This is a genomic window from Crossiella sp. NPDC003009 (genome assembly GCF_053591555.1).
Window position 1 is genome coordinate 1 of sequence record NZ_JBSFUA010000046.1, and the last position, 57671, is coordinate 57671.

39 protein-coding genes (1 of these 39 running past the window's edge) are annotated in these 57671 nt (G+C 73.0%); 20 read left to right on the forward strand and 19 right to left on the reverse strand.

Going from position 1 to position 57671, the window contains the following annotated elements; translation table 11 throughout:
* The first annotated feature begins 350 nt into the window (after positions 1-350).
* Both ACWDY5_RS33345 and ACWDY5_RS33350 read left to right on the forward strand, forming a co-directional pair.
* The gene (locus ACWDY5_RS33345) at positions 351-5834 is read left to right on the forward strand and encodes an ATP-binding protein (RefSeq protein ID WP_449726118.1); all 5484 of its coding nucleotides are present in this window, start codon (positions 351-353) and stop codon (positions 5832-5834) included.
* A 52-nt stretch (positions 5835-5886) separates the two neighbouring features.
* Positions 5887-6891, forward strand: coding sequence for an AraC family transcriptional regulator (locus tag ACWDY5_RS33350; protein WP_449726119.1), 1005 nt, complete (start codon positions 5887-5889; stop codon positions 6889-6891).
* Here ACWDY5_RS33350 and ACWDY5_RS33355 read toward each other — a convergent pair.
* Positions 6809-7936, reverse strand: a complete 1128-nt coding sequence (locus ACWDY5_RS33355; protein WP_449726120.1) for a substrate-binding domain-containing protein — start codon at positions 7934-7936, stop codon at positions 6809-6811. The two genes, ACWDY5_RS33350 and ACWDY5_RS33355, sit on opposite strands and share 83 nt — an antisense overlap.
* Positions 7937-8039: 103 nt before the next feature.
* On the opposite strand from ACWDY5_RS33355, the gene ACWDY5_RS33360 reads away from it, so the two are divergent.
* From ACWDY5_RS33360 to ACWDY5_RS33380, 5 genes are all read left to right on the forward strand, one after another.
* Positions 8040-10781 carry a polysaccharide lyase family 8 super-sandwich domain-containing protein gene (locus ACWDY5_RS33360; RefSeq protein WP_449726121.1) on the forward strand — a complete coding sequence of 914 codons (2742 nt, stop codon included), beginning with the start codon at positions 8040-8042 and terminating at the stop codon, positions 10779-10781.
* 13 nt (positions 10782-10794) lie between these two features.
* Positions 10795-10941 (forward strand): hypothetical protein, encoded by a 147-nt coding sequence (locus ACWDY5_RS33365; protein WP_449726122.1) that lies wholly within the window; start codon positions 10795-10797, stop codon positions 10939-10941.
* Positions 10938-11525 carry a hypothetical protein gene (locus ACWDY5_RS33370; RefSeq protein ID WP_449726123.1) on the forward strand — a complete coding sequence of 196 codons (588 nt, stop codon included), beginning with the start codon at positions 10938-10940 and terminating at the stop codon, positions 11523-11525. The genes ACWDY5_RS33365 and ACWDY5_RS33370 overlap by 4 nt, the downstream gene beginning before the upstream one ends.
* The gene (locus ACWDY5_RS33375; protein WP_449726124.1) at positions 11516-14638 is read left to right on the forward strand and encodes a BTAD domain-containing putative transcriptional regulator; all 3123 of its coding nucleotides are present in this window, start codon (positions 11516-11518) and stop codon (positions 14636-14638) included. Before ACWDY5_RS33370 ends, ACWDY5_RS33375 begins: the two co-directional genes overlap by 10 nt.
* 66 nt (positions 14639-14704) lie before the next feature.
* The gene (locus tag ACWDY5_RS33380; RefSeq protein ID WP_449726125.1) at positions 14705-15871 is read left to right on the forward strand and encodes a serine hydrolase domain-containing protein; all 1167 of its coding nucleotides are present in this window, start codon (positions 14705-14707) and stop codon (positions 15869-15871) included.
* Positions 15872-16164: 293 nt separating this feature from the next.
* Here the strand turns inward: ACWDY5_RS33380 and ACWDY5_RS33385 are convergent, their stop codons facing one another.
* Complete coding sequence (locus tag ACWDY5_RS33385; protein WP_449726159.1) at positions 16165-16830, reverse strand: aldo/keto reductase; 666 nt, start codon at positions 16828-16830, stop codon at positions 16165-16167.
* Complete coding sequence (locus ACWDY5_RS33390; RefSeq protein ID WP_449726126.1) at positions 16743-17162, reverse strand: aldo/keto reductase; 420 nt, start codon at positions 17160-17162, stop codon at positions 16743-16745. Before ACWDY5_RS33390 ends, ACWDY5_RS33385 begins: the two co-directional genes overlap by 88 nt.
* 236 nt (positions 17163-17398) lie before the next feature.
* Here ACWDY5_RS33390 and ACWDY5_RS33395 point away from each other — a divergent pair, with 236 nt between their 5' ends.
* A complete protein-coding gene (locus tag ACWDY5_RS33395; protein ID WP_449726127.1) occupies positions 17399-18376 on the forward strand; it encodes a YihY/virulence factor BrkB family protein in 978 nt (325 codons plus the stop codon).
* A 10-nt stretch (positions 18377-18386) separates the two neighbouring features.
* On the opposite strand, the gene ACWDY5_RS33400 is transcribed toward ACWDY5_RS33395, so the two are convergent.
* Both ACWDY5_RS33400 and ACWDY5_RS33405 read right to left on the reverse strand, forming a co-directional pair.
* A complete protein-coding gene (locus ACWDY5_RS33400; protein WP_449726128.1) occupies positions 18387-19376 on the reverse strand; it encodes an anion permease in 990 nt (329 codons plus the stop codon).
* Positions 19376-19996: a DUF47 domain-containing protein gene (locus ACWDY5_RS33405; RefSeq protein ID WP_449726129.1), complete on the reverse strand. Its 621-nt coding sequence runs from the start codon at positions 19994-19996 to the stop codon at positions 19376-19378. Before ACWDY5_RS33405 ends, ACWDY5_RS33400 begins: the two co-directional genes overlap by 1 nt.
* A gap of 132 nt (positions 19997-20128) precedes the next feature.
* Here ACWDY5_RS33405 and ACWDY5_RS33410 point away from each other — a divergent pair, with 132 nt between their 5' ends.
* A complete protein-coding gene (locus tag ACWDY5_RS33410) occupies positions 20129-21076 on the forward strand; it encodes a glutaminase (protein WP_252478869.1) in 948 nt (315 codons plus the stop codon).
* Here the strand turns inward: ACWDY5_RS33410 and ACWDY5_RS33415 are convergent.
* Positions 21073-21354 (reverse strand): LuxR C-terminal-related transcriptional regulator, encoded by a 282-nt coding sequence (locus ACWDY5_RS33415; RefSeq protein WP_449726130.1) that lies wholly within the window; start codon positions 21352-21354, stop codon positions 21073-21075. The genes ACWDY5_RS33410 and ACWDY5_RS33415 overlap by 4 nt on opposite strands.
* A gap of 270 nt (positions 21355-21624) precedes the next feature.
* On the opposite strand from ACWDY5_RS33415, the gene ACWDY5_RS33420 reads away from it, so the two are divergent.
* The 4 genes from ACWDY5_RS33420 (at position 21625) to ACWDY5_RS33435 (ending at position 27819) form a co-directional block, all read left to right on the forward strand.
* On the forward strand, positions 21625-21849 hold the full coding sequence (locus ACWDY5_RS33420) for a mersacidin/lichenicidin family type 2 lantibiotic (protein WP_449726131.1): 225 nt from the start codon (positions 21625-21627) through the stop codon (positions 21847-21849).
* 101 nt (positions 21850-21950) lie between these two features.
* Positions 21951-25235, forward strand: a complete 3285-nt coding sequence (locus tag ACWDY5_RS33425) for a type 2 lanthipeptide synthetase LanM family protein (RefSeq protein ID WP_449726132.1) — start codon at positions 21951-21953, stop codon at positions 25233-25235.
* Complete coding sequence (locus tag ACWDY5_RS33430; RefSeq protein ID WP_449726133.1) at positions 25232-25666, forward strand: hypothetical protein; 435 nt, start codon at positions 25232-25234, stop codon at positions 25664-25666. The genes ACWDY5_RS33425 and ACWDY5_RS33430 overlap by 4 nt, the downstream gene beginning before the upstream one ends.
* An 11-nt stretch (positions 25667-25677) precedes the next feature.
* On the forward strand, positions 25678-27819 hold the full coding sequence (locus ACWDY5_RS33435; RefSeq protein ID WP_449726134.1) for a peptidase domain-containing ABC transporter: 2142 nt from the start codon (positions 25678-25680) through the stop codon (positions 27817-27819).
* On the opposite strand, the gene ACWDY5_RS33440 is transcribed toward ACWDY5_RS33435, so the two are convergent.
* From ACWDY5_RS33440 to ACWDY5_RS33460, 5 genes are all read right to left on the reverse strand, one after another.
* The gene (locus tag ACWDY5_RS33440; RefSeq protein WP_449726135.1) at positions 27812-28282 is read right to left on the reverse strand and encodes a hypothetical protein; all 471 of its coding nucleotides are present in this window, start codon (positions 28280-28282) and stop codon (positions 27812-27814) included. The genes ACWDY5_RS33435 and ACWDY5_RS33440 overlap by 8 nt on opposite strands.
* Before the next feature lie 22 nt (positions 28283-28304).
* Positions 28305-29738, reverse strand: a complete 1434-nt coding sequence (gene rox / locus ACWDY5_RS33445; protein WP_449726136.1) for a rifampin monooxygenase — start codon at positions 29736-29738, stop codon at positions 28305-28307.
* A 272-nt stretch (positions 29739-30010) separates the two neighbouring features.
* Positions 30011-30256: a LuxR C-terminal-related transcriptional regulator gene (locus ACWDY5_RS33450; RefSeq protein WP_449726137.1), complete on the reverse strand. Its 246-nt coding sequence runs from the start codon at positions 30254-30256 to the stop codon at positions 30011-30013.
* An 86-nt stretch (positions 30257-30342) separates the two neighbouring features.
* A complete protein-coding gene (locus ACWDY5_RS33455) occupies positions 30343-33051 on the reverse strand; it encodes an ATP-binding protein (protein WP_449726138.1) in 2709 nt (902 codons plus the stop codon).
* Entirely contained in the window at positions 33044-35833 is a 2790-nt protein-coding gene (locus ACWDY5_RS33460) for an ATP-binding protein (RefSeq protein ID WP_449726139.1), read from the reverse strand. Before ACWDY5_RS33460 ends, ACWDY5_RS33455 begins: the two co-directional genes overlap by 8 nt.
* Before the next feature lie 275 nt (positions 35834-36108).
* On the opposite strand from ACWDY5_RS33460, the gene ACWDY5_RS33465 reads away from it, so the two are divergent.
* A complete protein-coding gene (locus ACWDY5_RS33465) occupies positions 36109-36921 on the forward strand; it encodes an NAD(P)H-binding protein (RefSeq protein WP_449726140.1) in 813 nt (270 codons plus the stop codon).
* Between the two features lie 8 nt (positions 36922-36929).
* Entirely contained in the window at positions 36930-38030 is a 1101-nt protein-coding gene (locus ACWDY5_RS33470; protein WP_449726141.1) for an epoxide hydrolase family protein, read from the forward strand.
* 19 nt (positions 38031-38049) lie between these two features.
* On the opposite strand, the gene ACWDY5_RS33475 is transcribed toward ACWDY5_RS33470, so the two are convergent.
* Positions 38050-41091 (reverse strand): ATP-binding protein, encoded by a 3042-nt coding sequence (locus tag ACWDY5_RS33475; protein ID WP_449726142.1) that lies wholly within the window; start codon positions 41089-41091, stop codon positions 38050-38052.
* A 349-nt stretch (positions 41092-41440) separates the two neighbouring features.
* Between ACWDY5_RS33475 and ACWDY5_RS33480 the strand changes: the two genes are divergently transcribed.
* Positions 41441-45172, forward strand: coding sequence for an nSTAND1 domain-containing NTPase (locus ACWDY5_RS33480; RefSeq protein WP_449726143.1), 3732 nt, complete (start codon positions 41441-41443; stop codon positions 45170-45172).
* Between the two features lie 13 nt (positions 45173-45185).
* Here the strand turns inward: ACWDY5_RS33480 and lnt are convergent, their stop codons facing one another.
* From lnt to ACWDY5_RS33495, 3 genes are all read right to left on the reverse strand, one after another.
* On the reverse strand, positions 45186-46748 hold the full coding sequence (gene lnt, locus ACWDY5_RS33485; protein WP_449726144.1) for an apolipoprotein N-acyltransferase: 1563 nt from the start codon (positions 46746-46748) through the stop codon (positions 45186-45188).
* A 148-nt stretch (positions 46749-46896) separates the two neighbouring features.
* Entirely contained in the window at positions 46897-48687 is a 1791-nt protein-coding gene (locus ACWDY5_RS33490) for a S8 family serine peptidase (RefSeq protein WP_449726145.1), read from the reverse strand.
* 121 nt (positions 48688-48808) lie between these two features.
* Positions 48809-49843 (reverse strand): PucR family transcriptional regulator, encoded by a 1035-nt coding sequence (locus tag ACWDY5_RS33495; RefSeq protein ID WP_449726146.1) that lies wholly within the window; start codon positions 49841-49843, stop codon positions 48809-48811.
* A 95-nt stretch (positions 49844-49938) separates the two neighbouring features.
* On the opposite strand from ACWDY5_RS33495, the gene ACWDY5_RS33500 reads away from it, so the two are divergent.
* From ACWDY5_RS33500 to ACWDY5_RS33510, 3 genes are read left to right on the forward strand one after another with little or no spacing between them, the layout of a single operon-like run.
* The gene (locus ACWDY5_RS33500; RefSeq protein WP_449726147.1) at positions 49939-50835 is read left to right on the forward strand and encodes an alpha/beta hydrolase; all 897 of its coding nucleotides are present in this window, start codon (positions 49939-49941) and stop codon (positions 50833-50835) included.
* A 5-nt stretch (positions 50836-50840) separates the two neighbouring features.
* Positions 50841-52673, forward strand: coding sequence for an ABC transporter ATP-binding protein (locus ACWDY5_RS33505; protein ID WP_449726148.1), 1833 nt, complete (start codon positions 50841-50843; stop codon positions 52671-52673).
* A complete protein-coding gene (locus ACWDY5_RS33510) occupies positions 52670-54376 on the forward strand; it encodes an ABC transporter ATP-binding protein (RefSeq protein ID WP_449726149.1) in 1707 nt (568 codons plus the stop codon). Before ACWDY5_RS33505 ends, ACWDY5_RS33510 begins: the two co-directional genes overlap by 4 nt.
* A gap of 1 nt (position 54377) precedes the next feature.
* Here the strand turns inward: ACWDY5_RS33510 and ACWDY5_RS33515 are convergent, their stop codons facing one another.
* A complete protein-coding gene (locus ACWDY5_RS33515) occupies positions 54378-54824 on the reverse strand; it encodes an HIT family protein (RefSeq protein ID WP_449726150.1) in 447 nt (148 codons plus the stop codon).
* A 342-nt stretch (positions 54825-55166) separates the two neighbouring features.
* Positions 55167-55931 (reverse strand): ABC transporter permease, encoded by a 765-nt coding sequence (locus ACWDY5_RS33520; protein WP_449726151.1) that lies wholly within the window; start codon positions 55929-55931, stop codon positions 55167-55169.
* Positions 55932-56006: 75 nt separating this feature from the next.
* Between ACWDY5_RS33520 and ACWDY5_RS33525 the strand changes: the two genes are divergently transcribed.
* A complete protein-coding gene (locus ACWDY5_RS33525; RefSeq protein WP_449726152.1) occupies positions 56007-56480 on the forward strand; it encodes a MarR family winged helix-turn-helix transcriptional regulator in 474 nt (157 codons plus the stop codon).
* A gap of 10 nt (positions 56481-56490) precedes the next feature.
* Here ACWDY5_RS33525 and ACWDY5_RS33530 read toward each other — a convergent pair whose 3' ends face one another.
* Positions 56491-56775 carry a DUF6191 domain-containing protein gene (locus ACWDY5_RS33530; RefSeq protein ID WP_449726153.1) on the reverse strand — a complete coding sequence of 95 codons (285 nt, stop codon included), beginning with the start codon at positions 56773-56775 and terminating at the stop codon, positions 56491-56493.
* A 31-nt stretch (positions 56776-56806) separates the two neighbouring features.
* Positions 56807-57671 carry the 3' portion of a carboxylesterase/lipase family protein gene (locus ACWDY5_RS33535; protein ID WP_449726154.1) on the reverse strand. 644 nt of this gene lie beyond the right edge of the window, so only the last 865 of its 1509 coding nucleotides appear in the window; its start codon lies beyond the right edge, outside the window; the stop codon is at positions 56807-56809.

A 57671-nucleotide genomic window follows, 5' to 3' on the forward strand; every position in this document is an offset into this window, starting at 1 on the left:
CGCCGCGCCCGCCCGCCGCGCCCTGCCTGGCCCGACCCGTCGCGATCGCCCGCCCGGCCGCCGAACCTACTCACCGGTCGGTCCCGTCCCGCCCCATCCCCGGTGGTCACAGCCCCGGCGCCGTAACCTGAATTCACAGGTTCTTTGTGGCAGATCTGGTGTGAATCGGGCGCTCGGTGGTGTAGTGCGGCTCGCGCTTTGTAGGGTTCCTACAAGGCAAGGGCCTCGGCATGCGCGATCTGGAACATAGTTGAGCCGGGCTCCAATCCAGCAGGGTATACAGCGGTGCAGGCGACGCTCCGGGACCCGGACGTCGCCTTCCGCGTGCGGGTTATTGGGAGGCTCAGCCGGTGTTCAGTCGTGTCGCCATCGTCAACCGTGGAGAGGCCGCGATGCGGCTCATCCATGCCGTCCGGGATCTGTCGGCGGAAACCGGGCAGCGGATCGAGACGGTGGCCCTCTACACCGACGCCGACCGCAACGCGACCTTCGTCCGGGAGGCCGATGTCGCCTATCCGCTCGGTCCGGCCTCGGCCCGGCCCTACCTCGACTACGCGGTGCTGGAGAAAGCGCTGGTCGAGACCAAGGCCGATGCCGCGTGGGTCGGCTGGGGCTTCGTCGCCGAGGACCCGGTGTTCGCCGAGCTGTGCGAGAAGATCGGGGTCACCTTCGTCGGGCCGAGCGCGGAGGCGATGCGGCAGCTCGGGGACAAGATCGGCGCGAAGCTGATCGCCGAGGAGGTCGGGGTTCCGGTCGCGCCGTGGAGTCGCGGCGAGGTCGCGACCCTGGACGACGCGTTGCGGGCCGGGGAGCAGATCGGCTATCCGCTGATGCTCAAGGCGACCGCGGGCGGTGGCGGACGCGGTATCCGCCGGGTGGACTCGCACGAGCAGCTGACCGAGGCCTACCAGCTGACCCGGCAGGAGGCCGAGCGAGCGTTCGGCTCCGGCGTGGTGTTCCTGGAGCGGCTGGTCACCGGGGCGCGGCACGTCGAGGTGCAGGTCATCTCCGACGGGCGGACCGCCTGGGCGCTCGGCGTGCGCGACTGCTCGGTGCAGCGGCGCAACCAGAAGATCATCGAGGAGTCCGCCTCGCCGGTGCTGGCGCCCGCGCAGACCGCTGAGCTGAAGGCATCGGCCGAGCGGCTCGCGGTCAAGGTCGGCTACCGCGGCGCTTGCACGGTGGAGTTCCTCTACCACCCCGGCGAGAAGCTGTTCGCGTTCCTGGAGGTCAACACCCGCCTCCAGGTCGAGCACCCGATCACCGAGATCACCACCGGCACCGACCTGGTCCGGCTCCAGCTGCACGTCGCCGGTGGCGGCCTGCTGGAGGGTGAGCAGCCCGCCGAGCTCGGCCACGCCGTGGAGGCCCGGCTCAACGCCGAGGACCCCGACCGCGACTTCGCCCCCGCTCCCGGCCGGATCACCCGGCTGAACCTGCCCGCAGGCCCCGGCATCCGGGTGGACACCGGCGTCTCCGAGGGCGACACCATCCCCGGCGACTTCGACTCCATGATCGCCAAGATCATCGCCTACGGCCGGGACCGCGAGCAGGCGCTGGGCCGGCTGCGCCGCGCGATGGCCGAGACCACCGCGATCATCGAGGGCGGCGCGACCAACAAGAGCTTCGTGCTCGACCTGCTCGACCAGCCCGAGGTCGTCGAGGCCACCGCGGACACCGGCTGGATCGACCGGGTCCGCGCCGAGGGCCGCCTGGTCAACCACCGGCACTCCGCGATCGCGCTGGCCGCGGCCGCGATCGAGGCCTACCAGGACGAGGAAGAGGTGAGCCGGCAGCGGCTGATCTCCACCGCGCACGGTGGCCGCCCGCAGGCCCAGCACGAGGTGGGCCGCCCGCTGGACCTCAAGCTCCGCGGCGTCGGCTACCGGGTGTGGGTGGCCAGGGTCGGCCCGCAGCGGTTCCGGGTCGGCGTCTCCGGCGGCGGCGACGTGCACCACGCCGACGTCGAGGTCGAGCGCTTCGACCAGCACTGCGGCCAGATCCTGGTCAACGGCCGCCGGTTCCGGCTGGTCTCGGCCACGCACGGGCCCATCCACCTGGTCGAGGTGGACGGCGTCACGCACCGGATCAGCCGCGACGAGGGCGGCGTGGTCCGCGCCCCGGCCCCCGCGCTGGTGGTGGCCACCCCGCTGGCCGCCGGTGACGAGGTCGAGTCCGGCGCGCCGATCCTGGTGCTGGAAAGCATGAAGATGGAGATGGTGCTGCGCGCGCCGTTCCGCGCCAAGGTCCGCGAGTGCCCGGTGTCGGTGGGCAGCCAGGTGGAGACCGGCACCCCGCTGATGCGCCTGGAGCCGCTGGCCGAGGAGGGCGCGGAGGTGGAAGCCGCCGCCGAGACCGGCGCGGTGGAGATCGACCTGCCCGCCGAACCGGTCGGGGTGTCCGCGGCCGAGCGCGCCGAGCGCGGCCTGCAGGACCTGCGCAGCCTGCTGCTGGGCTTCGACGTCGACCCGCACGACCGCGACCGCGTGCTCAGCCAGTACCTGGCCGCCCGCGCCGAGCTGGGCAGCAGGCCGCTGCCGGGTGAGCTGGACCTGCTCACCGTCTTCGCCGACCTCTCCGAGCTCAGCCGCAACAAGCCGGGCAACGAGCTCGACGTGGAGCCGCACAGCCCGGTGCACAGCCCGCGCGAGTACTTCCACAGCTACCTGCAAAGCCTGGACGTGGAGCGCGCCGGGGTCACCGAGGGCTTCCAGGCCAAGCTGCAGCAGGTGCTCTCCCACTACGGCGTCACCGAGCTGGACCGCACCCCGGAGCTGGAGGCCGCGGTCTTCCGGATCTTCCTGGCCCAGCAGCGCACCGCCACCGACGTCGCGGTGGTCTCGGAGGTGCTGCGCCAGTGGCTGGCCGGCGCGCCGCCGCTGGAGTCGATGCGCGAGAGCGCGGGCCTGACCCTGGAACACCTGGTGCAGGCCACTCAGGTGCGCTTCCCGGCGGTCTCGGACCTGGCCCGCGGCGTGGTGTTCCGCTGGTTCGCCCAGCCGCTGCTGCGCCGCACCCGCGCCAAGGTCTACGCCGAGGTGCGCGGCGAGCTGCGCTACCTCGACCGCAACCCCGACGCCCCGGACCGCGCCGAGCGGATCCAGGCCATGGTGTCCTGCTCCGAGCCGCTGGTCCGGCTGATCGGCCAGCGCATCGGACGGCCCGGCCGGGACCACGCGCCGCTGCTGGAGGTGCTGACCCGCCGCTACTACGGCAACCGCTGGCTCTCCCAGGTCACCAGCAGGGAGACCGCGGGCTGCCCGTTCGTCACCGCCGAGCACACCGGCCCGGACGGGGTGGCCCGCGTGGTCACCACCGCGGTGGACATCAACTCCCTGCCCGCCGCCATCGGCGCGCTCGGCACCTTCGCCGACGGTGTCGCCGACGGTGAGCTGGTCGCCGACCTCTACGTCACCTGGGAGGACCAGCCCGACGCGGAGGCGATGTCGGTGCGGCTGGGCGAGCTGCTCACCGAGCACCCGCCGCCCCCGGCGGTCCGCCGGATCACCACCGCGGTGGCCGGCACCAGCGGCGCGGTGATGCACCACCACTTCACCTTCCGCCCCGACGGCGACGGCTTCGCCGAGGACCGGCTGATCCGCGGACTGCACCCGCAGATCGCCGACCGGCTCCAGCTGCAGCGACTGCGCGAGTTCGACCTCACCCGGCTGCCCTCGGCCGATGAGGAGATCTACCTGTTCCGCGCGGTGGCCAAGACCAACCCGGCCGACGAGCGGCTGATCGCGATGGGCCAGGTCCGCGACCTGACCCCGCTGCGCGAGGCCGAGGGCCGCCTGGTCGCGCTGCCCGCGCTGGAGGACGCGATCACCACCTGCCTCGGCGCGATCCGCGACATCCAGGCGCAGCGCCCGCAGAACAAGCGGTTCGACACCAACCGGATCATGATGTACGTCTGGCCGTCGACCGAGCTGTCCACCGACGAGCTGAACCAGCTGACCCAGCGCATCCTGCCCACCGCCACCGGCGCCGGGCTGGAGGAGGTCCAGTTCCTGGCCCGCCGCCGCACCGCGAACCGCGAGCTGGCCGAGGTGTCGGTGCGGATCACCCTGGAGCCGGGCAACGGCGCGCACCTGCACGTGGGCGAGCCGGACACCGAACCGGTGCGGCCACTGGACGACTACCGGCAGAAGGTGTTGCGCGCGGCCCGCCGCGGCAACGTCTACCCCTACGAGCTGACCGACCTGCTGGCCGGCAACGAGGGCGTGTTCACCGAGCACGACCTGGACGAGCAGGGCGTGCTGGTGCCGGTGGACCGGCCCAAGGGCAAGAACGCCGCCGCGATCGTGGCCGGGGTGGTCAGCACACCGACCGAGCGGCACCCCGAGGGCGTGACCAGGGTGGTGCTGCTGGGCGACCCGACCAAGGCGCTGGGCGCGCTGTCGGAGCCGGAGTGCTCGCGGGTGATCGCCGCGCTGGACCTGGCCGAGCGGATGCGGGTGCCGCTGGAGTGGTTCGCGCTCTCCTCCGGCGCCCGGATCTCGATGTCCTCCGGCACCGAGAACATGGACTGGGTGGCCACCGCGCTCAAGCGGATCGTGGAGTTCACCCAGGCCGGTGGCGAGATCAACATCGTGGTCGCCGGGATCACCGTGGGCGCGCAGCCGTACTGGAACGCCGAGGCCACGATGCTCATGCACACCAAGGGCATCCTGGTGATGACGCCGGACTCGGCGATGGTGCTCACCGGCAAGCAGTCGCTGGACTTCTCCGGCGGCGTCTCGGCCGAGGACAACTTCGGCATCGGCGGCTACGACCGGGTGATGGGCCCCAACGGCCAGGCCCAGTACTGGGCGCCGAACCTGGCCGGCGCGCGCGATGTGCTGATGTCGCACTACGACCACACCTACGTGGTGCCCGGTGAGGCCGCGCCGCGGCGGGCGGTGACCAACGACCCGGTCAACCGGGACGTCACGCCGTACCCGCACGCCATCGTGGGCAGCGACTTCGCCACCGTCGGGGAGATCTTCTCCGCCGAGCACAACCCGGACCGCAAGAAGCCGTTCGACATCCGCACCGTGATGCGCGCGCTGTCCGACCAGGACCACCCGGTGCTGGAGCGCTGGGCCGGCATGGCCGACGCGGAGACCTCCGCGGTGCAGGACGTGCACATCGGTGGCTACCCGGTCTGCCTGATCGGCATCGAGTCCCGTTCGGTGCCCCGCCGTGGGTTCCCGCCCACCGACGGCCCGGACACCTACACCGCGGGCACCCTGTTCCCGCGCTCTTCGAAGAAGACCGCGCGGGCGATCAACTCCGCTTCCGGCAACCGCCCGCTGGTGGTGCTGGCCAACCTGTCGGGCTTCGACGGCTCCCCGGAGTCGATGCGCAAGCTGCAGCTGGAGTACGGCGCGGAGATCGGCAGGGCGATCGTCAACTTCGAGGGCCCGATCGTGTTCTGCGTGATCTCGCGCTACCACGGCGGCGCGTTCGTGGTGTTCTCCAAGGCGCTCAACCCGAACATGACCGTGCTGGCGCTGGAGGGCTCCTTCGCCTCGGTGCTCGGCGGCGCGCCCGCGGCGGCGGTGGTGTTCTCCGGCGAGGTGAACAACCGCACCGCCAACGACCCGCGGGTGGCTGAGCTGCAGGCGATGGTCACCGCGGCCAGCGGCGCGGAGCGGGCCGGGCTGAACACCCAGCTGGCCGAGGTGCGTTCCTCGGTGCGGGCGGAGAAGGTGAGCGAGGTGGCCGCGGAGTTCGACCGGGTGCACAGCATCCAGCGCGCGGTCGAGGTCGGCTCGGTGGACGCGATCATCAGCGTGGCCGAGCTGCGGCCGCGGATCATCGAGGCCATCGAACACGGCATGAAGCGCTGAGCAGCGCGGGCACCGGCCAGCCGTGGCCGGTGCCCGCCACCAGGGAGCCGGGATGAGTGAGCAGGCTTCACCGCTGGGGCGGGCAGTGCTCAGCGGAGCGAGCCTCGAAGTGCTGGAGGCGCTCTACGGCGAGTACTCGCCGCCCGAGCTGCCCTGGATCAACGCCGCCACCCCGAAATCGGCGCGGTTCTGGGTCACCTTCCTGGCCGGGGTGCCGGATCCGGCCCTGCCCTACGGCATGGGCACCTCACTGGCCGACACCGCCGGCGACGCCGAGTTCGAGGTGCGCGGCCGGGCCAGGGCGGACCACTACGTGATCCGGACCTTTCCCGGCCGCAGCGGGCACTTCCAGGTCGACGGCCTGGAACCGATGGACAGCCTGGTGCAGTCGCCGCGGCAACGGCACCGGCAGGTGGTGCCCGCGCGGACCTGGGTGCGGGAGCTGGTACTGCCCAAGGCCAGGGTGACCGAGGCGCTGCGGGTGCGGCTGGGGGAGGAACCGAGCCGGGAGCTGCGCTTCGATCCGATGCTGCGCCAAGGGATTCCGGCGGTGGCCGGGCTGATGGAGCTGATCAACGGCTGGGCGGACCCGCAGCGGGCGCAGCTGCTGGCCGCTTCGCCGCTGGCGTTGCGGCACTTCGAGCAGCTGCTGGTGCAGGCCCTGCTGGACGCGCAGCCGCACGAGCTGAGCGAGGAGCTGGACCGGCACGCCGCCGGCCTGCCGATGGCCGCGGTGCGGCGGGCGATGGTCTACTGCGAAGAGCACGCGGACCGGCCGATCTCGGTGCCGGACATGGCCGCGGCGGCCGGGGTGGCGGTGCGGCAGTTGCAGCGCGACTTCCAGGAACACCTCGGCATGGGCCCGCTGGAGTACCTGCGGCGGGTGCGGCTGGACAACGTGCACCAGGAGCTGCTCGCGGTGGCCTGCGGGCGGGCCAACGGCACGGTGGCCGAGATCGCGCGCCGCTGGGGGTTCACCCACCAGGGCCGGTTCGCCCAGTACTACCGGGAGACCTACGGCTGCCCGCCCTCGCAGACCCTGCGCCAGCCGGGCTGACCGAGGTCACCGGGTCCGCGCCGCAGGAAGAACGCACGATCAGGCGTGGCACCATGCGCACGTGCCGCACCGGCGCGGCCGGGTTGCGCAGGTGGGCCAGCAGCAGTTCGGCGGCGCAGCGGCCCAGGTGCGCCTTGGGCGGGGCCACCGCGGTCAGCGGCGGGTCGGCCAGCGCGGCCACCTCGTCGTCGTAGGAGACCACCGCGAAATCCGTTGGCACCACACGACCTCGCGCGCGCAACCGCTGGAGCAGCAGCGCGGCGTCCTGGTCGCTGTGCACCAGCGCGGCCGTGGTACCGGTCCGCGCGCACTCCTCGATCAGCGCGGACACCGCCCCGGCCCGCTCGTCCTGGCTGACCGGCAGCACGGGAGCGGCGGAAAGTCCCAGTGCCGCAACGGCTTCCGCGTGACCTTCCAGGATGCCCGGCCTGGTTGGCGTGTCCACCGCGAGCAGCGCCACGCCCCGGTGGCCGAGTGCGGCCAGGTGGGCCACCGCCCTGGCCGCGCCGGCCGCGTGGTCGGAGCGCACGGAGTCCACTTCGGACAGATCAAGTCCGCTGACCTGCCGCTCCAGCACCACGCACGGCACGCCCAGCTCGCGCACCCAGTCCCGCATCACGGTGCCCGGCGCGGGAGTCAGCAGCAGTCCGCGCGCGCCGGCGTCCACCATCGCCCGTGCCTGCCGCCACTGCTCCTGCTCGTCGTAGCGGGAGACCTGGAGCACCAGCCTGCCCCCGGCGGCGGCCAGCGCGGACTGGGCGCCGCGGATCATGTCCGGGAAGTAGAAGGCGGTCGACGGCGACACCATGCCGACGACGACCTCCGCGGGTTCGGCCGCTGCGGCCTTCTGCGCGGCCAGCACCGCCGCGCCGCCGTGCACCCTGGTGAGCAGGCCGCGTTCGGCCAGATGGCCGATGTCGCGCCGGACCGTCATGCCCGAGACGCCCAGCAGGGCGGCCAGTTCCGCGGCGCGCACCGACCGGCGTCTGCGCACCTCGGCCAGGATGAGCTCGTGCCGTTCCTGCGGCAGCAGGGCCTCGTTCACCGCCACCCCTGTCTGTGCACATTTGTGCGCTTGTCTGCGGAAAGGTTGACCGTTGGGGCATCTTGGTCGGAGGGTGCGCAGGAGCACAAGTAGGGAGGCCGCGATGTCTTTCCCCCTGTCCCGCCGCCAGCTCCTGCTCGCCACCGGCGCCCTCGCCGCCACCGTGCCGCTGGGCGCGGCCGCCGCGGCCACCGAGTTCGACACCCTGCGCCAGCGCTGGGCGAGCGCCCTCACCGGTGGCGCGATCAACCCGGCCGACCCGGTCTTCCGCACCGCACTGTCCACTTTGGACAAGCAAGCCCGGCGGCACCGGGACACCATGACCGGCTCGCTCTGGCCGGACCTGCCGCTGGGCTCCTCCTCGGCCAACCTGACCGCCAGCCTCACCCGGCTCCGCCTGATGGCCCTGGCGCACGCCACCCCCGGCACCTCGCTGACCGGTGATGCTCAGCTGGCCGCCCAGATCGTCAACGGGATGTCCGTGCTCGGCGAAACCTACCGGGCCGGGCAGCGGCAGTACGGCAACTGGTGGGACTGGGAAATCGGCTCCCCGCAAGCACTCCTGGACCTGTGCGTGCTGCTGGCGGTCCCGGAGACCCAGCTCGCCGCACACCTGGCCGCGGTCGACCACTTCGTGCCCACGCCCTACCGGATGATGCCGGCCAGGAAGGTCTCCACCGGCGCCAACCGGGCGGACCTGGCCCTGGTGGTCGCCCTGCGCGGCATCCTCGGCGCCAAGGCCGAGGCGCTGGCCGTGGCCAGGGACAGCCTGTCCGACCTGTTCCCCCACACCCGCAGCGGGGACGGGATGTACGCCGACGGCTCGTTCGTCCAGCACGACACCGTGCCCTACACCGGCACCTACGGCCACGTCATCCTCAACCGGCTGGCCCAGCTGTTCCTGCTGCTGGCCGGGTCCAGCTGGGACGTCACCGATCCGTTGCGCGCCAACGTGCCCGCCTCGGTCCCGGCGGCCTACGCGCCGATGGTCTTCCGCGGCAGGGTCTTCGACTTCGTGCGCGGCCGGGCCATCTCGCGCACCGGCGAACGCGACGCCGACGACGGCCTGTACTTCGCCTGGGACCTGTTGCTGCTGGCCCGCTCCGGCCACCCGGAGCTGCGTTCGCTGGCCAAGACCTGGCTGCTGGCCAACACCGCCCGGCCGGTCAGCGCGCACGGCACGGTCGCCCAGATCGCCCTGGCCGCACCGGTGCTGGCCGATGCGAGCATCCCGGTGCGGCCGGAACCGGTGGGGCACAAGCAGTTCCCCAGCATGGACCGGGTGGTGCACCGCGGCCCCGGCTGGGCGCTGGCCATCGCGCTGAACTCGGCCAGGATGAACCGGTTCGAGTCGATGAACGGGGAGAACCTGCGCGGCTGGCACACCACCGAGGGCATGACCTACCTGTACACCACGGCCCGGCCCGGCGACTTCACCGACGAGTTCTGGCCCACCGTGGACCCCTATCGCCTGCCCGGCACCACGGTCAGCGCCACCCGGCTCGCCGACGGCGCGGGCGCGGCCTCCCTGCCCAGCACCACCTGGGCCGGCGGCGCCTCCCTGTCCGGCAAGCACGGCGCGGTCGGCCTGGACCTCCAGGCGCACCAGAACACCCTGACCGCCAAGAAGTCCTGGTTCTGCCTCGGCGAGGTGGTCATCGCCCTCGGCGCGGGCATCACCGGCGTGGACCGGGTGGAAACCGTGCTGGAGAACCGCAACGGCGCACCCGAGCTCACCACCGGCGGCCCGCCCGAGCGCACCGGCTGGCTGGCCATCGATGGCGTCGGCGGCATCGTCTTCCCTGCCCCGGCCGCCGTGCACACCCTGCGCGAGCAGCGCACCGGGCGCTGGCGCGACATCAGCACCACCGGACCGGCCACCGCGATCACCCGCCCCTACCTGACGCTGTGGCTGGACCACGGCCTCAACCCGGCCGGAGCCTCCTATGCCTACCTCCTGCTGCCCGGCGCGTCCGCCGAGGCCACCAAGGCCTACGCCGCCAACGCTGAAGCCAGGGTGCTGGCGAACACCGCGGCCGTGCAGGCGGTGACCGACCGCCGCACCGGCATCACCGCGGCCAACTTCTTCACCGCGGGCACCGCCGCCGGAATCACCGTGGACGGCCCGGCTTCCGTGCTCGCCCAGCACCAGGGCGGCTCGCTCACCCTCGCGGTCGCCGACCCGACCAGGACGGCCGCGACCAGGCTGGTCGAGCTGGCCCGCACCGGTTTCCGGCTCGCCGAACCCACGCCCGGCTGCACGCTGCTCAGCTCCGCCCCCACGGTCAAGCTGCTCGTGGAGACCGGCGGAACCCTCGGCGCGACCAGGACGATCCGCCTCACCCGCGGCACCCAGCCGGCCCGCCGCGCCGAGTTCCGGACGGCCGAGGCCGACACCTACGTCCGCGACGGTTCCCACGCGAACACCAACTACGACAACGAGTCCAGCCTGGTGATCAAGCGAGTCGCCGGTGGCGCGGGCTACACCCGCCAGGCCCTGTTGCGCTTCGCCCTGCCCAGCGGCCCGATCGACCGCGCGGTGCTGTGGGTCAAGGGCCGCGTCGAGGACTCCGGCGGCACCCAGACCGGCGTGCGCGCCTACGGCATCAGCCCCGACTGGGACCCGGCCACGGTCACCTGGAACACCAGGCCCGCCCTCGGCCCCGCCGCGGGCGCCGCGACCGCCAGCACCGCCACCGACTGGCTGGCCTTCGACGTGACCGCACTGGCTTCCGGCGGCAAGCTGGCGGTCGCGCTGTACCAGGACGAGCCCGGCCTCGCCGTGGTCACCAGCGGCCCGGCGACCCTGCAAGTGGTGCTCGGAAACTCGCTGGACCTCGGTTGATACCGTCTGCGGCATGGGTGAGCCGAAGCTCGCCGAGGCCGATCGGGTGGCCGCCGAGCTCCGCCAGGCCGGGACCTCCGATTCACTGTGGTCGCGCCGGGTCCCGGGGATGACGAGGGCGGGCAAGGGGTTCTTCCGCGTGACTACAGTGAACTGGTGAGATCACAGCTCCGCACCGCCGCCCGGTCGATCACCGTGGTGGGCACCGCAATCGGCGTCCTGGTGACGGCCTTCGTGGTGATCGTCGTCTGGTGGTTCGCCGGTCTGGTGCTGGTGCTCGGCGGGTGGGTGCTGCCCGGCTGGGCACTCGGCGGCGTGCTGCTGGTGCTCTCGGTGACGTTGTGGCGCTACGGCGTGGCGATCCGCCTGCCCGAAGCCAAGATCCGGCGGGTGCTGCCCCGCTGGAGCGTGGTGTGGCTGGCCGTGCTGACCGGCCTGGGCGCGCTCCTCGGCACGCTGGGCGACCTGAACGCCGACTACCGGGTGCTGCAACCGCCCGGCCCGAACGGCTGCCAGGCCGTGGTCCGGGAGACCTCGTTCTTGTTCTCCGGCAACGGGGAGGTCTACGCGGTGCAGTTCGCCGGGATCGGCCTGCGGCGCGGGTCCTGGTTCGCCGACGACGGCGGCCGCCCGGTCGCCCAGGGCGACTACGAGCTCACCTGGCGTAGCTCGGGCATCCTGACCGTCCGGGGCACGCCCGGCAACCCGGTCTACCCCGGGCTGCACGACCTCGAGTGTTCCTGACCGTGCTGCGGATAGCGGTGCTGGGCCCGCTGCGGGTGCTCGGCGAGGACGGCGAACCGGTGGAGATCGCCGGCGCCCGGCTGCGCGCGCTGCTGGGCCGGCTCGCGCTCTCCGCGGGCCGCACGGTGCCCGCCGAGACCCTCATCGAGGACATCTGGGGAACCGAACCCGCGGGCACCGCGAACACCCTGCACGCGCTGGTGCACCGGCTGCGCCGGGCCCTGCCGACGGCGGTGGTCGAGTCGCTGCCGATGGGCTACCGCCTCGCCCTGCCCGCCGGCCAGGTGGACGCGCACCGCTTCGAGGAACTCGCCGCCCGTGGCAGGCGCGAGCTGGCCGGCGACCACGAACAGGCGGCGGCGACCCTGGCCGAGGCGCTCGCGCTGTGGCAGGGACCCGCGTTCGCCGACGTGCGCGCGCCCTTCGCCGAGACCGCCGCGGTGCGGCTGGCCGAGCTGCGGGTCACCGCCGCCGAGGACCGCTTCGAGGCCGAGCTGCGCCTCGGCCGGCACGACGAGGTGCTGGCCGACCTGGAGTCCGCCTGCGCGGAACATCCGTTGCGCGAACGCCTTGCCGCGCTGCGGATGCGCGCCCTGTCCGCGGCCGGACGCCAGTCCGCGGCCCTGGCCGCCTACGAGGACATCCGGGGCAGGCTCGCCGACGAGCTCGGCGTCGACCCCGCCGCCGACCTGCGTCAGGCCCACCTGTCGGTGCTGCGCGGCGAACTCGACCAGCCACCGGCCCGCACCGCCCCTGGCCGCCTGCCCTCCCAGCTGACCTCCTTCGTCGGCCGGGACAACGAGCTCGCGCGGCTGACGGAGCTGATGGCGGCCTCCCGGCTGGTCACCGTGGTCGGACCGGGCGGGGTCGGCAAGACCAGGCTGGCGCTGGAAACCGCCGCACGGCACCGCGCCTACCGCGAGGGCAGGCTGTGGCTGGTGCCGCTGGCCGGGGTCGAGCAACCATCGGGCCTGACCGCGGCGGTCCTCGGCGCGCTCAGCGGATCCAACCGCGCGGGCCACGCCGGTGAACCCCTGAACCGGGTCGCGGAACTCATCGGCGGTGGCGAGGCCGTGCTGCTGCTGGACAACTGCGAACACCTGGTCGCCGAAGCCGCCCTGCTTGCCCAGCGCCTGCTGGAGAAGCGGCCCCGGCTGACCATCCTGGCCACCAGCCGGGAACCCCTGGAAGTGCTCGGCGAGACCCTCTGCCGCCTCGGCCCACTCGACCTGCCTGCCAACGGCAGCACCACATCCGCCGCGGTGCGGCTGTTCCTGGACCGGGCGAGCGCCGTCCGGCCCGGCTTCACCCTCGACGAGTCCACTGTGGACTCGGTGCTGCACGTGGTGCGCCGGCTGGACGGCCTGCCCCTGGCCCTGGAACTGGCGGCGGCCCGGCTGCGCTCGATGGACATCGGCCAGATCGCCCAGCGGCTGGACGACCGGTTCCGTTTGCTGTCAACGGGAAACCGCGCCGGAGCGCCCCGCCAGCGCACCCTGCGCGCGGTGATCGAGTGGAGCTGGGACCTGCTGACCGAGCCGGAACGCGTGCTGGCCCGCCGCCTGGCCTTCTTCCCCGCCACCACCAGCGCCGAGACGATCGAGGCGGTCTGCGCGGACGCACGGCTACCCGCCGCCGACGTGCCGTACCTGCTCGGCTCCCTGGTGGACAAATCGTTGGTGGAGCGGCGAAACGGCTACCGGATGCTGGAGAGCATCCGCGCCTTCGCCGCCGAAGAACTGGCCGCGGACCGGGAATCCGTACGGGTCAGGTTCGTCGGCCACTTCGCCGCACTGGCCGCCGAGCACGAACCCCTGGCCCGCACGCACGCCCAGCCCGCCACGTTGGCCCTGCTCGCCGCCGAGCACGACAACCTGGTCTTCGCCCTGCGCGCCGCCCTCGACCACCGGGACGCGACCGCGGCGGTCCAGCTGCTCGGCCTGCTGCACTGGTACTGGTACACCGTCCGCTACGACGCCCGCACCGAACCGTTCATCGCCGAGCTCCTCACCCTCGGCGACCTGCTGCCGGCCGACGCCCTGGCCGCCTACACCGCACTGGACGCCCTGATCGGCGTGCACGCCCCGGCCACCGACCCGGACCGGGTGCGCGAGCTGATCGAGGACTGCGCGGAAACCGGTGCCCTGCAACGGTATCCGCTGCTACTGGTGGTCGCGCTGCCCATGGCGCACCGGCTGGGCCTGACCGCCCTGGCCGAACGCGAGATGGCCAGCGCACGCGCACGGCCCGATCCCTGGGCCGCGGCCTGCATGTCCTTGCTGGCAGCCGGAATCGCCGGCGAACGCGGTGACTGGCCCGCGCTGACCGAAGCCAGGTCACGTGCGGCCCGCGAGCTGGCCCGCACTGGTGACCGCCTGTACACCGCGGTGGCACTGGGCGTGCTGGCCGCCGCGCACACCGTCGAGGGCGAGCACGCCGCGGCCATCGCCGGCCTGGAACGCGCCCGCGCCCTGGCCACCGCCACCGGCACGCAGGACGAGATCACCTTCCTCGCGTACCTGGCCACCGTGCGGATGCGGGCCGGTGACCTGGCAGGCGCGGCCCGCGACCTGGACACGGCCGACCGGTTGGTCAGCGCCGACGGCCTGCGCCACATGGGGCTCGAGCTCGGCAGGGCCCGCGCCGAGCTGCACCGCCGCTGCGGCGACCTGACCGGGTGCGCCCAAGTCTTGGCCCGGCTGGCCGACCTGGCCGGCCAACTGCGCGTCCCCGACCTGGAGAACTGGCTGGCCCCAGCCAGGCTGGCCCTGCACCTGACCACCGGCGACACCACCGCCGCCCGCCACCTGCTGCCGGCCGCGATCGCCGGAGCCCTGGCCAACGACGAACCGGCCCCAGCCGCCGAACAGCTGGCGACACTCCTGTTCCTGGAGTCCGACCCCACCGCCGCGGCCACCGCCCTCGGCCTCGGCCAAGCCCTGCGCGGCACCCCCGACCAGGGCGACCCCGAACTGCGCGAGCTGTCCGCCGCCCTCACCGCCCACCTCGGCGAGGACGGCTACGCCACCGCCTACCGCGCCGGTGCGGAGCTGCCCAGACCCGAGGCACTCGCGCTCCTTACCGCGCACGCGACCGCCGTCAGCGCCGTATAAGCCGGATGTCATCGCCCCCGCGCACCGTGGTGGCGAACACGACAACCGAGCTGAGAGGAACCAGCCGTGACGGACTTCCAGAGCCCCGGTCGGGACAAGGTGCGCGACATCCTGGACTGGGCGGTGACCGAGGGCGGCGCGCCCAGCATCGCGGTGCGCGTCCAGGACGAGGGCGAAGCCTGGTTCGGCTCCGCCGGCCTGGCCGACCCGGTCACCGGCGCGCAGCGGGTGCCGGGGGAGCGCCTGAACGCAGGCAGCATCGCCAAGGCCTTCACCGCCGCCACCGTGCTCACCCTGGCCGCCGAAGGCAAACTCGACCTCGAGGACACCGTCGAGCAGTGGCTGCCAGGCTCGATGGCCGGCGCCGGCTACGACGCCGACAAGATCACCATCCGCCAGCTGCTGTCCAACACCAGCGGCCTGTTCGCCACCGGCATGGCCCGTGAGCTGCAACGCCGGAGCAACCTTCGCTCCGCCTTCAGCCAGCACCGCTTCGACGTGTGGTCCCGCGCCGACGTGCTCCGCCTGGCGGTGTCGGAGCCGCCGGTCTACCAGCCGGGCGAGGCGTTCTGGTACTCCAACGGCGGTTTCAGCTTCGCCGCGGCGATCGTGGAGGAGGTCACCGGCAACAGCTACGAGTCCGAAGTGGACCGCACCGTGGTCCAGCCACTGGGCCTCCAGCACACCTTCGCCCGCCCCCGCGCGGAAACCGGCTACCGCGGCCGCCACCCCCGCCTGTTCTCCAAGCTGTTCCTCCGCGAAGGCGTGCGCCCGGAGGAGGTCACCCCGGAGAACTGGCCGTCCATGATGGAGGACCCCGCCCTGCCGCCCCTGGACACCACCGACTGCAACACCTCCGCGGGCTGGGGCGCGGGCACCGTGATCTCCACCCTGGAGGACCTGACGGTGTTCCTCACCGCCCTGCGCGCCGGCACCCTGCTCCCCGCCCCGCAACACCAGGCCATGTGGACCACGGTCTCCACCGAAGGCGCCCACTGGCTCGCCAACGCCCGCTACGGCCTGGGCGTCTACGAGGTCACCCTGGCCGACGGCACCGTGGTGCGCGGCGGCACCGGCGCGAGCATGGGCACCATGACCCTGGTCATGGGCACCCCCGACGGCACCCACACCCTGGCCGCCCACGTGGCCAACGACTACTCCGGTTTCCCGATCTTCAACAAGCTGATCGAAGCGGAGTTCGGCGCAGCTGGTTTCGGCCTGACCGTCGGGTAGCATCAACCCCCTGAAGTGCGGTTATCGCCCCAGACCCGCCCCGGTTCACCCGATTGAGTGCGGTGATCCAAAACGAAAGGCAACCAAAACCGGGGTTCGAGCGTTCCGCAGAGGAACGGTGGCGGCGGCGGACCCCGTCAGGGGCGGCAGCGGCGGCTCGGAGCGACAGAACGGCCTCCGGCTGACGTCGAGCCCGGTGCCCGGTGGCTGAGCGCTGATGGATCAGGGCCGGTGCTCGGGACCGGTGAACCGGGGCTGGACCGGGCCAGGTTGATGGGCTGCCGCCGGATGGGCTAGCATTGAAACGGAGCAGGCGCTCCGGCGCTCGGTCGGTGTCGGTAGGGTGCTGGGCGAGCCGGTGCCGCTGTCGGGCGTCGAGCCGGTGTCGCGATCCTGGTCGCAAGCCACGGCCGGGTACCTGACACCGAGCGGATGCCACCGACGGTGCCGAGGCACCACCCGAGCGCTGCGGAGGTGGCGCTCGGGCGGCACCAAGCCCGGTGGCAGGACGCGACGCCAGGCTCGGTGCTCGCGAAGCCGTCGGACCGTCGCCGCCGCTGAGGGTGGCTCGGCGTGGCGCGGCGGTCCCGCTCCGGCACAGGACACCCCGCCCCGCCTCGCTCGTCCAGGGTCAGGGCAACGCCGGCGCGCTGCCCGCGATCTCGCGCAGCCGGGCGGCGTCCCGGGTCGGCGGTGCGCCGAACTGGCGGCGGTACTCGCGGCCGAACTGCGACGGGCGGCGCGAGCTCGCCCTCCACCGTGCGGGCCAGCAGCGAGTACTCCACCTGCAACGCGATCAGCGGCGTCCAGCCCTTGAGCTGCGCCATGGTCTGGGCCTTCGCGGTCACCCAGGCGGGAGTGTTGGAGAAGCCTAGGGAGCGGATCTTGCCGGCGCGGACCAGGTCGTCCAGCGCGCGCGTGGTCTCCTCGATCGGGGTGGACCGGTCCCAGTTGTGCAGCCAGTCAGGTCCAGGTGGTCGGTGCGCAGGCGGCGCAGGGTCTGGTCCAGCTGGGCGGTGATCGAGCCGCGGCCCGCGCCGCCGCCGTTGGGGTCGCCGGGCTGGAAGTTGAAGAAGAACTTCGAGGCCAGCACCATGCGGTCCCGGCGGCCCGGGGTGGCGGCGAAGAAGTCGACGAGGATCTTCTCGGAGTGGCCGATGGTGTACAGGTTCGCGGTGTCGATGAAGTTCCCGCCGCGGTCCAGGTAAGCGGCCAGGATCCGCTCGGACTCCGCGACGCTGGTGCCCGCGGCGCTGGTGCCTGCGACGCCGGGGTTCTCGCCGAAGGTCATCGCGCCGAGGGCGAACGGGCTGACCCGGAGTCGGAGCGGCCGACGGTGACGTAGTGATCGAGTGCCATGTCCCCAGGGAACGCGAGCCGGACCAGCGGCGATAGCAAGATCCGGGCGCTGGCTTGCCCAATCCTCTCCGCCTGCTGCCGGAGGAGGTCACCCGCGGATGGCGGGATTGCCCGCGAGCTGAGCGGGTAGGCCCGGCGGTGAGCGAGTCGATGGCGGAGGTGGACGGGATGTCGACGGAGCAGGCGGGAACCGGGGCGCGGGCGGAGAAGCCGACCGAGCTGCCCAAGCGGTCGTGGTCGCAGGTGCTCAGGCGCACCATCAGCGGGTTCAGCAAGGACAACCTGAGCGACTGGGCCGCGGCGCTGACCTACTACAGCGTGCTCTCCCTGTTCCCCGGCCTGCTGGTGCTCACCGCCGTGCTCGGCCTGCTCGGCCCCTCGGCGACCCAGACCCTGATCGACAACATCAACACCGTCGTGCCGGGGCAGGGCAAGGACATCCTGGTCAACGCCATCAGCGAGCTCCAGCGCTCCCAGGCTTCCGGGTTGCTGGCCATCGTGGGCCTGGCCGGTGCGCTGTGGTCGGCCTCCGGCTACATCGCCGCGTTCATGCGCGCCTCGAACGCGATCTACGAGATGCCCGAGGGGCGGCCGCTGTGGAAGACCGCGCCGCTGCGGCTGGGCCTGACCCTGGCGGTGGTCGTGGTGCTGGCGCTGTGCGCGGCCGGGGTGGTCGCCACCGGCGCGCTGGCCGAGGGGATCGGGCAGCTGCTGGGGGTCGGCTCCACCGGGGTGCTGGTGTGGGACATCGCCAAGTGGCCGGTGATCGCGGCGCTGGTGGCCCTGGTGTTCGCGCTGCTGTACTGGGCCGCGCCGAACGTGCGGCAGCCCCGCTTCCGCTGGCTGAGCCCCGGCGGCGCGCTGGCGGTGCTGCTGTGGGTGCTGGCCTCGGCCGGGTTCGCGCTGTACGTGGCGAACTTCGGCTCCTACAACAAGACCTACGGCTCGCTGGCCGGGGTGATCGTGTTCCTGGTGTGGTTGTGGATCACCAACCTGGCCGTGCTGCTGGGCGCCGAGCTCGACGCCGAGCTGATCCGCGGCAAGCGCATCGCCGACGGTCAGCCGGCCGAGCAGGAGCCGTTCCTCCCCGCCAGGGACACCAGGGCGATGACGGCGGAGGAACGGCCTGCCGTGCCGGAGCGCTGAGCGCCCCGGTTCAGAACAGCGAGATCAGGCCGTAGGTGCCCGCGGCGACCAAAGCCGAGGCCGGCAGGGTGAGCACCCAGCCCTTGGCGATGTCCGCGGCCACCGACCAGCGCACCGCGGAGCGGCGGGTGGTGGCGCCCACGCCCATCACCGCGGAGGTGATCACGTGCGTGGTGGAGATCGGCGCGCCGAAGGCGAACGCGGTCAGGTACAGCACCGAGGAGGCGGAGACCTCGGCGGCGAACCCGTGCGCCGGGGTCAGGTGGAAGATCCGCCTGCCCATGGTGCGCATGATCCGCAGGCCACCGGCGTAGGTGCCCGCGCCCAGGGCCAGCGCGCAGACCAGGACCACCCAGAACGGCACGTGGTAGCCGGTCTGCTGGTGGCCGATGACCAGGGCCAGCACGATCACGCCCATGCTCTTCTGCGCGTCCTGCAGGCCGTGCCCCAGCGCCAGGCTGGCGGAGGAGATGATCTGGGCCTTGCGCATGCCCCGGCCCACCCGGTGCATGTTGCCGTTGCGGAAGATCCACATGATCGCGGTCATCACGGTGTAGCCCAGCAGCAGGCCGACCGTGGGCGAGATGATCATCGGCACGACCACCTTCATCAGCACCCCCGACCAGTGCACGGTGGTGGCCGAGGCCAGCGCCGCGCCCACCAGGCCGCCGATCAGGGCGTGCGAGGAGGAGGACGGCAGCCCGAAGTACCAGGTGATCAGGTTCCACACGATCGCGCCGACCAGCGCGGCCAGCACCACGTGCAGCCCGTGGTCGCCGTCCGGGGTGTCGATCACCCCGGAGGCCACGGTGACCGCGACCGCGGTGCCCAGCAGCGCGCCGATCAGGTTCATCACCGCGGCCATGGCCAGCGCGGCGCGCAGGGTGAGCGCGCGGGTGGAGACCGCGGAGGCGATCGCGTTGGCCGCGTCGTGGAAGCCGTTGGTGAAGTCGAAGCCCAGGGCGAGCACGATCACCACGACCAGCGTGATGTCCAGCATCAGGATTCCTTGACCGCGATGGTGCGCACCACGTCGGCGATGTGCTCGAAGGCGTCGGCGGCCGCCTCCAGCTGGTCGACGACCTCCTTGAGCTTGATGACCTCCAGCGCCTCGGTCCGCCCGTCGAACAGGCGGGAGAGCAGCTGGCGGTACACCTTGTCCGCCTCGTCCTCCAGCGAGTTGATCTCGACCCAGTAGTCGGTCAGCCCGTGCGGGTCGGCCAGCCGCTTCATCGCCCCCGCGGTCAGCTGCGCGGCCCTGCTCAGCAGCTCGACCTGGTGGTCCACGCCCTCGGGCAGCACGTCCACCCGGTACACCACGGTCAGGTCCACCGCGGCGTCCATGTCGTCGACCACGTCGTCCAGCCGGGTGGCCAGCCGGTAGATGTCCTGGCGGTCGAAGGGGGTGACGAAGGAGCGGTCCAGCAGCTCGATGATCTCGTGCGTGGCCTTGTCCCCGATGTTCTCCAGCTCGTGCATGCGCTCGGCCAGCTCGGCCCGGCGCTCATCGGGTGAGCGCACGAACTCCCGCAGCACCTCGGCACTCGCGGCGATGTTGTTGCCGATGTCGGCGAACAGCTCGAAGAAACGCGGGCTGGTGGGTCTCCGGCTCAGTCGCATGTGGTCAGCACACCCCGTTGTGATCGTCGCGTCGTGTCCGCCGGGGAACCTACCCGCCTCACCGAATCGTTCGCACACCGTCCACCCTGTGTTCACCGGGTACGGTCGGCCGGGCTGGTACGAAGGAGTGTCATGGCTGTGTCAGAGCAGCAGGTCACCGACTCAGGGGACCTGGTCTCCGTGCTGGCGAGCGTCTTCACCGAGGTCGCGCCGGGCGCCGGCGGTCAGGGCAGGGTGGCCGACTACATCCCCGCGCTGTCCGAAGTGGACCCCGGTGGCTTCGGCTTCGCCGCCGCGGACCTGGCCGGGCGGGCGGTGGGGGTGGGGGACTGGCAGGCGCCGTTCTCCATCCAGAGCGTGTCCAAGGTGTTCTCGCTGGCCCTGGTGCTGGCCGCGGAGGGTGAGGCGCTGTGGCGGCGGGTGGGGCGGGAACCCTCGGGGAACCCGTTCAACTCGCTGGTGCAGCTGGAGTACGAGAGCGGGATTCCGCGGAACCCTTTCATCAACGCCGGGGCGCTGGTGGTGACCGATCGGCTGCTCTCCCTCACCGGGGACGCCCGGGGCGCGGTACGCGATTTCCTTCGGGCGGAGAGCGGTAACGAGCGGGTTGACTTCGATGTCGCGGTGGCTCGTTCCGAGACCGCGCACGGGGACCGGAACGCGGCTTTGGCGCATCTGATGGCCAGTTATGGCAATCTGGAGAATCCCGTTCCGCTGGTGCTCGAACACTATTTCTGGCAGTGCTCGATCACGATGAGTTGCCGCGATCTCGCCGTGGCCGGTTCCTTCCTCGCCCGCCACGGAGTGCGCGCGGATGGTTCCCGGTTGTTGTCGCGCAGCGAGGCGAAAAGGGTCAACTCGGTCATGCTGACCTGTGGCGCCTACGACGCCGCCGGGGAGTTCGCCTACCGGGTCGGGCTGCCCGGCAAGAGCGGGGTCGGCGGCGGCATCCTGGCCGTGGTGCCCGGCCGGTACTCGCTGTGCACGTGGAGCCCGGCGCTGGACGAGCGCGGGAACTCGGTCGCCGGCGTGGCCGCCTTGGACCGGTTCACCACGCTCACCGGGCTCTCGGTGTTCTAACCGGCCACGACCTCCTCCTCGACTCTCGGTGGCCACGCCCCCGAGCTCAGCACGCCGGTGGTGTAGGCGCGGGCCACCAGCGCCACCCGGTTGGGCGCGGACAGGGCGCGCTGCATGGCGGCCAGGTGGTACTCCACGCCGCGCACGCTCAGGTGCAGCCGGGCGGCCAGCCGGTGTGAGGGTTCGCCCCCGGCTATTCCCTCCAGAATCCGCGCTCTGGTCTGGCTGAGCTGGAACCGGACCTTTCCGGCCCTGACCACTGTCTGTTGCGCCGTCACCTGGCCGCTCCTCCGCGTAGCTGAGTCTCCCTCATCCAGAGCATGCGCCGGAACCACCCCCGAGGACATGGTGGAAACACCACGAGAAGAGCGCTGACGAAGCTGTGGAATACCGCAGTAATGGCCGTGTTGCGTCCACTTAAAGGAATTCAAAAGGCGGGTGTTCGGACAAGAGTGTGGGATCGTGAAGTCAATTCGGGAGTACGGTTCTGGTGTCGGTCCGAAAGGGTCGGCAAATCCCCCAGAAATCTCCCTACCTAAGGAGCTGTCATGGACATTGTGCGCGTGTGGAAGGACGCGGAGTACCGGCGTTCGCTGGGCATCGTGGCGCACCCGGCCGGTGAGGTGAACCTCTCCGACGCCGCGCTGGCCAACGTGGCCGGTGGCGCCCGCCCGACCTGGGTCTGCCCGAGCAAGGTCATCTGCCAGACCACGCCCACGCTGACCACCACGACCACCGCGCAGACCGCCAAGAGCGTCTGCGTCTGCCCGTAAGAGACCCGCCGGGGCCGCGCCTGAGCACTGGCGCGGCCCCGGCGCGCCACACCACCGTCCCGCCGCCGCACCCGGCGCCAGCACCCGAGGAGGCAGGCCGCATGTCCGCGCCTACCCACGACGTTCCCGCCGACCCGGCGACCGTGCCCGACCTGCCCTGGGAACGCGCCGCCACCCTCGCCGAGCGCCAGCTCGGCTCCGGCCCAGGACCGGTCCCCGCCGCGGACCTGGCCGTGGGCGCCCGCCGCCTGGACCTGTGGCGCGAGCTGCCGCCCTTCCAGGTCGAGGAGGAGGAGCTGGACCGGGCGTTCGCCCCGGTCGGGGTCACCGCGGCGCGGCTGGCCTGCCTGCTCGGCGAGCCTCCTGACCGGCTGCGCGAGCGGCTGGCCGGGGAACCCGGCTGGGTCCGGCAGTTCGCCGCCGCGCTGACCGAGGACCGGCCGCTGCCGCCCGAGGTGGACGTGCTGCCCGAACAGCTCGGCCTGGCCGAGGTGCTGCGGCCCCAGCTGCGGCAGGCGCTGCGCCGGCTGGCCGCCGCGCTGGACTGGACCGAGCTGCCCGCGGGGCTGCTCACCGTGCTGGCCGCGAGCCTGCCGGTCCCGGTGCTGGCGCACGCGGTGCAGCGCACGCTCACCCTGGAGCTCAACGTGGCCAGGGTGCAGGGCCGCCTGACCGGGGACACCCCGGAGCAGCGGTTCCGGTCCTTTGTGGACTCACTGGGCGAGCAGGAGACCGCGCTGGCGGTGTGGCGGGAGTACCCGGTGCTGGCCCGCTACGCCCAAGGCATCCTGAACCGCTGGCTCGCCACCAGGGTCGAGTTCGCCCAGCACCTGCGCGCCGACCGTGCCGAGGTGGTCGCCACCGTGCTCGACGGCGTGGACCCCGGGCAGGTCAGCGAGGTGGTCTTCGGCTCGGGTGACACCCACCGCGGCGGCCGCACCGTGGCCATCGTGCGCTTCGAGCGCGCCACCGTGGTGTACAAGCCCCGTTCGCTGGCGGTGGACCTGGTGTTCAACCGCTTCCTGGACTGGTTCAACCGGCAGCGCCCGGCGCACCCGTTGCGCGCGCTGCGGGTGCTCGACCGCGGTGACCACGGCTGGGTGGAGTTCGCCGCCACCGGCCCGTGCGCCTCCAGGGCGGAGCTGCACGCCTTCTACTGGCGCACCGGCGCCCTGCTCGGGCTGCTGCATTCCTTGCGCGCCACCGACTTCCACATCGAGAACATCATCGCCGCCGGTCCGCACCCGGTGCTGGTCGACCTGGAGGCCCTGTTCCACACCAACCCCTGGGACGCGGGCGCGGCCGACCCCTCACCACCGGAGCAGGCCTTCACCGAGTCGGTGCTGATGGTCGGCCTGCTGCCGCAGCCGATGGTGTTGCGGGACAAGGAAGGCAAGAGCTTCACCGCGGACATGTCCGGGGTCGCCGGGCGCGGCGGCCAGAGCCTGGAACCGGTGCCGGTGCTGGACGGGATGGGCACCGACGAGATGCGGGTGGTCAACCGGCACATCGACACCGAGGGCTCGGACAACCTGCCCGGCCTCGCCGACGGCGGCGCGATCCGGGTGCAGGAGTTCGCTTGCGCGGTCCGGGACGGCTTCGAGTTCAGCTACCGGCGCATCCTGGCCGACCGCGCCGCGCTGCTCGCCGGCACCGGGCTGATCGCGGAGTTCGGCGAGGTCACCCTGCGGCTGATCCTGCGCCCCACCCGCTTCTACGCCAGGGTGATGGAGGAGAGCCTGCACCCGGACTTCCTGCGGGACGCGCCCGACCGGCAGCGCGCGCTGGCCCGGCTGTGCGAGGCGCCGAAGGACATGCCGCACGGGGCCGAGGTGCTCGCCGCGGAGCTGCGCGCGATGTGGCTGGGCGACATCCCGTTCTTCGAGTTCACCCCCGGCTCGCGGACGGTGGTCCTGGACGACGGCCAGGAACTGCCCGGTGTGCTGGCACAAGCCCCACTGGAGCTGGTGCGGGCGCGGATCGAGCGGATGGGCGAGACCGATCTGCGCCACCAGCTCGACCTGATCAGGGACTCCTTCCTGGTGCTGGAAGCGGGTCCCGAGGCGGGTGCGGCCCGCAGGGTGCGGCCGGCGGATCTCGCCGGGGACCGGGCCGCACCCGCCGAACACCCGGCCGGCAAGGCGGAACTGCTCGCCGCGGCCGAGTCGGTCGGCGCGGCGCTGGAGGCCGGCGCGCTGCGGGAGGGGCGGCGGATCGGCTGGCTGGGCATCGACCTGGTCGACGAACGGCACTGGCAGATCCTGCCCGGCGCCCAGGACCTCTACGGCGGGCTCGCCGGGGTCGGCCTGTTCCTGGCCTACCTGGCGCGGCACACCGGCCGGGACCGCTGGCACGCGCTGGCCACCGCGGTCGCCGACGAGGTGGCCCTGCTGGCCGAGCGCCGCGGCCAGGAGTGGGCGAAGCTGCCCCAACGGCAGCGGGACAACCTCATCCGCGAACTCCCTTGGGACATCGGCGGTTTTGGCGACCTGGCCGGTGGCGCGTACTACCTCGCGCACGCCGCGGCGGTGCTGGCGCGGCCCGAGCTGGCCGAGCACGCGGCCGGGCTGCTGCCGATGCTGAGCGAGGTGGTGCACCGGGACGAGCAGTACGACGTGCTCGGCGGCTCGGCTGGCGCGATCCTCGGCCTGCTCGCCCTGGTCGACGGTCCACATAGGACAGACGCGTTGCGGGTGGCCAACCAGGCGGGCGCGCACCTGCTGGCCAACCGGGTGGAGACCGACCTGGGCTACGGCTGGCTCGCCCCCGCCGCCGGCCGGCCGCTCACCGGCCTCTCCCACGGCAACGCGGGCATCGCGATGGCACTGGCCCGGCTGCACGCGCACACCCCGCGCGCGGACTACCTGACCACCCTGCTCGGCGCGCTGGCGGAGGAGAACGGCCACTACCTGCCCGAGGCGGCGAACTGGCTGGACCTCAGGGAGCTCAGCCCGGAGGGCAGCACCAGCCACGCCTGGTGCCACGGCGCGCCGGGCATCGCACTGGCCCGGCACGACCTGCTGCGGCACGACTTCCTGGCCGGGCAGACCAACCGGCTGCGCGCCGACCTGGCCGCCGCCACGCACACCACCGCGGCGGTGCAGCGGGCCTCGGCGGAGACCGGCGGACTGGCCAACCACGGCCTGTGCCACGGCGAACTGGGCAACCTGGACGTGCTGCTGAGCACCGGCGGCCTGCCGGAGGCGGAGCTGGGCAGGCTGGTGGCCGGTCAGCTCGCCACCGCGCGGACCGGCTGGCGCTGCGCGGTGCCCGAGGGCACCAGCACACCCGGCCTGATGCTCGGCCTGGCCGGGATCGGCTACGCGCTGCTGCGCTTCGCCGAGCCCGCCGCCACCCCGTCGGTGCTGTTGCTGGACAAGCCATGAGCGAGCTGCCGGAAGGCCTGTACCGGCCGGAAGCGGTGCGCGCGCACCAGGAGTCCCCGCGCGGCCGGGAGGACAAGCCGGCCGCGCCGATCCGCCCGCGCTGGTGGCCGGCCTGGACCGCGGTCAGCGTGCTGGCCGCCGCGGTCGCGGTGTGCTGGCTGGTGCGGGTGCCGGTGACCGCGCGCGCCACCGCGGTCTCGGTGGACGGCGAGGTGGTGGTGGCCAAGGTGACCAACGGGGAACGGCCGCATGCCGGGCTGCGCGCGCAGGTCATCACCCAGACCGGCACCGTCACCGGAGTGGTGGTGGCCGACTCGCCGGAGCTGCGGGTGCGGGTGCAGCCGCCGCCCGGCGGGCTGGCGCTGGAGCGGATCTCGGCGATCGCGATCCCGGCAGGCAGCCGTTCGCTGCTGCTGGACCTGCTGGGGTGAGGGGAGTGCACGTGCGCAAGCGCCGGATCAGGGTGGAGCTGCAGAACACCACCGCCGAGTGCGGGCTGGTCTGCCTGGCGATGATCCTGTCCCACCACGGCTGCGACCTGTCCTCCCAGGAGCTGCGGGACGGGATCGGCACCGGGCGGGACGGCACCAGCGCGCTGGAGCTGCTGCGGGTGGCCAGGGAGTGGGGCCTGCACGCCGAGGCCAGACGACTCGAACCCGCCGATCTGTCCACAATAGACGTTCCGGTGATCCTGCACTGGGACTTCAGCCACTTCGTGGTGCTGGAGCGCTACACCCCGGACCGGATCACCATCGTCGACCCGGCCGAGGGCAGGCGGGTGGTCACCGCCGAGGAGTTCGACCGCGGCTTCACCGGCGTGGTGCTCCTCTTCCGGCCCACCCCGGCGCTGCCCCGCCGCCGTCGGCACACCCTGCGCGCGCTGGTCTCCTTCGTGCGCACGGTCTTCCCCAAGGCCAGGGCCGCGCTGGGCCTGGTGGTGCTGTGCTCGGTGCTGCTGGTGCTGCTCGGCCTGCTGCCCGCGCTGCTCACCCAGTACCTGGTGGACGAGGTGGTGCCGGCGGGGGAGCAGGGCACGCTGACCGCGCTCGGCCTCGGCCTGGTCGCCTTCGTCGCCGGACAGGCCATGACCGGCTACGGCCGGGCGGAACTGTTGGTGTACCTGCAAACCAGGACCAGCCGGAACCTGTCCACGAAGTTCCTGCGCCGGCTGGTGGACCTGCCGTACTCCTACTTCCAGCTGCGCACCGGCGGCGACCTGCTGAGCCGCTTCGGCAGCAGCGAGGTGATCCGGGACCTGGTCACCGCCCAGTTCCTCGCCCTGGTCCTGGACGGCGCGCTGGTGCTGCTCTACCTCGGCGTGCTCTTCGCCGGATCGGCGGCCTTCGCGCTGGTGGTCGCGGCCACCGGGGTGCTGAACCTGGTGGTGCTGTGGCTGTTCGCGCGGCGGGCGCACGAGCTGACCGAGATGCAGCTCTCCCGGATGGCGCACACCCAGAGCTACCTGCTGGAGACCGTGGTCGGGGTGGAGACGATCAAGGCATCCGGCGCGGAGGACCGGGCCTACCAGCGGTGGTCGCGGATGTTCGACCGGCAGCTGCGGGTGAGCATGGACCGGCAGTCCCTGGACAACCACATGGACCTGTGGCTGACCGTGCTGCGCGCCGGAATGCCGTTGGGGCTGCTGTGGTTCGGCGCGCACCTGGTGCTCTCCGGCGAGCTGGGCCTTGGCCAGATGCTGGCGATGAACACCCTGGCCGGTTCGGTGTTCGCGCCGCTGACCTCGCTGGCGGTGAGCGCGAAGTCCTTCCAGACCGTGGGCGTGCACCTGGCCCGGATCCAGGACGTGCTGCGCGAGGCGCCCGAGCAGCCGGACCGGGAGATGTTGCTGCGCCCGGTGATCACCGGCGCGATCGAGCTGGACCGGGTCTCCTTCCGCTACGGTCCGGAGGCCGGCCCCGCGGTCAGCGAGGTCTCGGTGCGCTGCCCGGCTGGCTCGAAGATCGCCATCGTGGGCCGCACCGGCTCCGGCAAGAGCACCCTGGCCCGGCTCATGCTCGGCCTGTACCGGCCCAGCTCGGGCACGGTGTGTTTTGACGGTGTGCCAACGGAACTGCTCGACCTGACCGCGCTGCGCGGGCAGTGCGGGGTGGTCATGCAGACCCCGCACATCTACAGCGGCTCGGTCCTGGAGAACCTGACCCTCAAGGTGCCGGACGCCCCGTTCGCGGAGGTGGTGCGCGCGGCGGCGCTGGCCGAGGTGCACGAGGACCTGATGCGGATGCCGTTGAACTACCACACGATGCTCTCCGAAGGCGGCGCCGGACTCTCCGGCGGCCAGCTGCAACGGCTGGCCATCGCCCGCGCGGTGCTGGGCAAACCGAGGATCCTGCTCTTCGACGAGGCCACCAGCCACCTGGACGCGGCCACCGAGCTTGCGGTGCAGCGCAACCTGGACGAGCTGGGCAGCACCCGGATCGTGATCGCGCACCGGCTGAGCACGGTGCGCAACGCCGACCTGATCATCGTGATGGACAACGGCCGCATCACCGAGCTCGGCACCCACGAGGCGCTGCTGCGTGACGGCGGGCCGTACTCCACGCTGGTGGAGTCCCAGCTCACCTGAGCGCCCGCTGGAACTCCATGATCCAGTTGGACTCCCAGCTCTGGCCCTCGTCGGCGGAGAACTCCTGCTCCCAGCGGGCGGAGTCCGCGGTGATCGCCGACCAGGTGAAGCGCACCTGGACCGGCTTGCCCTCGAACTCGTCCGCGCCGTGGAAGCGGCCCAGCCCGTCGGTGAAGCCGCCCACCACGGGCGGGCCGAGCAGCCCGGTGCGGCTGTTCGCCCAGTAGATGGACCACTCCCGGCGCTCCGGGTCGAACAGCCGCAGGGTGAGGCCCCGGCTGCCCAGGGTGGGGAAGACGATCTCGTCGAGGCAGCCGCCGCCGTCGAAGACCGACTGGGCGGTGGAGGCGCCGGGGAAGGTGACCCAGTCCGGGCAGTCGGCGAGCCACTTCTCGCGGCGGTGGTTGGTCACGTGCCAGGAGCCGGTGAGGAAGTCGAAGTCGTTCATGCCGACGATCCTCACCGGCCAACCCTGACACCTACTGTCAGCAGACTGGCCGGTCAGCGCCGAACCACTTGGGCAGCTGCCCGAGCAGCTCCGACTGGTCCGCGCCGGCCCAGGCCACGTGGCCGTCCGGGCGCAGCAGCACCGCGGGCGCGTCCAGCTCCTCGCTGACCTCGACCACGTGGTCGACCCGGTCCGCCCAGCCCGCGACCGTGAGCGCCCCGGTCTGGTCGAGCAGCAGGCCGCGGCCGCGGTGCATCAGCTCGTACAGGCTGCCCTGCTTGAGCGGCAGGTCCCGCAGCCGCCTGCCCAGCAGCGGGTGGCCCTCGCCGAAGTCGTAGCGCACCCCGATCGCGGTGACCTTCTCCACCAGGTGCCTGGTCACCTCCTCGAAGTCCATCAGCTCCGAGAGCAGCCTGCGCACGGCCTGCGCGCCCGGGTCGGTGGACATCAGCTGGCTCTGCGCGCGGGTGTTGTCCAGCACGTCGGCGGCCACCGGGCGGCGCTCGGTCTGGTAGCTGTCCAGCAGGCCTTCCGGCGCCCAGCCCGCGACCTCGGCGGCCAGCTTCCAGCCCAGGTTGAACGCGTCCTGCACACCCAGGTTGAGGCCCTGGCCGCCCAGCGGCGGGTGCACGTGCGCGGCGTCACCGGCCAGCAGCACCCGGCCGACCCGGTAGCGCTCGGCCAGCCGGGTGGCGTCACCGAAGCGGGAGAGCCAGCGCGGGGAGTGCACGCCGAAGTCGGTGCCGGCGAACAGCCGCAGCCGCTCCCTGACCTCCTCGATGGTCGGCGGCGTGGCGCGGTCCTCGGCCACCGTCGCGGCCGGCACGACCGCGCGGAAGAGCCCGTTCCCGGCGGGCCCGATGCCGAAGGTCTTGTGCGTCTCGCGGACCTTGGCCACCAGGTCGGTCAGCTCCGGCAGCGGCATGGTCACCTCCACCTCGCCGGTCAGCCACTCGGTGGTGGCCGCCTCGCCGGGGAAGCCGACGCCGAGCAGCTTGCGCACCGTGCTGCGGCCGCCGTCGCAGCCGACCAGGTAGCGCCCGCGCAGCCGGCTGCCATCGGCCAGCTCGGCGGTCACCCCCTGCTCGTCCTGGCTCAGCCCGACCAGCTCGCAACCGCGCCGGATCTCCGCGCCGGCCTCGGCGGCGCGCTCGGCCAGCAGGCGGTCGGTGGTGGGCTGCTTGATGCCGAGGATGTAGCCGTGCGCGGTGTCCATCCGCGCCGGGACCGGCTTCTGGATGGCGGCGAAGTGGGTGCTGAGCGGGTACTGGGTGCCGTGCGCGAGGAACCGGTCCAGCAGACCGCGCTGGGCCATCACCTCGATGCTGCGCACGTGCAGGCCCAGCGACCGCACGTGGTTGGTCGGTTCCGCGTCCTTGTCCAGCACGAGCGTGCGCACGCCGTGCAGCCGCAGCTCCGCGGCCAGCATCAGGCCGGTCGGGCCGCCACCGGCGATGATCACGTCAAACATCAAGCCCCCGATTTCCGCTGGTTGTGGCATCGGCCGCAGAGTCTGCGGGATGACCGGGGCCTTGCCGCAAGACCCCCTACGCGCTATAAGTTGAAGTGGGCAAGGAGAGGTCTTCTCCTTGCCTTCGCGTTTTTCACCCTCCCGGTCACCGGTGCCGGGGTGGACGTGCGGGTGCTCGTCGACCAGCTCTGGGGCGCGGTCTACCACCGGCTGCTGGTCCCGGACGAGCCGATCACCGAGGAGTTCGTCCGCGCCATCCTGGACGGCGTCGGCTAGCGCTCCACAAAGGACTCGGCCACCCGGGGCGGCCAGGACCCGGCGAGCAGGATGCCTGCCGCGTAGGCGCGGGCGACCAGCGCGACCCGGTTGGGCGCGGACAGCGAACGCTGCATCGCGGCCAGGTGGTACTCCACGCCGCGGGCGCTCAGCCGCAGCCGCACCGCCAGGCGGTGGGTGGTCTCGCCGCGGGCGATCCCCTCCAGGATCCGGGCGCGCGTCGCGCTCAACGCCGAGGTCATCTTCCCACCCTCCGCAGTCCGGCAGGCCCTCGATCATCGGCGCTCCGGGCGTCGCGGGCACCGTGGAAACACCACGAGAACAGGACTCAACCAGGCCGGATCGCGTAGACGTCGCGCAGTTCCGCCCGTCCGGTCACACCGAGTTTCCGGTAGATCGCGGAGAGGTGGCCCTCCACCGTCCGCTGGGTCAGGTCCAGCCGGGCCGCGATGTCCCGGTTCGTGCAACCGCTTACCGCCAGCTCGGCCACCAGCGCCTCGCGCGCGGTCAGCGCCCCCGGTCCGGTCACCGGCCGCGGCTGGGCCGGTGCGCCGAGCGCGGCCAGCCGGCCCCGCGCCACCGAGACCAGCCGGCAGGCCCCGCAGTCCCAGGCCACCGCGCCGGCCCGCGCCAGGCTCTCCCGCGCCAGCCGGGTCCGCCCGGCCGCCTGCTGCGCTGCGCCCAGGTCGACCAGCGTCCTGGCCAGCTCCAGCCGGGCCCCCGCCCGGTGCAGCGCGGCCGCCGACTCCTGCAGCAGCTCCTGCCCGCGACTGCCCCCGGCGACCACGCCGAGCGTGCGCAGCGCGACCCCGACGGCCTGGTCCGAGCCCCACTCGGTGGCCAGCTCGTAGGCCTGGTCGGCCAGCTCCCGCGCTCGGTGCAGGTCGTTGCGGGCCAGGTGCGCCCGCGCCGCCCAGGACCGCCAGTCGGGCACGGCCGGGTTGCGGTGGCCCATCCTGGCCTGGCGTTCCCCGCAGGTCAGCAGGTCGGCCAGCCCGCCGTCGAGGTCACCCCGGACGATCCGCGCGCGACCCCTGGCCAGCAGGTAGGGATTCCACAGGTAGGAGGCCTCCAGCGCGGGCGTCGGGGTGACCGCGTCCAGCAGCCTGGCCGCCTGCGCCGGGCGGTCGCGGTCGAGCAGCGACTCGGCGAGCAGGCCGAGCGGGACCAGGTGCGGGAAGCTGGTGACCTCGGCCGGGAGCAGGTCGAAGGTCGCGCGCACGGTGCGGATGGTGGCCCGCAGGTCGCCCTGGACGAAGGAGACCGCGGCCCGGCAGGTCAGCATGATCGCCCGGCCGAACCCGGAGTCCTCCCGCGCGATCGCGGCGTCGGCGCACTCGGCGGCCCGCTGGGTGTGCCCGGCCCAGAGCAGCGCCCAGACCGGGGCCGCCGCGGCGACTCCGTCGAGCGGGGTGGGGCTGGGGGCGAGGGCTTGGCCGGCCAGGTCGGCGGCGGCGGTGGCGGAGCCGCCGAAGAGGGCGGTGGCGAAGGCCAGCGCGCCGAGCAGCGACCGCTCACCCGCGCTGCCTGCCTCGCTGGCGGCGCTGGTCTCTCGCAGCCGCCACGCCTCCGCTCGAGCCTCGGGTGCGGTGTTGTCCTCCAGCACCGCCCAGGTCAGCCGCCGGGCGTCCAGCACCAGTGCCGCCTCGCGGTCCACCGGCCGCAGTCGCTCCGCCGTGCGCGCCAGCACCCGCACCGCCTCGTCCACCCTGGACTCGCGGACCAGGTTGTCCCCCAGCACTTCCGCCACCTCGCGGCACCGGGCCGGTTCGGTCAGCTCGTCCAGTGCCAGCGCCAGGTAACGCGCGCCGGCCGCCGGGCGCACCATCGACTCCGCCATGCCCAGCGCCACCAGCACGTCCAGCCGTTCCTCGCCCGGCGGCGGTTCGGCCAGCGCGCGGCGCAGGTAGTGCGCGGCGGCCTCCGGGGCCCCGCGCAGGGTGGCCTGGTCGGCGGCCGCGCGCAGGGTTCTGGCCTGCCAGGTCACGCCTGACGGGGGCAGGCGGACCAGGTGGGCGGCGACCTGTTCCGCCGGGGCGCCTGCCGCGTCCAGCAGCCGGGCGGCCTCGCGGTGCAGCTCGCCGCGGCGCGTGGCGGGCACGCCCTGGTAGACCGCCTCCCGCAGCTGCGCGTGCGACCAGCGCAGCGCGTGCTCGGCGAGCAAACCCAAGACCCGCAACTCTTCCGCGCACCGCCCGGCCCCTTCTTCGTCCACTGTGGACAGTTCTGCGGGTAGTGCGATGTCCGGTGCCTCGCCGAGCACGGCCAGCGTCTCGGCGAAGCGCCGGATCTCCGGCGGGAACCCGGACAGCCAGTCCAGCACCGAGCGTCCGAAGGCCTGCCCGGTGAACCCGGCCGGGGCCGCCGCCCGCCGCAACAACACCGCCAGCAGCGGGTTGCCGCCGGTGAGCTGGTGGCTGCCGGGTACGGCGCTGCCGACCAGCCGCGCCGCGGCCGGCTCGCTCAGCGGACCCAGGGCTAGCTGGGCGCAGTCGTCCGCGGGGTCGCCGGGTTGCAGGATCAGTTGCAGCAGCCGCAGCTCGGGGTGTCTGCAGCGCAGGTGCGCGAGCCAGCGCAGCGAGGGCTCGTCGGCCAGGTGCGCGTCGTCGACCACCAGCACCAGCGTGCCGCCTGCCCGGTCGGCCACCGCGCGGGTGAACTCGCTCAGCCCGAGCGGCACCGCGAACGGGTCCCCGTGCTCCTCCAGGCTGGTCAGCACCGCGCGGGCGGCCCGCGCCTGTCCGGCGAACAACCCGTCCGCGTCCGCGCCGGCCAGCACCGGTTCGAACAGCTGCCGGACCACGCCGAAGGCGAACTCCCGCTCCAGCTCGTCGCAGCGGGCCCGCAACACCGGCACGCCCTGCGGCAGCCGCTCGGCCAGGAAGGTCCGCACCAGGCTGGTCTTGCCGATGCCGGCCGGGCCGGTCACGTACACGGTGCGGCCCGCGCCCGCGCGCACCAGCGCGAACTCGGCGGCCAGCCGGTCCAGTTCGGCGTCGCGTTCCAGCAGCGGGCCGGGCAAGTCCAGGTCAGACATGGTCACCGACCCTCGGTAGCTGCCCGCGGCCGCTGATGCCGAGCTTGCGGTAGGTCGTGCTCAGGTGCGTTTCCACGGTGCGCAGGGTCAGGTGCAGCTTCTCGGCGATGCGGCGGTTGGAGTACCCGGTCACGGCCAGCTCGGCCACCCGCCGCTCACCTCGGGACAGCGCCTGCAACCCGGCGGCCGGACGGCTCGGCGGCCGCCCACCCACGGCGATGAGCTGCTCCCGCGCGGTGGCGGCCAGGCCGCCCGCGCCGCAGCGGTTCGCGATGACCAGGGCCTGCCGGAACGCGGTCCGCGCGGAAAGCTGGTCGCCGAGCTCGGTCCGCAGCGTCCCGGTGTCCAGCAGCGCGGCGGCCAGCTCCAGCGGGGTGCTGGGACCCTCGAGCAGCCGGGAGGCCTCGCCGAGCAGGTCCAGCCCGGCCTGGCCGCCGGTGGCCAGCCCGAGCAGGCCCAGCGCCGACCCGACCGCGCGCGCCGTGCCCCAGCGCCGGGCCGCGGCAAGCGCTTCCCCAGCGACCTGGTGGGCCTGCTCGCGCTCGCCGAGGGTGAGCAGGGCGCGCACCGCCCAGTCGCGCCAGGGCACCATCACCGGGTTGTCGTGGCCCGCCTGGCGCAACCGCTCCCCGACCGCCAGCACCTGGTCCAGGCCCGCCCGCGTCGCACCGCGGATGAGCAGGATGCGGGCCTTGGCCAGCTGGCAGTACCCGTCCGCCTGCACCGCGGCCGAGGGCGCGGCGTGCGTGGCCAGCAGCTCCGCCGCCTCGACCACCCGGCCCTGGTCGAGCAGGATCGAGCCGTGGATGCCCAGCTGCACCACCTGCTGGAACCCGGCCAGCTCCGCGGGCACCAGCTCATGGGTCTGCGCGACAAAATCGGCCGCTTCGGCCAGCCTGCCCGCGAAGTGGCTGATCCCGGCGCGCAACGCCAGGTGCAGCCCGAGCCCGATGATCGCGTGCGTGCGCCGCGCCCCGGCGATCGCCTGGTCCGAGAAGTGCGCGGCGAGCTCCAGCTCATCGGCCCAGGTCAGCACCGCGATGCTGGAACAGGTCAGCGGGTTGGCCAGCTCCGCGGCCGGGGTGGCCCGCAACGCTCGCCCGGCCAGCTCCGCCGTCTGCGCCGCCGAACCGTTGTAGAGCGCTTTCCCGTGTGCCAGCGCCACCAGCGTGACCCGTTCCCCCGGCGTCTGCCCGGTCAGCCCGGCCCCGTCGCTGGCCAGCACCTCGTCCCGGTGCTCGGCCGAGCAGTCCGCCTTCATCATCAGCTGGCGGCCACGCAGCACCTCGGCGATCTCCGGTTCGGCCGTCTCGGCCACCCGGCCGAGGACCTCGATCGCCTCGTCCTCCCGGCCACGTCCGGCCAGCAGCTCGGAGAGCACCGAGGCCACCCGGCAGGCGGTGGGCTGGTCCTGGATCTCCGGCAGCACCGCGCACAGCCGCTCGATGCTCGCGGCCGGATCCACGAATGCCGAGGCCAGGCCGTGCCGGACCCGCACCGCCACCCGGTCGGCCACCGGCGGCGGCTCGGCCAGCGCGCGGGCCAGGTGCTCGGCGGCCACATCCGGCGCGCCCCGGCCGATGGCCTGGGTGGCCGCGGCGGTCAGCATGCTCACCGTCCACGCATCCCCGGCGGGCGCGGCCTGGCGCAGGTGCGCGCACACCTGTTCCAGCGGCGCGCCGTCGTCGTTGAGCAGGGTGGCCGCCCTGCGGTGCCAGTGGCCCCGCCGCCGCGCCGAGAGCTGGGCGTAGACGATCTCGCGCAGCAGCGGGTGGCTCCACCGCAGCGGCGGTCCCTGGCGTACCAAACCCAGCTGCCGCAACAGTTCCCCGGCCCGGCGGCAGTCGGCCGGATCCACCTCGGCCACCCGCGCGAGCAGCCCGGGATCGGGGCACTCGCCCAGCACCGCGAGCGCGCCCGCGCAGTCCCGCCCGGTCTGGTCGAACTCCGCCAGCCAGTCCCGGATGGTCTGGGCGAACCGCTGCCCGGTGAACCGCGCGAGCTGCCACTCGCCCGTGGGATCCTCGGCCAGCACCCGCAGCAATGCCCGCAGCAGCAACGGATTCCCGCCGGTCGCCTGGTGACAGGCCCGGGCCAGCTCCGGCCTTGGCGGTTCCGGCAACGTCTCGGACAGGCAGCGGGCCAGTGCCGCCTCGCTGAGCAGGCCGGGCCGGATCAGCACGCAGTGCGGGTCGGTGGCCAGCGCGGCCAGCGGATCGGGCCATTCCACCCACTCGCCGAGCCGCCGGGTGAGCAGGAACAGCACTCGGTGCCCGGCCAGCCGCCTGCTCGCGTACCGCAGCCAGCGCGCCGAGGCCGCGTCCGCCAGGTGCGCGTCGTCCACCACGAGCACCAGCGGTCCGCGGCGGGCCAGGTGCGCGCACAGCCAGTACAGCCCGTGCAGCACCGCGAACGGCGCCTCCTCCGGTGGCAGCTCGCCGGCGGAGGCCGCGGCGGTGAGCACCCGCGCCGCGGGCTGCGCGGGTCCGGCGAGCAGTTCGGCCCGTGCCCCGGCATCGGCCAGCAGCGGCCCAAAAAGTCTGCGCACCATCCCGAAGGCGACTTGGCGCTCCCATTCCCCGCACCGCGCCCGCAACACGGTCACCCGGTCCGCCGGCAAGCCGTCGGCGAAATGCGCTACCAGACTCGTCTTCCCGATTCCGGCCGGACCCTCCACCAGCACCACCCGCGACTGCCCGGCCGCGGCCAGCGCCGCCTGTTCAGCCAGCTGAACCAGCTCACGGTCCCGGTCCAGCAGAACGGGGGAGGCACACGTTCCCATCAGCGCCCTTTCGATCTGCCGCGCGATTCTTCGCCAGGTTAACCCGTGAATGTGATGGACCTGTCACCGTGGTGTCGACCGGAAGTGCTAACCCGCATAGGGATAACTGATCCGGCGGTTGATTAGTCCGTTTTTATTTGGTCTTGAAAAAAGCAACGCGGGTTATTCAAAACGAAAGCATCTCTTCCGGCGGCCCGCGTCTAGCGATCGCTAGATCCGGTCTGGCGCCTTCTGGATGAGCGCCGAGAGCCGGCGCGGGGAGGACTTGAGCACTCATGACGATCCTGGTTACCGGGGCGACCGGCACGGTGGGGCGACAGATCGTGGGCCAGCTGGTGGCCGCGGGGCACCGCGTGCGGGCGCTGACCCGGCGGCCGGAGCAGGCCGGGCTGCCCGCCGAGGTGGAGCTCGCGCGTGGCGACCTGTCCAACCCGGCCAGCGTGGAGCCCGCCCTGGAGGGGGTCACCGGGCTGCACCTGATCACCGTGGACGGCGAGGGCGTGCTGCAGACCGGCGAGGAGCTGGTGGCGCTGGCCAAGCGGGCCGGGGTGCGGCGGGTCAGCGTGCTCAGCGGCTGGGAGGAGAGCAGCGTCGAGCGGGCGCTCAACGCCAGCGACCTGGGCTGGACCTGGCTGCGGCCGGTGGAGTTCATGGCCAACGCCACCGAGTGGGCCGAGGAGATCCGCACCGAGGGCCGGGTCCGGCTGTTCGGCAACGAGCCCAGCGCGGCGGTGCACGAGGCCGACATCGCGGCGGTGGCGGTGGCCGCGCTCACCCAGGACGGGCACGCCGGTCAGACCTACCCGCTCACCGGTCCCGAGGCGCTCACCGCGACCGAGCGGATCGAGTGCCTGGCCACCGCCATCGGCAAGCCGATCGAGGTGGTGCACCTGACCGAGGCGCAGTACCGGGAGCAGCTGGCCTCCTTCGGGTTCGACGAGGGCTACATCGACTTCGCCATCCACCTCGGCGCCAACCCGCCGGAGATCGGCAAGCACCCGCTGCCCACGGTCGCCGAGGTGGCCGGGCGGCCCGCGCTGACCTTCGCCGAGTGGGCCGCCGCGAACGCCAAGCTGTTCCAGGCGTAGGGGAACCGGTGACCTTCACCCCCTTCCGCATCGCGGTTCCGGAGGCGGATCTGGCCGACCTCCGGAACCGGCTGCTGGCCACCCGCTGGCCGGCCGAACTGCCCGGCGTCGGCTGGGCCCGCGGCGTGCCCCTGGACTACCTGCGGGAGCTGGCCGAGTACTGGCGCACCGGCTACGACTGGCGGGCGCACGAGTCGGCGCTCAACGAGCACCCGCAGTTCACCACCGTCATCGACGGGCAGACCGTGCACTTCCTGCACATCCGCTCGGCCGACCCGGCGGCGACCCCGCTGGTGCTGCTGCACGGCTGGCCGGGCTCGTTCGTGGAGTTCCAGGACGTCATCGGCCTGCTCACCGACGCCTTCCACCTGGTGATCCCGTCCCTGCCGGGCTTCGGCTTCTCCGCACCGCTGGCCGAGCCGGGCTGGTCGCCGCGGCGGATGGCGGGCGCGTTCACCGAGCTGATGGCCAGGCTGGGCTATCAGCGTTACGGCGTGCAGGGCGGGGACTCCGGTTCCTGGGTCGGCCCGGAGATGGGCAGGCTGGCCCCGGAGCGGGTGCTCGGTGTGCACCTGAACGCGATGATGTCCTTCCCGAACGGCGAGGAGGGCGAGTTCGACGACCTGAGCGAGGCGGACCTGGCTCGCTGGGCCGCGATGCAGGAGTTCAACGACGGCTACCTCCAGGTCAACTCCAAGCGCCCGCAGACGGTGGCCTACGCCCTGCACGACTCCCCGGCCGGGCAGCTGGCCTGGATCGTGGAGAAGTTCAAGGAGCTGACCGCGCCGGCGGCAGGTCTGCCGGAGGAATCCGTTGCCAGGGACCGGATGCTGACCAACATCAGCCTGTACTGGCTGACCGGCACCGCGGGCTCGGCCGCCCAGATCTACTACGAGAGCATGGCGGCCGGCGCTTTCGGCGAGACGGTGAGCGGGGTGCCGACCGCGGTGCTGCTGTCCACAATGGACGTCACGATCCGGCCGTGGGCCGAACGCGACCACCACATCGTGCGGTGGACCGAGACCGACCGCGGCGGGCACTTCCTGGCCATGGAACAACCGAGGTTGTTCGCCGCGGATGTCCGGGAGTTCTTCAGCCAGTTGCGCTGACCACCCCGCCTGCGCGCGCTTACAACCGCCAGGTCACCGGGGTCGCCGGGCGGTAGCGGCAGATCGAGCCGGTGAACACCGAGGCGCGCAGGTGCGCGGCCAGCTCGGGATGGCTGGAGTCCAAGCGGCGCAAGGTGTCCCGGATGCGGTTGGTGACCGCCTTGCGGGCGCGCTCGGCCTCGTCGCCGAGGCGGCGGGAACGGCCGAGCAGGCCGGTGGCCGCGCGGAGCTCGTCGATCAGCGCCTGCCGTTCCCGTTCCAGGCGTTCGGCGCGGGCGTCGTCGAGGGTGTCCTCGATCTCTTGATCCAGGGCGGCCAGGCGGGTCCGGTAGGCCGCTTTGGCGGTGTCGTCCAGGACCGGGTCGCTGCCCAGGGCGGGGGTGGTGGCGCCGGGGGAGAGCAGGTGCACGGCAGGGGCTTCCCGGTCGGGCGCGTTGAGCAGGTGGTGCAGGTCCTGCAGGCCCTTGGCGTCGGGCAGGTGGGTGGTGTGCCCGGCGAAGGTGAGCTGCCAGCCGGTGGGGGAGCGGCGGAAGACGTTGTCCGGGGCCGGGGCCGGGGCCGGGGCAGGGTCGCTGGGGTGTCCGGCGTGGGCGGGGCCGGCCGCGGGCGCGGTGTGGTCGCGCGGGGGTGCGGCCACCGGTTGCGGCAGGGTCATGCCGAGTCCGGCGGCTTCCTGCTCCGCTTCGGCGAGCAGTGCCGTGCCGGACGGTTCTCCTTGCGCGAGCAGGGCGTGGGCCAGGTCGGCGCGGGCCTCGGCGGCCCACGGCCGGGCACCCAGGGTGGTGGCGGCGGCGAGGGCGGCTTCGGCGTGTGCGGTGGCTTGCGGCCAGTCGCCCATGGCGGTGCTGAGCTTGGCCAGCCAGGTGCGCACCGGGGCTTCCAGCACGACCGTGCCGGTGATCGCCCAGCGGTCGGCCTGCGGCAGCAGCTCGGCGTGGAGCTCGGCGAGCCGGTCCGGATCACCGGAGAGCAGGGCGGTCTCCACCCGCAGGCGCAGCCACAGCGCGGTGCTCCACCGGGACGGCGTGCCCTCCTCGGCCAGCAGGCGGGTGGCGGTGGCCAGGTCGCCGCGCCGGGTGGCGGAGAGGCCGTCGAGCAGCGGCATGAACCGCGGGTCCCGGCCGGCCAGCACGCGGTCGAGGTCGGTGAGATCGCCCTGGCGGACGGCGATGGCGGCCCGGTGCACGGTCCACAGGTCGGCCGCGGTGAAGTAGGGCTGGTCGCCGATGCCGCGGGCCTGGTCGGCGTGCGCGCGGGCGGCGGTGAAGTCACCGCGCAGGGTGGCCAGCAGGCACTGGGTGACCTCGGCCTCGTGCCGGTGCACCGGGAGCCCGCTCCGCTCGGCCATGGCCAGCAGCCTGCGGTGGTTGGCCAGGTGGGCCGGGTCGCCCAGCTCCAGGTAGGCCCCGGCCCGCCAGGCGGTGGCCTCGAAGGCCAGGTCCTCATCCTGGGTGCGCTGGGCCAGCTCCAGCAGCTCGGTGGTCAGGTCCAGGCGGGTGTGCACGGTGTCCATCGACCACAGGAAGCCCAGGTAGTTGAACAGGGCGAAGCGCAGCGCGTTGTCATCACCGGCCTGGCGGGCCAGGTCCGCGGCGTGCCGGGCCAGCGCGCCGGCGGTCTGGTCGTCCTCGGCGGGGGAGCCGGGCAGCAGCCTGGCGTGCGTCTCGCGGATGAAGGCCAGCTGGTCGGGATCGGCGCTGTCGTGGCGGGTCAGCCAGGTCAGGGTGAGCGCGGTGCGGGTCAGCAGGTCGGGGTCGTCCAGGTCGCGGGCGGTGGCCATCGCGGTGCGGAAGGCCGCGCGGGCGGTGCCCCGCTCACCGGCCAGGTGCGCCGACTCGCCCAGGTGCAGCTGGACCCGGTTGCGCTCGGTCTCCCGCGCGTGCGGCAGCGCGTTGCGGTAGTGCCGGGCGGCCTCGTCGAAGGCGAACCGGGCGGTGGCGTCCTGGGCGGCCCGCAGCTGGTGCCGCAGCACCTCGGCCGAGGGCAGCGCCGCCGCGCCGTGGTGGGCGTGGTGGGCCAGCTCGGCCGGCATCAGCAGCTCGTGCGCGATCTCGGCGCGGATCACCGCGGCATGCCGCTCGGCAGGTGTGGACAGTCCACTTCGGACGGTGTCGCGCAGCAGCTCGTGCTGGAACCGCACCTGCTCGCCCTCGGCCCGGATCAGCCGCGCGACCAGCGCCTGGTCCAGCAACCGGGCCACCGGCAGCCCGGGGTGCAGCGCGGCGAGCAGGTCGCGGTGCGCGCTGCGGCCCAGGATCGCCACCGAGCCGAGCAGGTCCACCACCTGCTCCGGCAGCCGGGACAGCCTGCGCCGCAACAGGGCGGTGATGCCGGGGTCCAGGGTGTCCAGCGAGCTGCCGCCCTGCCACAGCCGGGCGGTCTGCTCGACGAAGAACGGGTTGCCCTCGGTGCGCCGGTGGATCCGGGTGACCAGCTCGGCCTCGGGGTCCAGGCCGGTGGTGCGCTGGATCAGCTCGCCGACCGCCTGCTCGTTCAGACCGCCCAGCGGCAGCTGGACTGCCTTGGCGGACAACGCGGGCAGGGTGCCGGCCAGCGGGTGGCCGGGGTCGTTGACCTCGCCGTCCCGGTAGGTGGCCACGATGGCCAGCGGGGTGCGCGCGCTGTGCTGGACCACGAACTCCAGCAGTGCCACCGAGGCGGCGTCGGCCCAGTGCAGGTCCTCCAGCACCAGCAGCACCGGGGTCCGCGCGGCCAGCGTGGTCAGCAGCCCGGTGAGCGCGTCGGCCAGCGGGAACGCCGCCGGTTCCCGCTCACCCAGCAACGCCTCCAGGGCCGGTGCGGCGGCCGCCCACTCGGCGGGGGTCGCGGCAGCGCGCAGGGCACGGCTCACCTGCACCCACGGCCACCGGTCCGGCACACCGGCGTCGCCCCAGCACGCCCCGGTGAGCACCAGCGCGCCGGTCTCCGCGGCCACCGCGCTGACCAGGCTGGTCTTGCCGATCCCCGCCTCCCCGGTGACCAGGGCGAACCCTCCGCCGCGCACGAGCGAGCACAGGGTGGCCGAGGCCGTGTCGCGACCGAGCAGCTCTGGGGTGAACACGCTCCCATTATCGCGGAACAGCGACGACGGCGGAATCTTGACCTGTTTGTTTCCCCGCCGGCCGGGCGCGGATATCTTTTCCGTGAATTCGACGGAACGGGGTGCGAGCGTTCGCTGTCTCGCGGTCATCCGATTGTCGGATGACTCGTCGCGCCTGGTAGACCGCCCGCCGCTGTCGTTTCGCGCACATCCAAATTCTGGATGCGGGTGTCGTGACAATTGCCCACCGGCTATCGTTGCCGGTCGGTAGCGGGGGTGCCAAAAGGCTTCTGGCACTGGCCGCGATTTCCGGTCCGGTCCTGCCGTACACTAACTCGTCACGACGGGACGGTCACAGGAAGGACGGTAGGTGCCGCGGCCAGAGCTGCCAGTGGATCCGGACGCCGGCGAGTTGCAGCGTTTCGCCTACGAGCTGCGGCGGTTGCGGGAGAAGGCGGGGAACCCGTCCTACCGCGACCTCGCCCGGGTGGTGCACTACTCGGTGAGCACGCTCTCCGAGGCCGCGCGCGGCCGCCGGCTCCCCAGCCTGGCGGTGACCCTCGCCTACGTCCGCGCCTGTGGCGGCCGCGAGGAGGAGTGGGAGCAGCGCTGGCGGGAGCTGGCCAAGGAGATCGACCTCGGCGCGCTGGCCGGGCTGGAGCCTGAGGCCCAGGACTCGCCCTACGTCGGGCTCACCGCCTTCGGGCCGGGGGACGCGGATCGCTTCTTCGGCAGGCAGACGCTGATCGACCAGGTGCTGGACCTGCTCGCGGCGCGGCCGCTGGTGGTGGTGGTCGGGGCCTCCGGTTCCGGCAAGTCCTCGCTGCTGCGGGCCGGGGTGCTGCCCAGGCTGACCGAGGGCGTGCTGCTCACCCCTGGGCCGCATCCGATGGACGAGGTCGCCTTCCTGCTCGACGACGCGCGGCCGGCCGAGGGCGAGCTGGTGCTGGTGGTGGACCAGTTCGAGGAGCTGTTCACCCGCTGCCACGACCCGGCCGAGCGGCAGCGCTTCGTCACCGCGCTCACCTCGGCCGCGGCCACCACCGGCGGCCGGATCAAGGTGGTGCTCGGGCTGCGCGCGGACTTCTACGCGCACTGCGCCCGCTACCCGGAGCTGGCCGAAGCCTTGCAGGACGGGCAGATCCTGGCCTCGCCGATGACCGCGGAGGAGCTGCGGCAGGCGATCACCCGGCCCGCGGTCAGCGCGGGCTGCGCGGTGGAGACCGCGCTGGTCGCCCGGCTGGTCAGCGAGGCGGCCGGGCAGCCAGGGGTGCTGCCGCTGCTCTCGCACGCGCTGGTGGAGACCTGGCGGCGGCGCCGCGGCAACACCCTCACCCTGGCCGGTTACGAGGCCAGCGGCGGGATCGAGGGCGCGATCGGGCAGACCGCGGAGACCGTCTACAACAGCTTCACCGAGGCCCAGCAGGACCTGGCCCGGCAGGTGTTCCTGCGGCTGATCGAGCTCGGCGAGGGCACCGAGGACACCAAGCGCCGGGTCTCCCGCGCCGAGCTGGACACCGGCGAGGACGACCTGACCGTGGTGCTGGAACGGTTGGCGCAAGCCAGGTTGCTCACCCTCAACCAGGACAGCGCGGACCTCGCGCACGAGGCGATCATCCGCTGCTGGCCCAGATTGCGGGAATGGCTGACCGAGGACCGGGACGGGCTGCGCACCGCGCGCAGGCTTGGCGAGGCCGCCGAGGAGTGGGAGCGGCTGGACCGCGATCCCGGCGCGCTCTACCGCGGCGCACAGCTCGCCCTGGCCACCGACTGGGCCCAGCGCGGCCGGGACCGGCTGCTCAACCACCGGGAGGCCGACTTCCTGGCCGCCAGCACCGCCGCTGAGCAGAAGGAGGTGAGCGGCAGGCGGCAGCGGGACCGGCGGCTGCGGCAGCTGGTGGCGCTGCTGACCACGTTGCTGCTGCTGGCCGGCGCGGCCACCGGGTACGCGGTGTGGGCCCAGCAGGAGGCCACCGCGCAGCGCACCGCCGCGCTGGCGCAGAAGGCGGTGGTGCAGGCCGAGGCGATCCGGGCCAGCAACCCGGCGCTGTCCTGGCAGCTGCGGCTGGCCGCCTACCGCACCGACGGCTCGCGGGAGGCCGCCGACAGCGTGCGCGGCACCTCCGCGGAGGCCTTCAGCACCAGCATCACCGCGCACAGCAGGGCCACCTCGGCCACCCTGTTCCACCCCACCGAGCCGATCCTGGTCACCGCGGGCGCCGCCGATGACAAGGTGGTGCGGGTGTGGGACGTGCGGGACCGGAACCGGCCCCAGCTGCTGTCCACAATGGAGGGTCATCTTTTCGGGCTGCACAACGCGGAGTTCAGCGCTGACGGCAAGATGCTGGCCACCGCGGGCCTGGACCGCAACATCCGGCTGTGGGACCTCACCGATCCGCGTCGCCCGCGTTCGCTGGCCCTGCTCGCCGGGCACAGCAGCACCGTCCAGGACGTCTCCTTCAGCGCCGACGGCCGGGTGCTGGCCAGCGTCGGGACGGAGAAGACGTTGCGGCTGTGGGACATCGCCAACCCCGAGCAACCGCAGCAGCTCAGCGTAACCGAGGCGCACACCGACCTGGTGCACGGACTGGACTTCAGCCCGACCCGTCCGCTGCTGGCCACCGCGGGCTGGGACGGCGTGGTCAAGCTGTGGGACGTGCGCGATCCGCGCCGCCCGCGCCAACTGCCCTTCCCCGGCAGGCACGCCGACGGCGCGCAGGACGCGCTGTTCAGCGCGGACGGGAACCTGCTGGTGACCACCGGCAGCGACCGGTTGATCAAGCTGTGGGACGTGCGCGACCCGGACCGCCCGGTCGAACTGTCCACTGTGGCCGGTCACCTGGACTCGGTGCACGCGGTGGCCTTCGCCCCCGGCGGCCGGGCGCTGGCCACCAGCAGCGCGGACTCCTCGACCCGGCTGTGGGACATCACCGACCCCCGCCAGGTGCGCGAGCTGGCCGTGCTGCGCGGGCACACCGACGCGACCTGGCGTGCCTCGTTCAGCCCCGACGGCATCACCCTGGCCACCAGCAGCGACGACCACACCGTGCAACTGGCCGACCTGCGCCGCCAGGGCCTGCCCCAGCACGAGGACGCGGTGACCACGCTGGCCTTCACCCCGGACGGCAAGACGGTGGTCACCGGCGGCCGGGACCGCATGGTCAACCTGTGGCAGGTCACCGGGGACGGCCTGGTGGAGCCGGTGGCCCGGCTGAACCAGCACCAGGGTCCGCTGGAGACGGTGGCGGTGAGCAAGGACGGCAGGTACCTGTTCACCGGCGGCCTGGACCGCGTGGTCAAGATCTGGGACCTGGCCGATCCGGCCCAGCCCAAGGAGCTCTCCACCCTGACCGGGCACGAGAACGCGATCGGCTCGGTGGACGTGCACCCCGACGGCACCCTGCTCGCCACCGGCAGCTGGGACAACCGGGTCGGCCTGTGGGACATCCGCGACCCGGCCAAGCCCGGCAGGCCGCTGATGCTGGTCGAGCACGGGGTCGACGTGCTGGAGGTGCAGTTCAGCCCGGACGGCAAGCTGCTGGCCTCGGCCGGGATGGACGGCGTGGTCCGCCTGTGGGACCTCACCGACCGCGGCGCGCCCAAGGAGGTCAACGCCCTGCGCGAGCACCCCGGCGGCGCCTACCGGGTCACCTTCAGCCCGGACAGCACCAAACTGGTCACCCTGGGCGGCGACCGCAAGGTCCGCCTGTGGGACATCACCGACCCGGCCAACGAAGAGGCACTGGCCGAGGTCGGTGACTCCAGGACCACCGTCCAGTCCGTCACCTTCAGCCCTGACGGCCGGACCCTGGCGCTGGCCGGGAACGAGCGGGCCATCCGGCTGTTCGACCTGGCCGACCCGCGCGCGCCGAGGGAGTACGCGGCGCTGCGCGGGCACGGCGAGACGATCCAGCAGATCCGGTTCAGCCCGGACGGCAGCCGGATCGGCAGCGTGGGCAGCGACCGGACACTGCGGATATGGGACATCGACGTGGAGCGGTCGGCGGCGCGGATCTGCGCGATGGCGTATCCGCGGATCACCGAGCAGGAGTGGGAGAAGTACCTGCCGGGACTGGAGTTCCGGCCGCCCTGCCCGGAGTGACCCGGGTGCGCGGTCAGGCCTCGACCGGGGCGCGCCGGGTGCGCGCCGACCGGCGGATCCCCGCGCCGACCGCCAGCAGCCCCAGCGCGATCAGCACGATCTCCGTCCACGGCCCCAGCCGGTCGGCCACCGTGACCGAGCTGCGCAGCGGCAGCGTCTCGGTCAGCGAGCCCGAGGTGTACATCTCCAGCGACTGGGTCACCGTGCCGTCCGGCCGGACCATGGCGCTGACGCCGCTGGTGGCCGCGACCACCACCGCGCGGCCGTGTTCCACCGCGCGCAGGCGGGCCATGGCCAGCTGCTGGTAGGTCATGTCGCCGCGGCCGAACCAGGCGTTGTTGGTCGGCACGATGAGCAGCTGGGCGCCCTGGTCGACGTTCTCGCGCAGGACGTAGTCGTAGGCGACCTCGTAGCAGATGGCCACGCCCAGCGGAGCGCCCGCGACGGTGAGTGGGCCGGTGCGGGTGCCCGCGACCAGGTCGGGGACGTCGACGAAGGGGGTGATCAGGCGGGCCAGGTCGCGCAGCGGGATGAACTCGGAGAACGGGACGAGCTGCTGTTTGGTGTAGCGGGGGCCCTGGCCGGTGGCCGGGTCCCAGCTGACCACCGCGTTCTCCTGGCCTGCCGGGGTGCGGTACAGACCGCCGATCAGGGTGGGCACGCCGAGGCCGGCCACGGCGGCGTCCAGGACCGGGTCGGGGCCGTTGATGCGGGTGGTGGACTCCGGCCACACCACCAGGTCCGGCTTGGGTGAGGCGCCGGTGCGGATGCTCTCGGCCAGGATCCGGCTGGCTTCCAGGTGGTTGCGGCGGATCGTGGGCAGCTCGCTGAGCAGGCCGATCCCCGCGTCGGGGGCGTTGCCCTGGACCAGGGCGACCGTGCGGGTGCCCTGTTGCGCCTCGACCCCGACCAGCGGCCAGGCGGCCAGCGCGGCGACCACCGGCAGCACCACCGGGGCGGCGGTGGCGAGCCAGCCGCGGACCGAGAGCCGGGTGCGGGCCCGCAGGATCAGCGCGGCCAGGCCGAAGCCGGTCAGCGCGACCGCGAAGGTCACCAGTGGCACCCCGCCGACCGCGGCCAGTCCCAGCAGCGGCCCTTCGACCTGGCCGAAGCCGAGCTTGGCCCATGGAAAGCCGCCGTAGGGGACCCGGCCGCGCAGGGCCTCGGAGAGCACGATCAGCGCGGCCAGCCACACCGGCCCGCCGGGCGGGCCCGCGACCAGCGGGAACAGCGTGGTGACCGCGGCGATGTAGAGCGCCATCAGCAGGCTCAGGCCCAGCCAGGGCCAGGGGCCGAACTCGCGGCCGAGGAAGTCCTGCAGCCAGAACAGGTGCAGCAGGAAGAACGTGCTGGCGAAGACCATGCCGTAGCCGGCGGCGGCCCGTTTGCGGCGCTCGTGCAGGACCAGGCCGAGCACGGCGAGCGCGACCGGCGCCAGCCACCAGCTCCGGTATGGCGGGAAGCTGAGGTAGAGCAGCACGCCGGCGAGGATCGCGGCCGGCACGCGCAGCAGCCAGGCGCGGTGGTCGCGGGCGGGTGCGGGCGTGCCAGGAGAGGCCGACCTCGTGCGTCTCAACCCGGCAACCACACCGGCCACCTCCTCCTCCGAGCTCCGGTGACGATCTCAGCACGCCGGAACCGGGCCGACCACACCGGGGCACGGCAAGCGGCCCGTGCGTGGTTGGACGCACGGGCCGCTCTCCCCCTGCCCGGAGGAGCCTTGGTCAGGCGAAGCAGAACGCCTGGTTGGCGCCGAAGCTCCAGCACTGCACCTGTTTGGTGGTCGAGTTGCTGTTGCCGGTTTTGTCGGTGACGGTCAGCTTGATCGTGTAGCTGGCCTGCTTGGCCGGGTAGTCGTTGGCCGCGGTGACGCCGGTGCCGGTCTTGCCGTCGCCGAACTCCCAGGCGTAGCCGCTGATGTCGTTGTCGGGGTCGGTGCTGCCGGAGCCGTCCACCGAGCAGCGGTTGCGCTGGCAGGAGACGGTGAAGGAGGCGGCGGGCGGCTGACCGGCCGGGGGCTTGCCGGCGCGGACGGCCTTGGTGACCGGGGCGGAGGTGGCGCCCTTGTCGTCGGTGACGGTCAGGGTGACCCGGTACTCACCGTCCTTGCCGTAGGTGTGCGCGGGCTTGACGCCGTCACCGGTGTTGTTGTCGCCGAAGTCCCACTTGTAGCTGGCGATGCTGCTGCCGCCGGTGCCGGGCTTGGAGGCGGAGGCGTCGAAGGAGCAGGTCAGCGAGCTGGCGCAGTCGCCGGTGAACTCGGCGGTCGGCTTGCCGGGCTCGGTGCCGCCGCCGAGCTTGCTGACGTCGAGGAACTTGTTCGGCGAGCCGGGGCCGGGGTTGCGCACCACACCGGACTGGGCGTTGTTCACCAGCGCGTCCCTGACCTGCTGCGGGCTGGCGCCGGAGTTGCCTGCCAGGTACAGCGCGGCGGCGCCGGTGACGTGCGGGGCGGCCATCGAGGTGCCCTGCATGCCCTTGCTGCCGGTGTTGCTGGAGTTGCTGGCGGAGTCGATGTTGGAGCCGGGCGCGTAGATGTCCACGCAGGTGCCGTGGTTGGAGTAGCCGGCCTCGTTGTTCTGCTCGTCCTGGGTGGCCGCCACGGTGATCACCTCCGGCACCTTGGCCGGGCTGACGTTGCAGGCGTCCTGGTTCTCGTTGCCCGCGGCCGCGACCCAGGTGATGCCGGCCGCGATGGAGTTCTTGATCGCCCGGTTGATGCCCTCGGGGTCCGCGCCCGCGCCGCCGGAGGTCCAGCTGGCGTTGGCCACCGCGGGCTTCTTCGCGTTCTGGGTGACCCAGTCGATGCCCTTGATCGAGGCGGCGTCCGGGCCGTTGCCGTCGCAGCCCAGCACCTTGACCCCGACGATGGTGACGTCCTTGGCCACGCCGTAGGCCTCGCTGCTGGAGGTGCCGCCGGTGTGCGTGCCGTGGCCCTGGTCGAACTGGCCCTTGCAGTCGTTGACGTTGTTGTCGTTGTCGATGAAGTCGTAGCCGGACTTGGCCCTGCCCTCGAAGGAGACGTGGTCGGTGTTCAGTTCGGTGTCGGTGTTGTAGACGGTGACCCCGGTGCCCACGTTGGGGTACTTGTAGGTGCCGTCGTTGGCCCCGTCGACCTGGTCCAGCCCCCACGGGGCGTTCGGCTGCTCCCCGGCGGGCGCCTTGACCGCGGCCGAGCGCACCCACAGCGACTGCTGCACGAACTCCACCCGGGGATCGGCCGCCAGCCGCTGGGCCTGGGCCGAGGACATCTTCACCGAGAACCCGCGCAGCGCCGCGGAGTAGGCGTAGCCCAGCTGGCCGCCGTAGCGCTGGGCGAGCTCGGCGGACTCCGCCTGGACCGAGGCCGCGGCCCCGGCGGCCAGCGAGGTCGCGCCGTGCAGGCCGACGATGTACTGACCGGGGATCGAGTCCGGCGCACCCGCGTTGAGCACCACGCCACGTGGCTCGGCCTGGGCCGCGTGGCCGGTCAGCACCAGGGCGGTGGCGAGCAGGAGACTTCCGAGTGTTCGCATGCCGTGCTCCGTTTTCATAGCAGGGAAACGGATGCACTGATCATGGTGAGGGGGTCGCGGGGGAACAATCCGAAGACCCATCCGTAGTGGTACGGATTTATTGCCGGGGTGCCTGCGCCAATCAGTCCTCGCGCAGCCGCCAGGCGGTGAGCGCGAGCCGGGCCCTGGTCAGTCCGGCGGGCTCGGTCAGCTCGATGCCCAGGGTCCGGCCGATCTGGGTGAGCCTGCGGGCGACGCTGCTGTGGTGCAGGTGCAGCGTGTCGGCGGCCTGGCGGACGGAACCGGTGGCGCAGTAGGCGTCCAGGGTGTCCAGGTCGTCTGCGGCGGTGGCCAGGCGGTCGATCGCGGCGACGTCCTTGTTGTCCCGCAAGGCTTCCTGGGGGATGTGCGCGAGCAGGGCCAGTGCGCCCAGGTCGTCGTGGTGCACCACCGGCTGGCGGTCGCTGGTGAAGCGCAGCGCGGTGCGGGCCTGCCGCCAGGACCGGTCGGGGCGGTCGGCGGCGCCGATGCCCGCGCGGGTGTCGGCCGGGAAGCGGGCCGGGTCCACGGTGGGGGCCAGGATGACGCCGACCTCGGCCAGTGGCGCGGCCTTCACCGGGTGCGCGGGACAGACCAGGCCGCCGATCCGGTCCAGCGGGCGGGGCGAGCGGACCGCGATGGCGCGCAGCGGCCGGTCGGCGGGGAAGCCGAGCAGGCGCAGGGCGCGGGACCTGGCCGCGTCGTCGGTGTCGGGGCTGATCACCAGTTCGATCAGGGCCGGGTCGGCCATGGTGGTGCTGGCCGGGCCGTAGCGTTCCAGCACCGCGGCCGCGCCCAGGGCCAGGCGGTCCAGCAGCAGCTCGTCCAGGGGACCGGGCGGGGCGGGGCGTTCCAGCCAGACCGTGCCGATCTCCTCCTCGTCCAGGGTGATCGGCGTGCTGGTGGAGGCGGGCGCGGGCGGTGCGGGCGCCGGGCGGCCGTCCGGGCCGACCCTGATCACCCGGCCGGTGCCGTGCAGGCGGATCCCGGCCACGCACTCGGCCAGCGCGGCCGAGGCCCTGGCCAGCGCGGGCAGGTCGACCCGCCGGCGGATCAGGGTGTCGAAGTACATCACCACCCGCAGCGCGCCGCCCGCCTCCGAGTCCAGGTGCGACAGTCGCTGGGCCAGTGCCTCCATGCGCCGGAGGATAGCGACGATCGGCGCGTGCGGGTGGTGGAATGCGCGACGCCCGGCGGAGGATCTTGACGGGGGAGCCGGGCAGCATTCGGGGCATGGATCCCGAACTCGAAGCGTTCCTGCCCATGTTCCCGGTGTCCGACCTGTCCGATCCGGTCGCGGCGCGGGCGAAGCTGGCCGGGGTGATCGCCTCGGTGCCGCCGCCGGACACCTCGGAGCTGGTGGTCGAGGACCACCTGGTGCCCGCGGATCCGCCGGTGCCGGTGCGGGTCTACCGGCCGCCGCACGCCAGGGGCGCGGTGATCTGGCTGCACGGCGGCGGTTTTGTCATGGGGGATGTGCACACCGAGCACCCGTGGGCCGCCCGGCTCGCGGACAGCTCCGGCGAGATGGTCATCTCGGTGGGCTACCGGCTGGCCCCGGAGCACCCGTTCCCGGCCGCCCTCGACGACGCCTACGCGGTGCTGGCCTGGGCGAGCGAGAACGCGGACCGGCTGGGCATCGACCCCGGCCGGATCGCGGTCGGCGGGCACAGCGCCGGCGGCGGCATCGCGGCCGCGGTGGCCCTGCGGGCGCGCGAGGAGCAGCGGCTGCCGGTGTGCTTCCAACTGCTCAACCAGCCCGCGCTGGACGACCGGCAGGAGAGCTGGTCAGCGCGCACCTTCACCGACACGCCCTGGTGGAACCGGGCCAAGAGCACCGCGGCCTGGGCGCACTACCTGGGCGGCGCGCCCGCCTCGCCGTATGCCGCCCCGGCGCGGGCCGCCGATCTGACCGGGCTGCCACCGGCCTACCTCGCCACCGCCGAGCTGTGCCCGAACCGGGATGAGGACATCGCCTACGCGCTGCGCCTGTTGCAGGCCAACGTGCCGGTCGAGCTGCACCAGTGGTCGGGCACCTTCCACGGCTCGCACGCGCTGATCTCCGCGGAGATCTCGCAGCGGCAGAACGCCGAGCTGGCCGGGGCGCTGCGCCGGGCGCTGGCCGGATGAGCGCGATGCCGGAAACGACCCCCGGCGTGGCCGCGTTGCCGGAAACGACCCCCGGCGTGGCCGCGTTGCCGGAAACGACCCCCGGCGTGGCCGCGTTGCCGGAAACGACCCCCGGCGTGGCCGCCTTGCTGCGCCCGTACCTGGGCGGTTTCGCATTTGTCCTGCTGTCCCAGCTGATCGGCGCGGTCGCGGGACTCGCCCCACTGCTGGCGGTGGTCGAACTCGGCCGGGTGCTGCTCTCGCCGGGGCCGGTCGACCACGGGCACGTCTGGCTGGTGGTGCTGCTGGGCGCGGCCGGGATGTTCGTGCGGCTACTGGGCACCGCGGCCTCCTCCGGGGTCGGGCACCTGCTGGACGGGCGGGTGCAGCTGGCGTTCCGGCGGCGGCTGGCCACGCACCTGGGGCGGGTGCCGATCAGCTGGTTCGCCCGGCGCCGCAGCGGTGAGCTGGCCACGGTGGTGGAGCAGGACGTGAGCGCGATGCACCCGCTGATCGCGCACGTGCCGGGCGAGCTGGTCTCCGCGTTCGTGGTGCCGCTGGTGTCGCTGTTCTACCTGTTCACCGTGGACTGGCGGCTCACGTTGATCACGTTGATCCCGCTGGGCGTGGCGGTGGCGCTGATCCCGCTGCTGTCGGCCCCGTCCCTGCGGCGCGCGGAGGTGGCGCGGGACGCGGCGATGGCCCGGATCTCCAGCGCCGCGGTGGATTTTGTGCAGGGCATCGCGGTGGTCAAGACCTTCGGTGGCGGCGAGCGGGCGCACCACGAGTTCCGCGCCGCGGCCGAGGACTTCGCCGAGGTCCTGCGCCGCTGGGTGCGCGGGGCCTCCCGGATCGCCGCCGGACTCCAGCTGGCGCTCTCCCCGCCGTTCGTGCTGCTGGTGGTGCTCATCGGCGGCACCGCGCTGATCACCGACGGCTCGCTGGCCCCGGCCGACCTGCTGCCGTTCCTGTTGCTGGGCCTGGGTTTGACCGCCCCGCTGGCCGCGATCGGGCACGGCCTCGACCCGGTGCGGACCGCCCGGCGCGCCCTCGGCCGCATCCGCGACGTGCTCGCGGTGCCGCCGCTGCCGGAACCGGAGAACCCCGCTGCGCCGCAAGGACATCAGGTGGAACTCCGGGACGTGCGGTTCGGTTACGAGGCCGGGCACGAGGTGCTGCGCGGGATCGACCTGGTGCTCAGACCCGGCACGGTCACCGCGATCGTCGGGCCCTCGGGCAGCGGCAAGTCCACCCTGGTGCAGCTGCTGCCCCGGTTCTTCGACCCGGACCACGGCGCGGTCCTGCTCGGTGGGGTCGACCTGCGCGAGCTCGGCAGCCACCAGCTCCGTCGCCTGGTTTCCTTTGTCTTCCAGGACGTTCGGCTGTTGCGCGCCTCGGTGGCCGACAACATCGCGCTGGCGGTGCCCAGCGCCGGCCGCGCCGAGGTGGAGCACGCCGCCCGGCAGGCCCACATCCACGACCGGATCCTGGAGCTGCCGCGCGGCTACGAGTCGGTGATCGGCGAGGACGCCGGGCTCTCCGGCGGTGAGGCGCAGCGGATCGCGCTGGCCCGCGCGCTGCTCGCGGACGCGCCCGTGCTGGTGCTGGACGAGGCCACCGCCTTCGCCGACCCGCGCACCGAACGGGCGGTGCGCCACGCACTGTCCACAATGGCCAGTGACAGGACGCTGCTGGTCATCGCGCACCGCCTGGAGACCGTGGTTGAGGCCGACACCGTGGTGGTGCTGGACAACGGCACGATCGCCGAACAGGGCAGCCCGGCGGAGCTGCTGGCACAGAACGGAAAGTTCGCCGAGTTCTGGCGATCCCACCACGCCGCGACGGGAGACCGACGATGATCCGCACGATGTTGCGCGTGCTGGGCGAGGAACACGCCCGCCCGCTGCGCCGCACGGTGGCGCTGATGACGGCCACCGCGGTCGCCGAGGGCCTGTCCTACGCGCTGCTGGTCCCGGTGCTGCGCGCGCTGTTCAGCGAGGATCCCGGTTCCGCCTGGCCGTGGCTGCTCGCTTTTGGCGCGGCGGTCGCCGGGTACGCGGTGCTGCGTTACGTCGGTGACCTGGCCGGGTTCCGGGTCGGGATCTCGTTGCTGCGCGGGATGTACCGCCGCCTCGGCGACCACCTGGCCCGGCTGCCGCTGGGCTGGTTCACCGCGGGCCGGGTCGGCGAGGTGTCGGTGCTGGCCAGCCAGGGTGTGTTGCAGGCCATGGGAATTCCGGCGCACCTGCTGGGGCCGTTCATCTCCGCCAGCGTGACCCCGCTGACCATCGTGGTCGTGCTGCTGGCCTACAACTGGCAGCTGGGCCTGGCCGCGCTGCTCGCCGCGCCGGTGGTGGCCGCCACGCAGGTCTGGACCGGCCGGTCGATGGCCCGCACCGACGCCGAGCGCACCAGGCTCGGCGACGAGGCCGCCGCGCGCGTCATCGAGTACCTCCAGGCCCAGCCGGTGCTGCGGGCCGGTGGCCGGACCACCGAACGCTTCCGGCTGCTCGACGACTCGCTGCACGAGCTGCACCGCTCCTCCCGCCGCGCCGTGCTGTCCGTGCTGCCCGGCGTGGTGGGCCTGACCGTCACCGTGCAGGCGGTGTTCACCGCGCTGCTGGCCCTGGGCGCGCACCTCGCCCTCGGCGGGCAGACCGGGGTGGCCGAGGTGCTGGCGGCCCTGGTGCTGGCCGCCCGCTGCGCCGACCCGCTGCTCACCCTGACCGACCTGAGCGGCCAGCTCCGCGCCGCCCAGGTCGACCTGACCAGGCTGGACACCGTGCTGCACACCAAACCCCTGCCCCAAGCCAGCACACCGGTCGAGCCAGCCCACCACGGCCTGGAGCTCGACGCCGTCACCTTCCACCACGACAACCGCAAGGTCATCAACGACCTGTCGCTGACCGTGCCCGCGGGCCAGCGCCTGGCCGTGGTCGGTCCGTCGGGCGCGGGCAAGACCACACTGCTGCGCCTGCTCGCCCGCTTCTACGACGTCGACGCGGGCACGGTCCGCCTGGGTGGTGCGGACGTGCGCGAGATCGGCCCGGAGGCGCTGATGTCCCGGATCGCCATCGTCTTCCAGGACGTCTACCTCTTCGACGGCACCATCGAGGACAACATCCGCCTCGGCCGCCCCGGCGCCACCGAGGCCGAGCTGCGCGCGGCGGCGACCGCGGCCCGCCTGGACGAGGTGGCCGCCCGCCTGCCGAACGGTTGGTCGACCCAGGTCGGCGAGGGCGGCGCGCGCCTGTCCGGCGGCGAACGCCAGCGCGTCTCCATCGCCAGGGCCCTGCTCAAGAACGCGCCCATCGTGCTGCTGGACGAGGTGACCTCCGCCCTGGACCCGGTGAACGAGGCGGCCGTGCACGAGGGCATCCAGCGCCTGATGGCCGGCCGCACGGTGGTCCTGGTGGCACACCGGCTGAGCACGGTTCGCAGCGCCGACCGGGTGGTGTTCCTGGACGGCGGCCGGGTCGTGGAGTCGGGCAGCCACGAGGAGCTGCTGGCCAGGGGCGGGCGCTACGCCGGGTTCTGGGAGATCGCGATGACGCCGGGCTGACTCACCGGAAGTGACGACCCAGGCGATCGCACAGCTCGTCAATCTCCTGGGCGGTCACCCGCGGCGCGCCGGCCCAGTCGTGACTGTCCATCCAACCGATGTGCGCGGGCGTGCTGGGGTGGCGGGCGAAGACGTGCTGGTGGAAGTGCGCCACCCCGCGCCCGACAATGGCGGAGAAGACGAACTCGGGCGCCAGCTCGGCCCGAAGCGCCCGGGACGCCTGCCAGACCGCCTGCGCGACCGCGCCGACCTCCGCCGGTTCCAGTGTGTCAAGGGTGGGAGTGTGGCGGCGGGTCTCGACGAACAGGTAGCCGGGGAAGCCGGTGCCGGTGACGTCGGCGGCGCGGTGCGAGACCACGAGCAGCTCGGAAGCCCAGACCAGGGGAGCGGCCAGTGGACCGGTGCCGTGGTGCTTGGCGCAGATCAGGCAGTGCTCGGACGGTGACACAGTCCATGCATACACCACGGCCGAACGCGGGTTCCGGTAGCCGGCCAAAGTGACCGGAGCTCAGGGCGCTCAGCGGATTCGCCCAGGGAAGGGCTCGGTCATCTGCTCGCGCTCGGGGCCGTGATTGTGGCGGATGATCAGCTCGCACGAGGAGGAGCTGAAGTGGGCGCCAAACAATGGCAGCTTCCTCAAGTCCAATTGGGAGGCCGTGCATGCCTTGCGGCGCAAGATGCTGGTCTCTGCGGCCCGGTGCCGGATCAAGACGGTCGTAGTGATCATTGACCATAAGCAGGAGCGGGCGCTACGCCGGGTTCTGGGAGATCGCGATGACGCCGGGCTGACTCACACCACGGCCCGGCGCCGGAATGTCCGGACACTCGCCGGAGCGAAGATCAGCAGCGCCAGGCCCAGCGCGGCGAGGCAGAGCCACCCCGGCAGGTGCGCGATGTGCGGGGTGAGCGTGCCCCGGAGGCCTTCGCTGACGTAGGTCATCGGGTTGAGCGCGCAGAGCGCCTGGAACCACGGCACCGCGCGGAGTTCGCGGAACGGGAACTGCGCCGACCCGGTGAACAGCAGCGGTGGCATCACTAATGAGAAGGTCAGGCCGATCCGGGTCGGGGGCACCAGCGAGCCGATGGTGACCCCGACCGCGCCGCCGGTGAGCGCGCCGAGCACGGTGAAGGCCAGCGCGGCGGGCACCCCGGAGACCGGCCAGTCGAGCTCGCCGAGCACAACGGCGCCGACCGGCACCATCAGCACCGCGGTGATGACGCCGCGGGCCGAGGCGGCCACGATCCGCTCCGCCACGATCCAGGGCAGGCTCACCGGCGCGCGCAGGCGGTTCTCCACCGCGCGGGTGGCGAACTCCATGGCCAGCGGGAACGAGGCGTTCTGTGCCGAGGCGAAGAACGCGTTCAGCGCCACCAGGCCGGGCAGCAGCAGCTGGGCGTAGCCGGGCGGGGTGTAGCCCAGCGTGCCCAGCACCTTGCCGAAGACCAGCAGCAACAGCAGGGGCTGCATGAGCACCTGGGCCAGCACGCTGCCGAGCTGCCGCCGGATCACCACCAGGTCGCGCTCCAGCAGACCCCAGAACACCCGCAGCCGCATATGACAAGCTTACGCTTAATATAATCGCCTGTAAGGGTCACTCTTCCCGAATATAGGAAGTGCTAGCGTGGTTTCATGAGCGATGCCGCGACCACCGCCGACACCGTGCGCTGGGCGGTGTCCCGGCTGTCCTCGCGGTTGCGCGGCCAGCAGGCGGACGAGGCGAGGTCGCTGACCAGGGTTGGCGCGTCGGTGCTGGCGAACCTGCGGCACAGCGGCCCGCTGACGGTCACCGCGCTGGCCGCCATCGAGGGCCTGCAACCCCAGTCGCTGACCCGCGTCCTGCACGCGCTCGAAGCCGACGGCCGGGTGTCCCGCAGGCGGGACGAGCAGGACCGGCGGGCTCAGCGGGTGGAGATCACCGAGGCCGGGCACGCGGCGCTGCGGGAACACGTGCGCGCGGGCAACCGGTGGCTCGCCGAGGCGTTCGAGCAGGTGCTGACCCCCGCCGAACGGGAGATCGTGCGGGTGGCAGGCGAACTGCTGCTCCAGGTGGCCCGGCATGGCGAGCACGGGCCGGGCGGCGCCGGAGCGGCCCCGCCGCTGTGAGGCCGCGGACTCAGCCGGGCTTGCGGCGGTCCTCCGGCCGGAGCGTCGCCGTGCCCCGGTCCAGGTCGATGCCCAGTGGCGGTGGCGCGCCCTGGGCCTGGTCCTCGGCCATCATCGACATGGACTGGCGGTGTTCCAGCTCGGTCCGCTTGGTGCCGTAGAAGGTGGCGGTCAGCTCGTTGACGTAGGTGCCGGTCAGCGGGGTGCCGCGGCGGCGGTCGCGGCGGTGGCGCAGCAGCTCGTACACCCCGACCGCGACCATCAGCAGCACGAAGCCGGGCACCGTCCACAGCATCGCGTTCTCCACGGCTGGTTCAACGCCACCATCAGCGCGCTGGTTCCCCGGCCAGCAGCGGCAGTGGGGCGAAGGTGTGGTGCTGCCAGATCAGGCGGGACGCCTCCTCCGGGTAGGCGGTGACGGTGGGCTGGGCGTCGAAGACCTGGGTCAGGCGCTGTTCCGGGTCGTAGGCCGGCCAGCCGGGGTCGCCGTGAGTGGCGAAGGCGGTCCACGCGGCGCGCATCCGGGCCGAGAGCGGTTCGGCCTCGGACAGCTCGCCGCCGAGCAGCATCGCGGGCTGGCCCTGTGCCAGGGTGCCGAAGACCAGTGGCACGTCCAGGCCGTGGCAGGCGCCGAGCAGGCCGTCCATGCCGGGGGCGGGCCAGGTCAGCTCGTAGAGGTGGGCCCGGCCGCCGCCGACGGCCTGGGCGTGTGCCAGGCGCAGGGACGGCATCCGGAACAGCCAGTCGGAGTTGACCAGGTCGTACAGCTCGTCCGGGCCGGCCTGCGGATGGTGCTCGCGGTAGCGGGCCGGGCCGTCGGGGCCGGGGGCGAAGTGCGCCAGCGCGGTGGCCGCCTGTTCCTCGGTGACCTGGCCGAGCAGGCCGTGCACCAGGGCGAGCAGGCGGTCCTCGTGGCGGACGTGGCCCGCGATGAGCTCGACGTCCCGGCCCGCGCCCTCGGCCAGCGCCTGCCACGGGGTGACCGGCAGCAGGTCGCCGTCGACCACGGGCGCGAACGGGATCAGCTTGTGCGCGGCCTGTCCCCAGCGGTCAGCCCACTGGCCGATCTTGGCGATGACGGTGTCCCCGGCCGCGGGCAGCGTCAATGGGTCCACAGTGGACAGATCGGTGACGGTGGCCCGCAGTCCCAGTTCGGCGGCGCAGACCGCGGCGATGTCCGCGGCCAGCTCG

Coding starts and splice junctions, on each gene's coding strand:
- ACWDY5_RS33350 (WP_449726119.1), top strand. CDS start 5,887: ATGAGTGAGCAGGCTTCACCGCTGGGGCGGGCAGTGCTCAGCGGAGCG.
- ACWDY5_RS33360 (WP_449726121.1), top strand. CDS start 8,040: ATGTCTTTCCCCCTGTCCCGCCGCCAGCTCCTGCTCGCCACCGGCGCC.
- ACWDY5_RS33365 (WP_449726122.1), top strand. CDS start 10,795: ATGGGTGAGCCGAAGCTCGCCGAGGCCGATCGGGTGGCCGCCGAGCTC.
- ACWDY5_RS33390 (WP_449726126.1), bottom strand. CDS start 17,162: ATGACCTTCGGCGAGAACCCCGGCGTCGCAGGCACCAGCGCCGCGGGC.
- ACWDY5_RS33395 (WP_449726127.1), top strand. CDS start 17,399: ATGTCGACGGAGCAGGCGGGAACCGGGGCGCGGGCGGAGAAGCCGACC.
- ACWDY5_RS33400 (WP_449726128.1), bottom strand. CDS start 19,376: ATGCTGGACATCACGCTGGTCGTGGTGATCGTGCTCGCCCTGGGCTTC.
- ACWDY5_RS33405 (WP_449726129.1), bottom strand. CDS start 19,996: ATGCGACTGAGCCGGAGACCCACCAGCCCGCGTTTCTTCGAGCTGTTC.
- ACWDY5_RS33410 (WP_252478869.1), top strand. CDS start 20,129: ATGGCTGTGTCAGAGCAGCAGGTCACCGACTCAGGGGACCTGGTCTCC.
- ACWDY5_RS33420 (WP_449726131.1), top strand. CDS start 21,625: ATGGACATTGTGCGCGTGTGGAAGGACGCGGAGTACCGGCGTTCGCTG.
- ACWDY5_RS33425 (WP_449726132.1), top strand. CDS start 21,951: ATGTCCGCGCCTACCCACGACGTTCCCGCCGACCCGGCGACCGTGCCC.
- ACWDY5_RS33430 (WP_449726133.1), top strand. CDS start 25,232: ATGAGCGAGCTGCCGGAAGGCCTGTACCGGCCGGAAGCGGTGCGCGCG.
- rox (WP_449726136.1), bottom strand. CDS start 29,738: ATGTTTGACGTGATCATCGCCGGTGGCGGCCCGACCGGCCTGATGCTG.
- ACWDY5_RS33450 (WP_449726137.1), bottom strand. CDS start 30,256: ATGACCTCGGCGTTGAGCGCGACGCGCGCCCGGATCCTGGAGGGGATC.
- ACWDY5_RS33455 (WP_449726138.1), bottom strand. CDS start 33,051: ATGTCTGACCTGGACTTGCCCGGCCCGCTGCTGGAACGCGACGCCGAA.
- ACWDY5_RS33460 (WP_449726139.1), bottom strand. CDS start 35,833: ATGGGAACGTGTGCCTCCCCCGTTCTGCTGGACCGGGACCGTGAGCTG.
- ACWDY5_RS33465 (WP_449726140.1), top strand. CDS start 36,109: ATGACGATCCTGGTTACCGGGGCGACCGGCACGGTGGGGCGACAGATC.
- ACWDY5_RS33490 (WP_449726145.1), bottom strand. CDS start 48,687: ATGCGAACACTCGGAAGTCTCCTGCTCGCCACCGCCCTGGTGCTGACC.
- ACWDY5_RS33495 (WP_449726146.1), bottom strand. CDS start 49,843: ATGGAGGCACTGGCCCAGCGACTGTCGCACCTGGACTCGGAGGCGGGC.
- ACWDY5_RS33500 (WP_449726147.1), top strand. CDS start 49,939: ATGGATCCCGAACTCGAAGCGTTCCTGCCCATGTTCCCGGTGTCCGAC.
- ACWDY5_RS33505 (WP_449726148.1), top strand. CDS start 50,841: ATGCCGGAAACGACCCCCGGCGTGGCCGCGTTGCCGGAAACGACCCCC.
- ACWDY5_RS33510 (WP_449726149.1), top strand. CDS start 52,670: ATGATCCGCACGATGTTGCGCGTGCTGGGCGAGGAACACGCCCGCCCG.
- ACWDY5_RS33520 (WP_449726151.1), bottom strand. CDS start 55,931: ATGCGGCTGCGGGTGTTCTGGGGTCTGCTGGAGCGCGACCTGGTGGTG.
- ACWDY5_RS33525 (WP_449726152.1), top strand. CDS start 56,007: ATGAGCGATGCCGCGACCACCGCCGACACCGTGCGCTGGGCGGTGTCC.
- ACWDY5_RS33530 (WP_449726153.1), bottom strand. CDS start 56,775: ATGCTGTGGACGGTGCCCGGCTTCGTGCTGCTGATGGTCGCGGTCGGG.